The 57,671-nt window shown below is 44.6% G+C and carries 55 protein-coding genes (2 of these 55 only partly in view); 41 read left to right on the top strand and 14 right to left on the bottom strand.

Annotated features, from left to right (window positions below; all coding sequences use genetic code 11):
- Window positions 1-983: the 3' portion of a DNA topoisomerase III gene (locus OCU28_RS07165; protein WP_261815530.1), read on the top strand. 982 nt of this gene lie to the left of the window's left edge; the window shows 983 of its 1,965 coding nt (coding positions 983-1,965); the start codon falls outside the window, past its left edge; the stop codon is at window positions 981-983.
- Between the two features lie 37 nt (window positions 984-1,020).
- Here OCU28_RS07165 and OCU28_RS07160 read toward each other — a convergent pair whose 3' ends face one another.
- Entirely contained in the window at window positions 1,021-1,761 is a 741-nt protein-coding gene (locus tag OCU28_RS07160) for a YciK family oxidoreductase (protein ID WP_261815529.1), read from the bottom strand.
- 88 nt (window positions 1,762-1,849) lie between these two features.
- Between OCU28_RS07160 and sohB the strand changes: the two genes are divergently transcribed.
- From sohB to OCU28_RS07115, 9 genes are all read left to right on the top strand, one after another.
- Window positions 1,850-2,908 carry a protease SohB gene (gene sohB / locus OCU28_RS07155; RefSeq protein ID WP_261815528.1) on the top strand — a complete coding sequence of 353 codons (1,059 nt, stop codon included), beginning with the start codon at window positions 1,850-1,852 and terminating at the stop codon, window positions 2,906-2,908.
- Window positions 2,909-3,305: 397 nt separating this feature from the next.
- A complete protein-coding gene (gene cmk, locus OCU28_RS07150; protein WP_261815527.1) occupies window positions 3,306-3,983 on the top strand; it encodes a (d)CMP kinase in 678 nt (225 codons plus the stop codon).
- A 120-nt stretch (window positions 3,984-4,103) separates the two neighbouring features.
- Entirely contained in the window at window positions 4,104-5,768 is a 1,665-nt protein-coding gene (gene rpsA, locus OCU28_RS07145; RefSeq protein ID WP_261815526.1) for a 30S ribosomal protein S1, read from the top strand.
- 73 nt (window positions 5,769-5,841) lie between these two features.
- Entirely contained in the window at window positions 5,842-6,126 is a 285-nt protein-coding gene (gene ihfB, locus OCU28_RS07140; RefSeq protein WP_261815525.1) for an integration host factor subunit beta, read from the top strand.
- 182 nt (window positions 6,127-6,308) lie between these two features.
- On the top strand, window positions 6,309-6,611 hold the full coding sequence (locus tag OCU28_RS07135; RefSeq protein ID WP_261815524.1) for a LapA family protein: 303 nt from the start codon (window positions 6,309-6,311) through the stop codon (window positions 6,609-6,611).
- Between the two features lie 8 nt (window positions 6,612-6,619).
- Complete coding sequence (gene lapB, locus OCU28_RS07130; protein WP_261815523.1) at window positions 6,620-7,789, top strand: lipopolysaccharide assembly protein LapB; 1,170 nt, start codon at window positions 6,620-6,622, stop codon at window positions 7,787-7,789.
- 105 nt (window positions 7,790-7,894) lie between these two features.
- Window positions 7,895-8,584 carry an orotidine-5'-phosphate decarboxylase gene (pyrF, locus tag OCU28_RS07125; protein ID WP_261815522.1) on the top strand — a complete coding sequence of 230 codons (690 nt, stop codon included), beginning with the start codon at window positions 7,895-7,897 and terminating at the stop codon, window positions 8,582-8,584.
- A gap of 381 nt (window positions 8,585-8,965) precedes the next feature.
- Window positions 8,966-9,706: a nucleoside recognition domain-containing protein gene (locus OCU28_RS07120; protein WP_261815521.1), complete on the top strand. Its 741-nt coding sequence runs from the start codon at window positions 8,966-8,968 to the stop codon at window positions 9,704-9,706.
- The gene (locus OCU28_RS07115; RefSeq protein WP_261815520.1) at window positions 9,706-10,173 is read left to right on the top strand and encodes a YjiG family protein; all 468 of its coding nucleotides are present in this window, start codon (window positions 9,706-9,708) and stop codon (window positions 10,171-10,173) included. Before OCU28_RS07120 ends, OCU28_RS07115 begins: the two co-directional genes overlap by 1 nt.
- A gap of 136 nt (window positions 10,174-10,309) precedes the next feature.
- Here the strand turns inward: OCU28_RS07115 and tnpA are convergent, their stop codons facing one another.
- Window positions 10,310-10,705 carry an IS200/IS605 family transposase gene (gene tnpA, locus OCU28_RS07110; protein WP_261815519.1) on the bottom strand — a complete coding sequence of 132 codons (396 nt, stop codon included), beginning with the start codon at window positions 10,703-10,705 and terminating at the stop codon, window positions 10,310-10,312.
- 37 nt (window positions 10,706-10,742) lie between these two features.
- Here tnpA and OCU28_RS07105 point away from each other — a divergent pair, with 37 nt between their 5' ends.
- The gene (locus tag OCU28_RS07105; RefSeq protein ID WP_261815518.1) at window positions 10,743-12,002 is read left to right on the top strand and encodes an RNA-guided endonuclease InsQ/TnpB family protein; all 1,260 of its coding nucleotides are present in this window, start codon (window positions 10,743-10,745) and stop codon (window positions 12,000-12,002) included.
- Window positions 12,003-12,035: 33 nt separating this feature from the next.
- Here OCU28_RS07105 and miaE read toward each other — a convergent pair whose 3' ends face one another.
- Window positions 12,036-12,800 (bottom strand): tRNA isopentenyl-2-thiomethyl-A-37 hydroxylase MiaE, encoded by a 765-nt coding sequence (miaE, locus tag OCU28_RS07100; RefSeq protein WP_261815517.1) that lies wholly within the window; start codon window positions 12,798-12,800, stop codon window positions 12,036-12,038.
- Between the two features lie 189 nt (window positions 12,801-12,989).
- On the opposite strand from miaE, the gene cysB reads away from it, so the two are divergent.
- Entirely contained in the window at window positions 12,990-13,964 is a 975-nt protein-coding gene (gene cysB / locus OCU28_RS07095) for an HTH-type transcriptional regulator CysB (protein WP_261815516.1), read from the top strand.
- A gap of 24 nt (window positions 13,965-13,988) precedes the next feature.
- Window positions 13,989-15,197, top strand: a complete 1,209-nt coding sequence (locus OCU28_RS07090; protein ID WP_261817457.1) for an SAM-dependent methyltransferase — start codon at window positions 13,989-13,991, stop codon at window positions 15,195-15,197.
- Here OCU28_RS07090 and ald read toward each other — a convergent pair.
- Window positions 15,194-16,318 carry an alanine dehydrogenase gene (gene ald / locus OCU28_RS07085; RefSeq protein ID WP_261815515.1) on the bottom strand — a complete coding sequence of 375 codons (1,125 nt, stop codon included), beginning with the start codon at window positions 16,316-16,318 and terminating at the stop codon, window positions 15,194-15,196. The two genes, OCU28_RS07090 and ald, sit on opposite strands and share 4 nt — an antisense overlap.
- A gap of 157 nt (window positions 16,319-16,475) precedes the next feature.
- On the opposite strand from ald, the gene lrp reads away from it, so the two are divergent.
- The 6 genes from lrp to OCU28_RS07055 all read left to right on the top strand — a co-directional run bounded on the left by lrp (window position 16,476) and on the right by OCU28_RS07055 (window position 24,199).
- On the top strand, window positions 16,476-16,967 hold the full coding sequence (gene lrp / locus OCU28_RS07080; protein WP_261815514.1) for a leucine-responsive transcriptional regulator Lrp: 492 nt from the start codon (window positions 16,476-16,478) through the stop codon (window positions 16,965-16,967).
- A gap of 107 nt (window positions 16,968-17,074) precedes the next feature.
- Window positions 17,075-20,245 (top strand): DNA translocase FtsK, encoded by a 3,171-nt coding sequence (locus OCU28_RS07075; RefSeq protein WP_261815513.1) that lies wholly within the window; start codon window positions 17,075-17,077, stop codon window positions 20,243-20,245.
- A 12-nt stretch (window positions 20,246-20,257) separates the two neighbouring features.
- Window positions 20,258-20,860 (top strand): outer membrane lipoprotein chaperone LolA, encoded by a 603-nt coding sequence (lolA, locus tag OCU28_RS07070; protein ID WP_261815512.1) that lies wholly within the window; start codon window positions 20,258-20,260, stop codon window positions 20,858-20,860.
- A 15-nt stretch (window positions 20,861-20,875) separates the two neighbouring features.
- The gene (locus tag OCU28_RS07065) at window positions 20,876-22,222 is read left to right on the top strand and encodes a replication-associated recombination protein A (protein ID WP_261815511.1); all 1,347 of its coding nucleotides are present in this window, start codon (window positions 20,876-20,878) and stop codon (window positions 22,220-22,222) included.
- An 83-nt stretch (window positions 22,223-22,305) separates the two neighbouring features.
- Window positions 22,306-23,613, top strand: a complete 1,308-nt coding sequence (gene serS / locus OCU28_RS07060) for a serine--tRNA ligase (protein ID WP_261815510.1) — start codon at window positions 22,306-22,308, stop codon at window positions 23,611-23,613.
- Window positions 23,614-23,746: 133 nt separating this feature from the next.
- Window positions 23,747-24,199 carry a hypothetical protein gene (locus OCU28_RS07055; RefSeq protein WP_261815509.1) on the top strand — a complete coding sequence of 151 codons (453 nt, stop codon included), beginning with the start codon at window positions 23,747-23,749 and terminating at the stop codon, window positions 24,197-24,199.
- Window positions 24,200-24,293: 94 nt separating this feature from the next.
- On the opposite strand, the gene bioA is transcribed toward OCU28_RS07055, so the two are convergent.
- Entirely contained in the window at window positions 24,294-25,577 is a 1,284-nt protein-coding gene (gene bioA / locus OCU28_RS07050; RefSeq protein ID WP_261817456.1) for an adenosylmethionine--8-amino-7-oxononanoate transaminase, read from the bottom strand.
- 110 nt (window positions 25,578-25,687) lie between these two features.
- On the opposite strand from bioA, the gene bioB reads away from it, so the two are divergent.
- From bioB to bioD, 4 genes are read left to right on the top strand one after another with little or no spacing between them, the layout of a single operon-like run.
- The gene (gene bioB / locus OCU28_RS07045; protein ID WP_261815508.1) at window positions 25,688-26,740 is read left to right on the top strand and encodes a biotin synthase BioB; all 1,053 of its coding nucleotides are present in this window, start codon (window positions 25,688-25,690) and stop codon (window positions 26,738-26,740) included.
- Window positions 26,727-27,890, top strand: coding sequence for an 8-amino-7-oxononanoate synthase (gene bioF / locus OCU28_RS07040; RefSeq protein WP_261815507.1), 1,164 nt, complete (start codon window positions 26,727-26,729; stop codon window positions 27,888-27,890). Before bioB ends, bioF begins: the two co-directional genes overlap by 14 nt.
- 5 nt (window positions 27,891-27,895) lie before the next feature.
- The gene (gene bioC, locus OCU28_RS07035; protein ID WP_261817455.1) at window positions 27,896-28,669 is read left to right on the top strand and encodes a malonyl-ACP O-methyltransferase BioC; all 774 of its coding nucleotides are present in this window, start codon (window positions 27,896-27,898) and stop codon (window positions 28,667-28,669) included.
- Window positions 28,666-29,343, top strand: coding sequence for a dethiobiotin synthase (gene bioD, locus OCU28_RS07030; protein WP_261815506.1), 678 nt, complete (start codon window positions 28,666-28,668; stop codon window positions 29,341-29,343). The genes bioC and bioD overlap by 4 nt, the downstream gene beginning before the upstream one ends.
- A gap of 80 nt (window positions 29,344-29,423) precedes the next feature.
- Here bioD and OCU28_RS07025 read toward each other — a convergent pair whose 3' ends face one another.
- Window positions 29,424-29,585, bottom strand: coding sequence for a hypothetical protein (locus tag OCU28_RS07025; protein WP_261815505.1), 162 nt, complete (start codon window positions 29,583-29,585; stop codon window positions 29,424-29,426).
- Window positions 29,586-29,865: 280 nt separating this feature from the next.
- On the opposite strand from OCU28_RS07025, the gene htpX reads away from it, so the two are divergent.
- The 10 genes from htpX to OCU28_RS06975 all read left to right on the top strand — a co-directional run bounded on the left by htpX (window position 29,866) and on the right by OCU28_RS06975 (window position 37,888).
- Window positions 29,866-30,741, top strand: coding sequence for a protease HtpX (htpX, locus tag OCU28_RS07020; protein WP_261815504.1), 876 nt, complete (start codon window positions 29,866-29,868; stop codon window positions 30,739-30,741).
- 162 nt (window positions 30,742-30,903) lie between these two features.
- The gene (locus OCU28_RS07015) at window positions 30,904-31,323 is read left to right on the top strand and encodes a nuclear transport factor 2 family protein (RefSeq protein ID WP_261815503.1); all 420 of its coding nucleotides are present in this window, start codon (window positions 30,904-30,906) and stop codon (window positions 31,321-31,323) included.
- On the top strand, window positions 31,320-32,042 hold the full coding sequence (locus OCU28_RS07010) for an SDR family NAD(P)-dependent oxidoreductase (protein ID WP_261815502.1): 723 nt from the start codon (window positions 31,320-31,322) through the stop codon (window positions 32,040-32,042). The genes OCU28_RS07015 and OCU28_RS07010 overlap by 4 nt, the downstream gene beginning before the upstream one ends.
- An 11-nt stretch (window positions 32,043-32,053) precedes the next feature.
- Window positions 32,054-33,337, top strand: a complete 1,284-nt coding sequence (locus OCU28_RS07005) for an NAD(P)/FAD-dependent oxidoreductase (RefSeq protein WP_261815501.1) — start codon at window positions 32,054-32,056, stop codon at window positions 33,335-33,337.
- Window positions 33,334-34,083: a DUF1365 domain-containing protein gene (locus tag OCU28_RS07000; protein WP_261815500.1), complete on the top strand. Its 750-nt coding sequence runs from the start codon at window positions 33,334-33,336 to the stop codon at window positions 34,081-34,083. Before OCU28_RS07005 ends, OCU28_RS07000 begins: the two co-directional genes overlap by 4 nt.
- 17 nt (window positions 34,084-34,100) lie before the next feature.
- Window positions 34,101-35,336: an SAM-dependent methyltransferase gene (locus OCU28_RS06995; RefSeq protein WP_261815499.1), complete on the top strand. Its 1,236-nt coding sequence runs from the start codon at window positions 34,101-34,103 to the stop codon at window positions 35,334-35,336.
- 5 nt (window positions 35,337-35,341) lie between these two features.
- Window positions 35,342-35,839: a DUF2878 domain-containing protein gene (locus OCU28_RS06990; RefSeq protein WP_261815498.1), complete on the top strand. Its 498-nt coding sequence runs from the start codon at window positions 35,342-35,344 to the stop codon at window positions 35,837-35,839.
- A 23-nt stretch (window positions 35,840-35,862) separates the two neighbouring features.
- Window positions 35,863-36,411 (top strand): chalcone isomerase family protein, encoded by a 549-nt coding sequence (locus tag OCU28_RS06985; RefSeq protein ID WP_261815497.1) that lies wholly within the window; start codon window positions 35,863-35,865, stop codon window positions 36,409-36,411.
- Window positions 36,408-36,932, top strand: a complete 525-nt coding sequence (locus OCU28_RS06980) for a DUF3833 domain-containing protein (protein WP_261815496.1) — start codon at window positions 36,408-36,410, stop codon at window positions 36,930-36,932. Before OCU28_RS06985 ends, OCU28_RS06980 begins: the two co-directional genes overlap by 4 nt.
- A gap of 149 nt (window positions 36,933-37,081) precedes the next feature.
- Window positions 37,082-37,888 carry an alpha/beta fold hydrolase gene (locus OCU28_RS06975; protein WP_261815495.1) on the top strand — a complete coding sequence of 269 codons (807 nt, stop codon included), beginning with the start codon at window positions 37,082-37,084 and terminating at the stop codon, window positions 37,886-37,888.
- On the opposite strand, the gene OCU28_RS06970 is transcribed toward OCU28_RS06975, so the two are convergent.
- The 5 genes from OCU28_RS06970 to elyC all read right to left on the bottom strand — a co-directional run bounded on the left by OCU28_RS06970 (window position 37,873) and on the right by elyC (window position 41,731).
- Window positions 37,873-38,193, bottom strand: a complete 321-nt coding sequence (locus OCU28_RS06970) for a DUF2007 domain-containing protein (protein WP_261815494.1) — start codon at window positions 38,191-38,193, stop codon at window positions 37,873-37,875. The genes OCU28_RS06975 and OCU28_RS06970 overlap by 16 nt on opposite strands.
- A gap of 42 nt (window positions 38,194-38,235) precedes the next feature.
- Window positions 38,236-38,910: a TVP38/TMEM64 family protein gene (locus OCU28_RS06965; RefSeq protein ID WP_261817454.1), complete on the bottom strand. Its 675-nt coding sequence runs from the start codon at window positions 38,908-38,910 to the stop codon at window positions 38,236-38,238.
- Window positions 38,911-39,068: 158 nt separating this feature from the next.
- Window positions 39,069-40,082 carry a substrate-binding domain-containing protein gene (locus OCU28_RS06960; protein ID WP_261815493.1) on the bottom strand — a complete coding sequence of 338 codons (1,014 nt, stop codon included), beginning with the start codon at window positions 40,080-40,082 and terminating at the stop codon, window positions 39,069-39,071.
- Window positions 40,083-40,251: 169 nt separating this feature from the next.
- Window positions 40,252-40,899: a molecular chaperone TorD gene (gene torD / locus OCU28_RS06955; protein WP_261815492.1), complete on the bottom strand. Its 648-nt coding sequence runs from the start codon at window positions 40,897-40,899 to the stop codon at window positions 40,252-40,254.
- A gap of 64 nt (window positions 40,900-40,963) precedes the next feature.
- Window positions 40,964-41,731 carry an envelope biogenesis factor ElyC gene (gene elyC / locus OCU28_RS06950; RefSeq protein WP_261815491.1) on the bottom strand — a complete coding sequence of 256 codons (768 nt, stop codon included), beginning with the start codon at window positions 41,729-41,731 and terminating at the stop codon, window positions 40,964-40,966.
- A 156-nt stretch (window positions 41,732-41,887) separates the two neighbouring features.
- Here elyC and cmoM point away from each other — a divergent pair, with 156 nt between their 5' ends.
- Genes cmoM through mukB form a run of 4 tightly spaced genes read left to right on the top strand, consistent with a single transcriptional unit; the run spans window position 41,888 to window position 49,147 of the window.
- The gene (gene cmoM / locus OCU28_RS06945) at window positions 41,888-42,664 is read left to right on the top strand and encodes a tRNA uridine 5-oxyacetic acid(34) methyltransferase CmoM (protein WP_261815490.1); all 777 of its coding nucleotides are present in this window, start codon (window positions 41,888-41,890) and stop codon (window positions 42,662-42,664) included.
- A 15-nt stretch (window positions 42,665-42,679) separates the two neighbouring features.
- Complete coding sequence (gene mukF / locus OCU28_RS06940) at window positions 42,680-44,029, top strand: chromosome partition protein MukF (protein WP_261815489.1); 1,350 nt, start codon at window positions 42,680-42,682, stop codon at window positions 44,027-44,029.
- The gene (gene mukE / locus OCU28_RS06935; RefSeq protein WP_261815488.1) at window positions 44,010-44,696 is read left to right on the top strand and encodes a chromosome partition protein MukE; all 687 of its coding nucleotides are present in this window, start codon (window positions 44,010-44,012) and stop codon (window positions 44,694-44,696) included. The genes mukF and mukE overlap by 20 nt, the downstream gene beginning before the upstream one ends.
- Window positions 44,693-49,147 (top strand): chromosome partition protein MukB, encoded by a 4,455-nt coding sequence (gene mukB / locus OCU28_RS06930; RefSeq protein ID WP_261815487.1) that lies wholly within the window; start codon window positions 44,693-44,695, stop codon window positions 49,145-49,147. Before mukE ends, mukB begins: the two co-directional genes overlap by 4 nt.
- A gap of 62 nt (window positions 49,148-49,209) precedes the next feature.
- On the opposite strand, the gene OCU28_RS06925 is transcribed toward mukB, so the two are convergent.
- Both OCU28_RS06925 and OCU28_RS06920 read right to left on the bottom strand, forming a co-directional pair.
- Window positions 49,210-50,052 carry an NAD(P)H-binding protein gene (locus tag OCU28_RS06925; RefSeq protein WP_261815486.1) on the bottom strand — a complete coding sequence of 281 codons (843 nt, stop codon included), beginning with the start codon at window positions 50,050-50,052 and terminating at the stop codon, window positions 49,210-49,212.
- A 19-nt stretch (window positions 50,053-50,071) separates the two neighbouring features.
- Complete coding sequence (locus tag OCU28_RS06920; protein WP_261815485.1) at window positions 50,072-50,305, bottom strand: TIGR02647 family protein; 234 nt, start codon at window positions 50,303-50,305, stop codon at window positions 50,072-50,074.
- A 445-nt stretch (window positions 50,306-50,750) separates the two neighbouring features.
- Between OCU28_RS06920 and torE the strand changes: the two genes are divergently transcribed.
- Genes torE through torA form a run of 3 tightly spaced genes read left to right on the top strand, consistent with a single transcriptional unit; the run spans window position 50,751 to window position 54,641 of the window.
- On the top strand, window positions 50,751-50,927 hold the full coding sequence (gene torE, locus OCU28_RS06915; protein WP_261815484.1) for a trimethylamine N-oxide reductase system protein TorE: 177 nt from the start codon (window positions 50,751-50,753) through the stop codon (window positions 50,925-50,927).
- Window positions 50,928-50,968: 41 nt separating this feature from the next.
- A complete protein-coding gene (gene torC / locus OCU28_RS06910) occupies window positions 50,969-52,153 on the top strand; it encodes a pentaheme c-type cytochrome TorC (RefSeq protein WP_261815483.1) in 1,185 nt (394 codons plus the stop codon).
- 19 nt (window positions 52,154-52,172) lie between these two features.
- The gene (torA, locus tag OCU28_RS06905) at window positions 52,173-54,641 is read left to right on the top strand and encodes a trimethylamine-N-oxide reductase TorA (protein ID WP_261815482.1); all 2,469 of its coding nucleotides are present in this window, start codon (window positions 52,173-52,175) and stop codon (window positions 54,639-54,641) included.
- A gap of 815 nt (window positions 54,642-55,456) precedes the next feature.
- Here torA and cmoA read toward each other — a convergent pair.
- Complete coding sequence (cmoA, locus tag OCU28_RS06900) at window positions 55,457-56,185, bottom strand: carboxy-S-adenosyl-L-methionine synthase CmoA (protein WP_261815481.1); 729 nt, start codon at window positions 56,183-56,185, stop codon at window positions 55,457-55,459.
- Between the two features lie 295 nt (window positions 56,186-56,480).
- Between cmoA and aspS the strand changes: the two genes are divergently transcribed.
- A protein-coding gene (gene aspS / locus OCU28_RS06895; RefSeq protein WP_261815480.1) for an aspartate--tRNA ligase crosses the window boundary here: on the top strand, window positions 56,481-57,671 show its 5' portion. The gene runs 585 nt beyond the window's last position; the window shows 1,191 of its 1,776 coding nt (coding positions 1-1,191); it begins with the start codon at window positions 56,481-56,483; its stop codon lies beyond the right edge, outside the window.

Here is a 57,671-nt window from a genome sequence, read left to right as displayed (position 1 = left end):
AACTGATTACCTATCCACGTTCTGATTGTCGCTACTTACCCAAAGATCATTTTAAAGAAGCCACCTCGGTAACTCAGGCTATTCAACATGTAATTCCGGAGTTAGCTCAAGCCGTTAATCAGGCAGATCTTGGAATAAAAGGTAAAGCGTGGAATGACAACAAGGTAGAAGCTCACCATGCAATCATCCCAACGGCAAAAAGCTCAGCTTCATTATCAGCCAATGAAGCCAAGGTCTACCAATTAATTGCGACTCAGTATTTGATGCAGTTTTTTCCAGCGGCGGTATATGCAGAATCTAAACTCGAGTTTGAGATGGCTGGGGGCAAGTTTGTTGCTTCAGGGCGTGAACTCGTAGCTGCTGGTTGGCGAGTTTTGGTTAAATCATCAAATAAAAAACAAGGGGATATTCCCTTTGTGCCTGCTCTAAATAAAGGGCAGAGTTTAGTATGCCGTGAGGGCGTGATTACGGATAAAAAAACCGAGCCTCCTAAGCATTTTACTGAAGCGACCTTGTTGCAGGCGATGACGGGTATTGCGCGCTTTGTTCGCGATGACAGCCTTAAGAAAATTCTAAAAGAGACCGATGGTTTAGGAACCGAAGCAACTCGAGCTGGCATCTTGGATACGTTATTTAAACGCGGCTTACTAAGTAAAAGTGGTAAAGCGGTGTTAAGTACTAGCGCAGGTAAAGGATTGGTTGATGCCTTACCCGACATTGCGACCTACCCAGATATGACTGCTCATTGGGAGAGGCAATTGTTGGATATGAGTGAAAAGCGTCAAGCGTATTCACCGTTCATGCAGCAGCTACAATCCCAATTGAACGGCTTGATCTCAGAGGTGAAAAATGGTCCAGTCCCAGAATCATTGAAATCGCTACCTAAGGTAGACAAAAAACCGTTTCGAAAATTCAAAAAAGGGGCTAAATCAAAGCCCCAAACTAGGGGCTCTCGAGGAACAAAGGCTGCGCCAAAGCGTTAGCATCGGTTTGTTCAGCGGATCTTAGCAACTTACGCTGTTATTTCGGTTGAGCATCGATGCATAAGCCGTTGAGATCTTGTGATTGCTCGCTTATCAAATATAGATATAGAGGCATGATATCTAGCGGGGTTTTTAATTGCTCAGCATCTTCTGCAGGGTAGGCACTTGCTCGCATAGTAGTGCGAGTCGCACCGGGGTTAATAGCGTTAACCCTCACTGTGCTGTTGCTAAGCTCATCGGCAAGTAACTGCATCATGCCTTCGGTAGCAAACTTGGAAATTGCATAGCTACCCCAAAGTGCACGTCCATGGTGACCCACGGTGGAAGAGGTAAAAATAATGCGCCCTTTATCGGCTTTTTTTATTATAGGAAGAAGCGCCTGAGTCATTAAAAACTGCGCTTTAACATTGACTTGCATCACTTCATCAAAGGTGTCTTCTTCTATTTGGTCAAACTGGCTCAATATACCAAGCAATCCTGCGTTGTGGAGCACACCATCGAGCTTGCCATATTGCCCTTCAATGGTTTCCGCCATATCCACATAATGTTGTTTAGTGGCGCCCATCATATCAAGAGGAATAATGGCCGGTTGTACGCCGCCGGCTTGAATGATTTCGTCATAAGTTTGTTCAAGCTTTGTCACGGTACGGCCCAACAAAAGAACCTGAGCACCATGCTCAGCAAATGACAGTGCGGCTTGCTTACCAATGCCATCACCGGCGCCGGTAACGAGAATGGTTTTGTTGGTCAGTGCGTGTTTAGCAATCGAATAATCCACTGTTTAATTCCTTGTTGTGCGGTTTTTGATTTATCAGTTTCTTTATGCAGAGTACAATACCTCAATAAACTATTTCAGGGAGAAGACATTGGAATTTTTGTTAGATTACGGGCTATTTTTGGCCAAAATTGTTACTTTTGTCGCGGCAATTATTGTTGTATTAGTGATCACTAAATCAGCATCGGCGAAATCTTCAGCAAAAGGTACGCTTGAGGTCACCAACCTTTCAGAGCAACACCAACAAAATATTGAATTAATGGAACATCATCTGCATGACGAGGCTTTTATTAAAGCGCGTGATAAAGCAGAAAAGAAAAAGCAAAAACAAGAGACAAAGCAGCGTGATAAACAGATCAAGCAAGCTGCAAAAGAGGGCACGCTAGATAGTCAGCGTAAGCCGCATCTATTTGTTGTTGATTTTGTGGGTAGTATTGATGCCAAAGAAGTCACAAATCTACGTGAAGAAATCACTGCGATACTTGCGTGCACAAAACAAGGCGATGAGGTGTTAGTTCGTCTTGAATCTGGTGGTGGCATGGTGCATGGCTACGGCTTGGCAGCTTCTCAGTTAGACCGCCTTAAATCGGCCAATATTCCACTTACTATTGCAGTCGACAAGGTCGCGGCCAGTGGCGGATATATGATGGCTTGTGTAGCAGACAAAATTGTTAGCGCACCATTTGCCATTGTCGGCTCAATTGGTGTTATTGCGCAAATCCCAAATTTTAATAAGGTTCTTAAAAAGAATAATATTGAATTTGAACAACTTACCGCGGGTGAGTATAAGCGTACCTTAACTATGTTTGGCGAAAATACCGATAAAGCCCGCGAGAAGTTCAAACAAGAACTTGAAGAGACTCATGTGCTATTCAAAGACTTTATTGCTCAACGCCGCCCTGAACTTGAGCTTGAAAAAGTCGCCACAGGTGAGCATTGGTATGGCTCACAAGCTATCGAGCTTGGGCTTATCGATGAAGTGAAAACCTCCGATGATTTGGTTATCGAGGCATGCAAAGATAAAACCGTGTTAGCGGTGCATTATGTACAGAAGAAAAAACTGGCAGAGCGCTTTGGTAAATCAGCTGCAGAAGCTGCTGATAGCGTGTTGCTAAAATGGGTGCAACGTGGACAACGACCTATTGTTTAGGGCCAAGGCGTAACCCGTATTTGAGTTGAAGCGGGTCTATAGCATATATATGTGTAACGGGCAGTGATTATTGAGTGATCATCTGCCCGTATTTTGTTATTTACTCACTCAAATTACGCTGCATTTAGGTTTATGGTGATGATTCCAGTCGATAAATTGAGTGATATCTCATCAACAGGTGTTAAAGGCATATTTAGAGAAGCCTAACTGAGCAAAATAACCCGCTGCCAGGATGAATTTTATGCGTCCTTTTTCTCGCGAAACCTACTGTTTATCTCTATAATAGGCGCGCTCACAGTGACGTGACACCGATATCCTTCGATTGTCGAAAGGATAGGCCCAGCAGTCTGGGCACAGACCTACAAAAGTGGGTATATAAATAAAATCTGGAGTAAGTATGTCCTCAGAATCTCCTGTCGTTACCGTAGATGGCCCAAGTGGGGCAGGTAAAGGCACTTTATGTATGATGTTGGCTGAAAAGCTTGGTTATCAATTACTCGACTCTGGCGCGATTTACCGCGTGTTAGCGTTAGCTGCGATTCATCATGGCGTTGACATTGAGTCAGAAGATGCGTTGGTTCCGTTAGCAACACACCTTGATGTACAGTTCATCGCTAAAGGCGACTTGGTCCAGGTTGTCCTAGAAGGTGAAGATGTCTCGGCTGAGCTTCGTAAAGAAGAAACGGGTATGGCCGCATCTAAAGTTGCCGCTTTACCACGTGTTCGTGAGGCGTTGTTACGTCGTCAGCGTGCATTTAACATGGCACCGGGCCTGGTTGCCGATGGCCGTGATATGGGAACGGTTGTTTTCCCAACTGCAGCCGCAAAAATATTTCTAGATGCAAGTGCGCAGGAGCGAGCGAAAAGACGCTTTAAGCAGTTGCAAGACAAGGGTTTAGAGGTTAGTATTGACCACCTTTTGAGCGAGATCCAAGAAAGAGACGATAGAGATCGCAACCGTGCTGTTGCTCCTTTACGTCCCGCGGATGACGCTCTAGTGCTAGATTCTACGCAACTTTCAATTGAGGAAGTGGTAGAACAGGCACTAAAATATATTGAATCTAAATTGTCTTGAGTCCTATTTTAAGGTGACTTGAGGCATATGGAACGTTGGTCGCAAGGATGATGACTGGCGATTTTATCAACCCCCATGCGGTAGGATACCCGTGGACGTTAAATTATTGAAGATCTAATAATGACTGAATCTTTTGCTCAACTCTTTGAAGAGTTTCTAAACGAAACTGAATTCCAACAAGGTAGTATCGTTAAAGGTACTGTAGTAGCTATCGAGAACGGTTTCGTTCTTGTTGATGCTGGCCTTAAGTCTGAATCTGCGATCCCTGCAGAGCAATTCAAGAACGCTGCTGGCGAACTTGAAGTAGGCGCTGAAGTAGACGTAGCGCTAGACGCTGTTGAAGATGGTTTCGGTGAAACTCAACTTTCTCGTGAGAAAGCTAAGCGTCACGAAGCTTGGATTGTACTTGAGAAAGCTTACGAAGAAGCTGAAACTGTTGTTGGTATCATCAACGGTAAAGTTAAAGGCGGCTTCACTGTAGAACTAAACGGTATCCGTGCGTTCCTACCTGGTTCTCTTGTAGACGTACGTCCTATCCGTGACACTGCTCACCTTGAAAACAAAGAGCTAGAGTTCAAAGTTATCAAGCTAGACCAGAAGCGTAACAACGTTGTTGTTTCTCGTCGTGCTGTTATCGAATCTGAAAACAGTGTTGAGCGTGATGAGCTTCTTGAAACTCTGCAAGAAGGTAGCGAAGTTAAAGGTATCGTTAAGAACCTTACTGACTACGGTGCATTCGTTGACCTTGGTGGCGTAGACGGCCTACTTCACATCACTGATATGGCTTGGAAGCGTGTTAAGCACCCATCTGAGATCGTAAACGTTGGTGACGAGATCCAAGTTAAAGTTCTTAAGTTCGATCGTGAGCGTACTCGCGTATCTCTAGGTCTTAAGCAACTTGGCGAAGATCCATGGGTAGCTATCGCTAAGCGTTACCCAGAAGGTCACAAACTGACTGGTCGCGTTACTAACCTAACTGATTACGGCTGCTTCGTAGAAATCGAAGAAGGCGTTGAAGGTCTAGTACACGTTTCTGAAATGGATTGGACTAACAAGAACATCCACCCTTCTAAAGTTGTTAATGTAGGCGACGAAGTTGAGGTTATGGTTCTTGAGATTGACGAAGAACGTCGTCGTATCTCTCTAGGTCTGAAACAGTGTAAAGCTAACCCTTGGCAGTCATTCGCTGAAGCGCAAGCTAAAGGCGATAAAGTAACTGGTAAGATCAAGTCTATCACTGACTTCGGTATCTTCATCGGTCTTGAAGGCGGCATCGACGGTCTAGTTCACCTATCTGACATTTCTTGGAATGTTACTGGTGAAGAAGCAGTTCGCGAATTCAAGAAAGGCGACGAAATCTCTGCAGTAGTTCTAGCAGTAGATGCAGAGCGTGAGCGTATTTCTCTTGGCGTTAAGCAAATGGAAAACGACCCGTTCAACAACTACTTAGCTGATAACAAGAAAGGTACTCTAGTTAACGGTACTGTTTCTGCAGTAGACGCAAAAGGTGCTACAATTGAACTTGTAGACGGCGTTGAAGGTTACATCCGTGCTTCTGAAGTATCTCGTGACCGTATTGAAGATGCGTCTCTAATCCTAAGCGTTGGCGATAGCGTTGAAGCTAAGTTCACCGGTGTAGACCGTAAGAACCGCGTAATCAACCTATCTATCAAAGCTAAAGATCAAGCGGAAGAGCAAGAAGCTATGGCTTCACTGAACAAGCAAGATGAGTCTTCGTTCGGTTCTGCAATGGCTGATGCATTCAAGGCTGCGAAAGGCGAATAATTACTTATTCATTAAGTAATCGCTAAGAGGGAGCCGTTAGGCTCCCTTTTTTTATTATTAAAAGAGGGACACTATGACTAAATCTGAATTAATAGAGAGACTGTGTGCAGAACAAACACATCTATCTGCTAAAGAGATTGAAGACGCAGTAAAAGATATTATAGAACACATGGCAGAGACCCTTGAAAGTGGTGAACGCATCGAAATACGAGGCTTTGGCAGCTTCTCTTTGCACTATCGTGAACCGAGAGTGGGCCGAAACCCTAAGACGGGCGACCAGGTTGAATTAGAGGGCAAATACGTTCCTCACTTTAAACCGGGTAAAGAACTTCGTGAAAGAGTAAACCTCGGTCTGTAATTCCCTGTTTTAATAACAAAGCGATACTGTAATAGTGTCGCTTTTTTGTATATATAAAACCGTAACTTAGTGGGTTTGGATAGGCGTAACATTCTTGCAAATGGAGGATAATATTTTCATGGTGTCATGGGGGGATTTCCTGCATAATCGAGAGATGTTTCTTGTTGTAAAAGGATATTTGAGTGAGAATCCTAAAAATTGCATTAGCATTGGCTCTATTTCTGATTGCTTTGGCGCTTGGCGCTCAAAACCAAGAAGTTGTAACCTTTAATTACCTCATAGCAGAAGGTAATTTCCACCTATCATCGCTAATTGGTGGCGTGTTCGTGGTGGGTTTTGTCATTTCCGGTATTATTTTCGGCTCGATGCAGTTTCGTTCGCAGTTACAAGTGCGCAAACTGAAACGACAACTTAAAAAACTCACTCCAGTGGTCGGGACTAAGCCAAGTTCTCAACTTACTGAAGCAAAAGAATCGTTGAAATAACATAAATTATGCTTCAGTTACTGTTTTTACTTCTTCCGATTGCAGCTGCCTATGGTTGGTACATGGGGCAACGCAGTGCGCGTCAAGAAAGTCAGAGACAGTCTAATCAGATCTCCCGTCAATATGTTCGTGGTCTTAACATGCTGCTTTCTGAGCAATCAGATAAAGCCGTTGATCACTTTATCGAGTTATTACAAATTGACGATGAAACCATTGATACGCACCTAGCCCTCGGTAACCTTTTTCGTTCAAGAGGGGAGGTAGACAGGGCGATCCGTATTCACCAAAGTCTCATTGCTCGTACCGAGCTCACCATAGATCAAAAGAATATAGCCCTTGCTCAATTAGCTCGAGATTACACCGCGTCCGGTTTTCTCGATCGCGCTGAAAAAATATTCGAACAACTGTCGGATGAGCCGGAGCACAAAGAGTTAGCCTTACAGCAGCTAGTTGCTATCTACCAGCAAACCAAAGAGTGGCCCAAGGCGATTCACTACGCGACACTGTTGGTGAAGATGGGCAAACATCGCATGAAGACCAGTATTGCGCATTTTTATTGCGAGCTTGCTTTACACGAGAAAGCCTTTGGTAAGCCTTCAAAATCCATTCAGTACCATAAGAAAGCCTTGTCGGAAGACCCAAAATGCGTGCGGGCAAATATTGCCCTCGGTCGAACCTATCTAGAATCTGAAGAATACGCTAAAGCATCTCAATACCTAGAGGCTGTATTAGAGCAAGATGTTGATTTTATTAGTGAAATACTGCCAAATCTTGCCGATTGTCATTATCACACCGGACAAGAGGAGCGCTTAGTTGAATTCCTACGCAGCTGTACTGAAAAGAAAGCGGGTGTTTCGGTGGATCTGATGTTAGCTCAGGTTGTAGCGCAACATGAAGGTACAGAAGCTGGACAGCGGCTTTTGAGCCATCAATTAGCGAAGAACCCAACAATGAAGGGCTTTTATCGATTAATTGACTACCATATTGCAGAGGCAGAAGAGGGCAGCGCAAAAGAGAGCTTAACAACCCTGCAAGCGATGGTTGGCGAGCAACTCAAGATAAAGCCTCAACATCGCTGTCGTCAATGTGGTTACTCTACTCATGCACTGCATTGGCATTGCCCATCTTGTCGTAGTTGGGGCAAGATAAAGCCTATTCGTGGGCTTGATGGTGAGTAGTTTTTAAAAAACGGCTTTATATATCTGTTTTTCCTAACAATTACGCGCTTTCACAGTTAGAATAAGCGCGTTTTTTCTATGATGCCCAAACGATGGAGACCCCAAATGGACCAAAAAGTTATCGTTGCCTTAGATTACGATAAGAAAGACGACGCGTTGCGTTTTGTTGACCGAATCGATCCTGCTTCTTGTCGCTTAAAAGTAGGCAAAGAGATGTTTACTCTGTTTGGCCCAGAATTCGTTCGTGAGCTTCATAGTCGTGGCTTTTCAGTGTTCCTTGACCTCAAGTTTCATGATATTCCCAATACCTGCTCAAAGGCGGTTAAGGCCGCTGCTGACCTTGGTGTGTGGATGGTAAATGTTCATGCCAGTGGCGGGGAGCGCATGATGACTGCATCTCGTGAAATCCTTGAACCTTACGGTAAAGACCGCCCACTTTTAATTGGTGTTACGGTTTTGACCAGTATGGAGCAATCAGATCTGTCTGGTATTGGCCTTGATGTTGAACCTAAGCAACAGGTGTTTCGCTTGGCAAGCTTGACTAAAAATAGCGGTTTGGACGGCGTAGTATGTTCGGCTCAAGAAGCCAGTTTTCTAAAAACAGAGCTGGGTAAAGAGTTTAAGCTTATTACTCCAGGTATTCGCCCAGCTGGGGCTGCGGTAGGGGATCAGAAGCGTATTATGACCCCAGTCGATGCAATGGCAGCAGGCTCTGATTATCTGGTAATCGGACGTCCAATTACACAAGCTAACGATCCGGCTCAAGTACTGGCTGAAATCAACGCCACCCTATAATAGGTAGTCGGGTTTTACAAAGGCTCACAACTTATTAAGTTGTGAGCCTTTTTTAATGCCTCAAACTGAGTTGCATTGGCGACTTTTACGCTTAATAGGCGGCTGACGGCGTGGCGCTTATCGAACTCGGTCAGCAGTACAAAATCCCTCCGCATGCAATTAGGCTCATATATAAGCTTGGCGTAATGCATAAAATCAGTTGAATATTCCGCCCGTTTACCTAAAAACAAATGTAAGAAAATGATTCATTTCACATATTTTGATATAAATTAATATCAAAAACCCCGTATTTATTGGTCTTTGAGGGAGATCATAAAAGAATATAAAAGGATCGGTCAGACTCTAATCGCACATTCTATATAAGAAAAATAAGAGGTATTTATGTCCGACTCGGCTTTAAAATCACGAAAGGTAACCTGGGGGTGCTACGTAGCACTTGCATTTGCCATCGTGTTCTTCTCAGGGTTAATGAAGTCCACTGAATGGTATGGTGTACTCGATTTCACCACTCTAAATGGCTCATTTGGTAAAGTGGCACATAATGTCACTGAAACAGCGGATGGCGTTCAAGTTGCAACTACATCATTACGTGGTAGTGGTGGCAGTGGCGCTCGTGATGGCTTTATCTTTGCCCTAACCTTAATTCCAACGGTTATGTTTGCGCTGGGTGTTATTAATGTATTGGAGCACTATGGTGCACTTGATGCAGCGCGTAAGTTATTAACCCCATTATTGCGTCCTTTGATGGGTGTACCTGGCAGTTCTGGCTTAGCCTTGATTGCATCACTACAAAGCACCGATGCAGGTGCGGCAATGACGCGTCAGTTAAAAGATGAAAAGCGATTGACCAAACGTGAAGTTGACGTATTTACCATGTTTCAGTTTACCGCAGGCGCAACCATTGTTAACTTTTTCTCTTCTGGCGCAGTGCTGTTTACCCTTACATTGGCAGACGGCTCTTTAGCTGTATCGTCTTCAATTGGTTTGGCCGTTGTAGTTATGTTTGCTTTCAAGTTTGTAGGCGCTAACTTATTCCGTATCTATCTAAATATTACCGAAGGCAAGCCATCATCTGACGATGACAAGAAAGCACAACCTGAACTTCAACAAGGAGCAGCATAATGAGCGAAGTAAAAGCTAGAAACCCAATGGTGACTGATATCTTTGTTGAGGGTGCTAAAAAAGGCTGGGTTATTGCCACCACATCAACGGTACCCAACGTTTTGATGGCATTTGTCATCATTAAGGCGCTACAAATTACCGGCGCCCTTGCTCTTATGGGAACAGTATTCTCGCCAGTTATGGCGCTGTTTAATCTACCAGGAGAGGCGGCAGCGGTATTGATTGGCGCGTGGATGTCTATGGGGGGAGCGGTTGGGGTTGTAATTACGCTATTTGACCAAGGTATTCTAGACGGCTCACACATTGCTATCTTAGCACCTGCCATTTACCTAATGGGTTCGCAAGTTCAATACATGGGGCGTATCTTAGGTCCAATCGGTACTGAAGGTCGTTATATTCCGCCTATGATTGCCATATCAGTTCTGAACGCTTTCGGCGCTATGTTCGTGATGAACTTTTTCGTATAACCGTCACGCTATAGAACTTATCCGGTTCTAAGATGCGCTATTTAGAGAGCTGAGTTGTAATAGACTCAGCTCTTTTTTATAGCGCTTTGGGCGAGAAAACTCAGTGATCAGCTCTGCTGTCGCTGGGATGAATCGCCTAGCCCTGATCTTGAATGTATTTCCTAACAGTTTCAGCACTGGCGTTTCCAACTGAGCAAGCGAAGTAACCATCAGACCAGAATGTTTTCTCCTTCCAGAATTGCCGCTTTAACTTAGGATGCAGTTGCCACACAACTCTAGTTGTGTGTTGCTTAATTCTTCTAACGTGCTGACTTATGGAGTATCGTGGAGAGATAGTCATTAAGATATGTAAATGATCTTGATCTACTTCCATTTGCTCAATTTCGAACTCAGAATTTTGAGAGAGTGACATTAGAGAGTTCTTCATCACCAAGCCTAACCCTCCTTTGAGTAGTTTCTTCCTATATTTAACCACCAAAATGAGATGAATAGCTATTAGAAACTTACAGTGCGAATTTCGTTGATACTCCATACTTGACACCTCCATATGCTGTATTAATATACAGTATATGAAAAAGACGCTTAGATACAATTTCAGGTTAAAACCTAGCCCACAGCAAGAGTTAAAACTCGTCGAGTTTGGCTCATATGCCCGTGGTTTATGGAACTTCCTGTTGTCTGAGAATCAGCGTCAATACGAAGTCGATAAGACATTTTCTTTCTACAATGAAATGGCTTCGAAGATTAAGGAAATTAAGAAGTTGCCTGAGTTTTCATGGGTTAAAGCACTTGACTCAGGGGCGGCACAGCAAGTCGCCAGAGACCTAGACGCAGCGTTAAAAAATGGAACATCAAAGAAGTCCCACCAACACTTCCCAAAGTTTAAGGTTAGCTATCGAGTTAAGAAGCAACACAATGACAGCTACCGCTCAGTAAATAATAACAACTGCATTAGAGTTGAGAACGGCACTATTACTTTGCCAAAAGTTGGGGCTGTTCCTATTGTCTTGCACCGTAAGTTAGTTAGCTCAATTAAAACAGCGACAGTCCAATACCGACACGGGAAGTGGGAGGTTAGCCTCACACAAGAAGTGGTGTGTGACGAAGCGAAGAAGGTACTAAAAAGCATTGCGGGATACGACATCAACTCAAAGCAAACCGTTGTCGGATCTAATGGTTTAACGGTTGATAACCCGAAATACTTAAAACAAGCAAAGCAGAAACTAACTAGATTACAGCGACAGCTTTCTAGAAAAAAGAAAGGTTCTGCTCGCTGGAAGAAAACAAAATCCCGTCTAAATAATCTTCACGGTTCAATCGCTAGAAAACGAATGGACTTCGCACATAAAACCGCTCATCGGATAGCCAACGAAAGCGATATTGTAGTGTTTGAAGACCTAAATGTGGCGGGTATGCAAAAATTCAACGGCAGGATGATTGCTGACAACATCATGGGGCTTATATCTGACTTAGCGAAATACAAAATTGAGCTGAGAGGTGGTATACATCATGAGATTGGTCGGTTTGAACGCACAACGGGTGTGTGCTCACACTGCGGTCAACATCATAGATTGAGGTTGAAAGACAGACATTTCACCTGCATTAGTTGCGGCACTTTTAGTGATCGAGACTATTCCTCTGCAATAGCAGTACAACGGATAGGTGAATCTGATTTAATGGCGAATGGAACTGTCGTCAGGTTGACTAGATCAACCAGCACTCAGCAGAAATCAGGCGTTAAAACGAAAGTCTTTGCATTGGCAAAGTTGTCTTTGGGAGCTGAGGAAACAGAAAAGGCAGTTTGCTTAACTGCCTTAGAAGCTCAGTGATCAGCTATGCTGTCGCTGAGTAGTTCACTTAGCTTAGTTTATTAGTGCTGGCACACCACTGTGAAACTTAAATTCGCTATCCTTGCTTAAGATAAGCTTTGCTTCTTGCTGGGCAAAAAATTCTACGCGCGGCTGGATATCTATCTCTGAGATTTGCTGTGCAAGGGCTAGGTAGTCTTGGTAATGCCTTGATTCAGAACGCAGCAGCGATACGTAAAAATTGGCAATCTCATCGTCCATAAAAGGAGCGAGCGCTGCAAAGCGTTCACACGATCTTGCCTCAATAAATGCGCCAATAATGAGTTTATCAATCAGAGTCTGTGGTTCATAGGTACGTACATGGGTCAATAATCCTTTGGCGTAGCGCCCAGCACTGATTGGATGGTATTCAATATTACGGCGGGTCATGATCTCCAGCACCTGATAAAAGTGGTGCAGCTCCTCTTTGATAAGTAGCACCATTTTGTCGATCAAGCTCTGCGAATAAGGGGAGTTTGATTTGGCGATAATAGCCTTGGAGATATTACTCTTGCCCTTGAGTGAGTCCAGATTACCTATCCCACGATAAGCAAAGTCTTCATATGGCTGAAACCAGGCTAAGAGCTGCTGTTTACTCTCACCATCAGCGGCATATTTTCTAATAAGGTACATAGCAGATTGCGCAGCTTTCAGCTCACACAACAAATGGTCAATAAGCACTGTTGACAGTTGTTGTGGTTTTTGGGCCTCATCAAGCCAGGCCTGCGGGGTTTCACAGTTAAGAAACTGTTTGATTGGGGTCAAGAGTGATTGATACATGTAACTGAATTCAATAGTAAATAATAGCTAGCCTAACCAAAACTATGCTTGGTGTCAGCTATTGAATATGTGGTTGTTGTTTAAATATCATCAATATATTTGGTTATATAAGTAAAACTTCTGTCTAATTTTTTCAAATAGCGTTATAACTATTCATCATATAAAACGTAATGGATGACAAAGAGCGGCATGAAGCTACAACAACTAAAATACATTGTTGAGGTGGTGAATCATAACCTTAACGTATCTGCGACCGCAGAGAGTTTGTATACCTCACAACCGGGTATCAGCAAGCAAGTTCGATTGCTCGAAGATGAACTTGGTATTCAAGTGTTTGAGCGAAGCGGAAAGCACCTGACGCAAGTTACCCCAGCAGGTGATGAGATTATTAAAATTTCTCGTGAGATCCTTGCACGAGTAGAATCAGTGAAGGCAGTAGCCGCTGAGCATACCCATCCTGATATGGGTACGCTGAATATTACGACGACTCACACCCAAGCACGCTATGCACTTCCTGATGTCATTAAAGGCTTTACTAAGCGTTACCCTAATGTTTCATTGCACATGCATCAAGGGGCACCATCTCAGATGTCGCAAGCCATCGCTAAAGGGACGGCAAACTTTGCTATAGCAACCGAAGCACTTCACCTGTATCACGATGCCATCATGCTACCTTGCTATCATTGGAATCGGTCCATCGTTGTGCCTAAAGATCATCCATTAGCGCAAAAGTCCCATGTAAGCATTACCGATCTTGCCGCCTATCAATTGGTGACGTATGTGTTCGGTTTTACGGGGAGTTCCGAGCTTGACGCGGCATTTAACAAAGCGGGCTTGTCTCCGAAAATTGTATTTACCGCCACTGATGCTGACGTAATTAAAACCTATGTTCGAATGGGCATCGGGGTCGGTGTTATTGCGAGTATGGCGATTGATAAAGAGCAGGACTCAGATTTAGTTGCTATTGATGCCAGCCATATTTTTGGTGCCAGCACGACCAGTATTGGTTTTAGACGTGGAACCTTCCTGCGCAGTTATATGTTTGATTTTGTTGAGCGATTCGCCCCGCATCTAACACGTCCGGTGGTAGAGCAAGCTATTGCGTTAAAGAACAATCAAGAAATTGAAGAGATGTTTAAGGATATAGAGTTACCGATCAGATAACGTTTGTCGGTACTTAACAATACCATGCGAAAGAGCTTTGCTACCTTAGATAACCTTTTGCGCCAGTATCAACACTATTGGCGCTTTGAGCCGTTTCATGAGAGTCGAGACGGACTATCGCGATTTCAGTCCGATAGTAGCGGATTATTTGTTTGGCTGAACCAGCTAGATCTGCAGCAGGTGCAGCAACTAAAGCTCAACCCTTGTGAGCTTATCGATAAACTTGCAGCCTATATTGAGTGCTGTGAGCAGTTGACGGATCTGTGTGATATTCCCCCAACCCAATCGCAACAGCTAAAACTTGATGTGCACCAAGCAAGTGGTATCCCGGGGCGAAAGCTAAGCCAAATCGAGGCTATGGGCTCGGCGGCAGTCAGTCATCATCAAGGGCAATACTGGTTAGAATGGTGCGCGGGTAAAGGTTTCTTAGGCCGGATGCTCGCCGCAGGCACCCAACAATCTGTCACCAGCTTTGAATGGCAACATGCTCTGTGCCATAAGGGACAACATGAAGCGAATAAGCTCAACTTACCGCTGAACTTCGTTCAAGGGGACGCATTTTGTTGTGACAAACACCATTTATTTTCGCCACCGCTACACGCGGTAGCACTGCACGCTTGCGGTGACTTGCATGTAGAGCTAATGAAGCAAGGTAGCCGAGCACAAATAGCAAACCTATCTATTGCCCCTTGCTGTTACCACCTTATTCGGGATGATAGCTATCAACCGCTATCTGATTTAGGGCGGTTATCGAGTTTACATTTATCCAAGAGCGAGCTGCGTATTCCGTTGCAAGAAACGGTGACGGGCGGTGAGCGTGTACTGCGCCACAGGCAATTGGAAATGGTGTATCGACTTGGTTTAGATGAGCTACTCACGTCCCTTACCAAGACGCAGCACTATCAACCGATCCCCAGTATTAAGAAGTCTCAGCTGCAACATGGCTTTGAGGCATTTTGTCATTGGGCAGCGAAAACCAAAGGTTTTGATCTCCCGTTGGCAGAGTGGGATAAATTTGAGCAAATGGGTCAAGCACGGTTTTTGGAAATGGAGCGATTAAGCTTAGTGCAGCAAGTGTTCTTGAGACCCCTTGAAATGTGGCTAGTGTTTGATAAAGCCTTATTTTTACAAGAGCAAGGTTATGCTGTCAGCTTAAGTCAGTTTTGCGATAAAAAAATAACGCCGCGCAATATATTAATACAGGCGGCGTTGCTGGATGAAGTGAAAACCTAGCGATTTACTATGGCAATTGCCTGCGCAGGATCGACATATTCAAGATTAAAGTTCTGCGCAACTTCTTTGCACGTCACCATACCATGAATAACGTTAAGGCCATTTAGGAAGCCTTGGTCTTCATTTAGTGCTTGCTGATACCCCTTGTCTGCCAATTTCAAGATATAGGGCAGGGTAGCGTTATTGAGCGCGTAAGTTGAGGTGCGTGCAACCGCACCTGGCATGTTTGCCACGCAATAATGGACGACATCATCAACGATATAGATAGGCTCGGCGTGGGTGGTCGCGTGCGAGGTTTCAAAGCAACCACCTTGGTCGATAGCCACATCGACTATAGCGGCGCCACTTTTCATCGCCTTAATATGTTCTTTGGTCACTAATTTAGGGGCTGCGGCTCCTGGAATAAGCACCGCACCAATAACAAGATCAGCCTCTGTTACATGGCGAGAGAGCGCTTCTTCGGTGGAATAAACCATTTTTGCACGCCCTTGAAACTCTTCATCTAGTGCGCGTAGGGCTTGCAGGCTTCGGTCAAGAATCGTGACATCCGCACGCATACCAACCGCCATACGAGCAGCATTAGAGCCAACTACGCCACCACCAATAACAACCTTGGCTGGCTCAACGCCGGGAACACCACCAAGCAGTAATCCGCGTCCGCCATTGGATTTCTCAAGGGCTTGTGCGCCGGCTTGAATTGCCATACGACCAGCAACTTCAGACATAGGTGCAAGCAACGGAAGTTGATTTAAGTGATCTGTAACTGTTTCATAAGCAATACAAATGGCTTTACTATTGATTAGTTCCTCTGTTTGTGGAAAATCAGGAGCTAAGTGTAAATAAGTAAACAGTATTTGCCCTTGGCGAAGCATAGCTCGTTCGATTGCTTGAGGCTCTTTGACCTTAACAATCATTTCTGCCTGAGCAAAAACTTCGGCAGCAGTTGGAAGAATGGATGCACCTGCGGCGATATAATCTTCATCGCGGAAACCTATACCTGATCCGGCTTGGGTTTCAACTATGACTTGGTGTCCGTGTGAGATGACTTCTCTGACACTGGCTGGAACCATACCAACGCGGTATTCGTGGTTCTTAATTTCCTTAGGGATGCCAACGATCATTCTGACTCCTTATTTTTTTATAGTTATTGATTCTAGGGTATTGCGTTTATCACGAAATTAATGACTAGTATAAGCTGTTTTAACTAAAATTTGATGCTAAATATGCTATAAATGTAGTGTATATTGTTGCAAGGAAGTGAATAAATGGAGCAAAACCATGCTAGAAGTAAATAAGCCGTCCAAGGAGTTGGACCGTATAGACAGAAATATCTTAAATGAGCTACAAAAAGATGGGCGCATTTCAAATGTAGAGCTGTCCAAACGTGTCGGTCTATCTCCAACCCCTTGTTTAGAAAGGGTTCGCCGTCTTGAGCGTCAAGGCTATATCCTTGGATATACAGCCCAACTTAACCCACAATATCTTGATGCATCACTGCTCGTTTTTGTAGAAATCACCCTTAACCGTGGTGCACCGGACGTATTTGAACAGTTCAATACCGCAGTTCAAAAACTTGACGATATCCAAGAATGCCACCTTGTTTCTGGCGACTTTGACTATCTTTTAAAGACCCGCGTATCGGATATGGGGGCGTACCGCAAATTGCTAGGTGATACGCTTCTGCGACTGCCGGGAGTGAATGACACTCGTACCTATGTGGTTATGGAAGAGGTCAAACAGAGCAACCAGTTGGTTATTAAAACTCGTTAATTCTATGTTTGACAGAGGTTTGACTTGGGTTTTTACCTCTGCATGTGTTTAAATGAATTTTTCTTGGGCGGCAATGGCCGCTCTTGTTGTATCTGCGCACAATGGATATGTTGAAAAGAAACTCCAAAATTCGAACTATAGTTCACACTTCACCCTCTAAAACTAACCCGCAATTGAACGGGGGCCAACGTTTGAGAGAAGGGTGCTTTATTGTAGGTGTCTTACTAGCCGTATTGATGGCTGTAGCCCTATTAACCTTTAGCCAAGCCGATCCTTCCTGGTCTCAGACTGCGTGGGGTGGGGAAGTGCAAAATGCCGGTGGTTTATTTGGCGCATGGATTGCGGACACTTTGCTGTTCTCTTTCGGTGTACTTGCCTATGTGTTGCCGCCTGCGCTGATATTGCTCACTTGGACGACCTTCCGCAAGCGTAGACCACATGAAACGGTGGACTTTATGCTATGGGGTACTCGTCTGCTGGGCGGTGCTTTCTTGATTGTCACAAGCTGTGGTTTAGCGGATATCAACTTTGATGATATCTGGTACTTTTCGTCCGGTGGTGTCATCGGTGACGTGATCACAAGCTTGGCACTTCCGACACTTAATCCTTTAGGGACAACTCTGGCACTCCTATTTTTGTGGGGCGCAGCGTTTACCTTATTTACAGGGATTTCTTGGTTGTCGATTGTTGAGTCTATCGGTCAATCGACCATGGAGCTGCTGGCCAAGATGTTAAACTTTGTTCGTGGTAACAAAGAACAAGTGATTGAGCCAACCCGCTTAGATGATCAAAACCTTGTATATGCGGATACGACGCTAGATAGTGATGTCAAATCCGATGCAGATAGCGATGATCCGTTGTTACGTGACTTCTCTGTATCAAATGCTGCTCTTGATTCTGCCTCCAAGGAGGAAGAAGAGTATAAAATATACGTTCCTAACGATGTGCAGACACAACAAAACGTGGCGTTTGATCGCACCAATAATCTGAACGCTCCAATTCAGCAACTTGAGCAAGATGCACAATTGGCGAACGATTATGTAGCAAGCGATGAACCTGCTGTTCATCAAGCCCAGATTGAAACTGCGCCCGCGCACATTGAACCGCAACCAGCGCCAGTTGCATCTTCAACATCTGAGCCAGCAGCAGTTGATCCGCTATTTGATGCACCGAATATTACTGAACCTTTGGTTGCCGCAACAACAGTGGCCAGTGCACCAGTGGCGCCGGTAGTACCAGCGCCAATTGTTACCCATGATTCAATTTCAATACCGGCTGAATCACAATCTGACGAAAAAGAGTTCACTTTTGATATCGAAGATGAGGTCAAGCCAGAGCCAGTAATTAGCATGGATCTGGTAGATGATGAATCTGTATCAAAATCAACTCAGTCGGTTACGATGCCGCAGCCTGAAATTGAGCCGATGCTTGTTGAGCCTGCCGCTGAGGTTGAGCAGCCAGTGCAAGTTGCAGTCGAGCCACAACCACAGCCTGAAGCACAACAACCAATACCTGAAGCTGGAATTATCGTAGCAGATGCACCTCAAGCTATGCCAGAGCAAGCTATGCCGCAACAAGTGGCGCCACAGCCTACTGCTGAACCAATTGCCGAACAAGGCACTGAGGAAGCTGAGGAAGAAGGCGTTGCTTCAGAAGCGGTGCCAGCTCAACCAAATAGCGATGCAGCTGCATTTGCAGCTGAAGTGGCTAAGGTTCAAGCGCGTAATCAAGCATCACAGAATCCATTCTTGATACGACAAGATGCTGATCTACCAAAACCAACCAGCCCAATGCCAACCTTGGAATTGTTATATCATCCTGAAAAGCGTGAGAATAATATCGATAGGGAAGCGCTGCAAAATATTGCTCGCCTAGTTGAATCAAAACTGGCGGACTACAAAATCAAAGCTACCGTCGTGGGTATATTCCCAGGGCCAGTAATTACTCGCTTTGAGTTGGATCTTGCCCCAGGAGTTAAGGTATCGCGTATCTCGGGCCTATCTATGGACCTAGCGCGCTCTTTATCTGCTTTGGCAGTGCGCGTTGTTGAGGTAATACCGGGTAAACCATATGTTGGCCTTGAACTGCCTAATATGTCGCGCGAAACCGTGTATCTATCGGATGTAATCAGTAGTCCAACATTTACTGAAAATCCATCACCGACAGCGGTTGTGCTAGGGCAAGATATTGCTGGTGATGCTGTGGTAGGCGATCTGTCAAAAATGCCACACGTATTGGTAGCAGGGACCACAGGCTCGGGTAAATCTGTGGGTGTAAACGTTATGATTCTGAGTATGTTGTATAAATCAACACCAGATGATGTACGTTTCATCATGATTGACCCTAAGATGTTAGAGCTGTCTATCTACGAAGGTATCCCGCACCTACTGTCAGAGGTTGTGACAGATATGAAGGATGCGTCTAATGCCCTGCGTTGGTGTGTGGGTGAGATGGAGCGTCGCTACAAACTTATGTCTGCACTTGGGGTGCGTAACCTTAAAGGCTTCAACGACAAGCTTAAGATGGCAGCGGATGCAGGTTACCCTATTCCTGATCCTCTATGGCAGCCAGGCGATAGTATGGACCAAGAAGCCCCGCTTCTGGAAAAATTGCCATATATCGTAGTTGTGGTGGATGAATTCGCTGACCTGATTATGGTAGTTGGTAAGAAGGTTGAAGAACTTATCGCGCGTATTGCTCAAAAAGCACGTGCGGCCGGTATCCACCTGATCCTTGCAACTCAACGCCCATCGGTAGACGTTATTACCGGACTTATTAAAGCCAATATCCCAACGCGTGTTGCATTCACCGTTTCGACTAAAACTGACTCAAGAACAATCTTAGATCAAAGTGGGGCAGAATCACTGTTAGGTATGGGTGATATGTTGTATTTACCACCAGGCTCAAGCCATACTACTCGTGTACATGGCGCATTTGCATCCGATGATGATGTACATGCAGTCGTTAATGATTGGAAAGCGCGCGGCAAACCGCAGTATATCGAGGCAATTACTAAAGCGGATCAATCTGCTGACACTTTACTGCCGGGAGAAAAACCAGACGGTGACCAGGACATTGATCCACTATTTGATCAGGTTGTTGAGCACGTTACAGAGACTCGCCGTGGCTCAGTATCGGGTGTACAGCGCCGTTTTAAAATTGGTTATAACCGTGCGGCGCGCATTGTTGAGCAGCTTGAAGCTCAGGGTATTGTTAGTGCACCAGGTCATAATGGTAATCGTGAAGTTATTGCACCACCACCAATTAAAGATATGTAGGTATCCAATATAATGAACAAGATTTTCGTTGCCTTATTGGCATTGGTATCAGTAAACGTCTGGGCATCAGCCCAAGACGTTTTGGTTACTCGGTTGGCAAAGACCGACGGTTTTAGTGCTAATTTTGCGCAAACTGTAGTGAGTCCAGACAACGAAGTCCTTATGCAAGGGACGGGTAAGGTTGAAATTGCACGACCTAGCTTGTTCCGTTGGACCACTGAAAAGCCCGATGAGAACATCTTAGTCTCAGATGGTAAAACGCTATGGTACTACACGCCATTTGTTGAGCAGGTCAGTATTTACTGGCAGCAACAAGCGACAGAGCAAACCCCTTTTGTGCTACTTACTCGCAATCAAGCTAGCGATTGGGATAAGTATAACGTTATACAAAATGATGACAGCTTTACGCTCACTCCAACGGATCCAAATAGTACCCAAGGGCAGTTTCAGATAGATATCAACGCCGCAGGAACCATCGCAGGTTTTGATGTGATTGAACAAGATGGTCAACGCTCTAAGTTTACCTTTAATCACTATAAGAATGAGGTTCCGGCCAAATCACGGTTTGTATTTGAGATCCCAAATGGCGTTGAGGTTGACGATCAACGCAACTAGAGCAGGGCGCTTGCTATGAGTAATTATCAGTTAGATTTCTCATCAGGGGATGATTTTCGTCCATTAGCGGCCAGGATGAGACCTCGTACTCTAGAAGAATATATCGGTCAGCAACACGTTTTACATCCCGATAAACCTCTTGCAAGATCGCTCCGTTCAGGTCAGCTGCACTCCATGATCTTATGGGGACCACCAGGCACGGGGAAAACAACCCTTGCTGAGGTTGCCGCAGGCTATGCCAATGCCAAGGTAGAGCGCGTATCTGCTGTCACCTCAGGGGTAAAAGAGATCCGTGCGGCGATAGAGAAAGCAAAAGACAATCAATTAATGGGTTCTCGCACCATTTTGTTTGTGGATGAGGTGCATCGCTTTAATAAAAGCCAGCAAGATGCATTTTTGCCACATATCGAAGATGGTACGGTGACCTTTATCGGTGCGACCACTGAAAACCCTTCCTTTGAGTTAAATAACGCACTGTTATCAAGGGCTCGGGTATATAAACTTCAGTCCCTTGATGGACAAGATATCCTAGAGGTTATTCATCAAGCTTTACGTGATAAAGAGCGCGGACTAGGGCAACTTCAAGCCAACTTTATAGATGAAAGTGACAAGCGCTTAGCAGAGCTTGTAAGCGGCGATGCGCGAATGGCTCTCAATTATCTTGAGCTGCTATTTGATATGGCGGTCGAGAAAGATGGGATCAAGCAGATAGACCTTGAGCTTCTGGCTCAAGTGGCGGGTGAAAAAGTCGCTCGTTTCGATAACAAAGGCGATATTTGGTATGACTTGATATCAGCGGTTCATAAGTCTATTCGCGGCTCTAGCCCCGATGGTGCACTGTACTGGAGTGCTAGAATGCTCAGTGCTGGTTGTGACCCACTGTATATTGCTCGTCGTCTGTTGGCTATCGCTTCTGAAGATATTGGCAATGCAGACCCTAGAGCGATGGAAGTTGCGATTAATGCATGGGACTGTTTTACCCGTATTGGTCCTGCCGAAGGAGAGCGTGCTTTGGCTCAAGCGGTGGTATATTTAGCATGTGCGCCGAAAAGTAACGCAGTATATACCGCGTGGAAACAGGCACTAGATGATGCCAAGCAAACCTCTGATTTAGAGGTGCCGCATCATCTGCGTAACGCACCGACTCAGTTGATGCAAGATTTAGGCTATGGCGCTGAGTATAGATACGCCCATGATGAACCGGGAGCCTATGCCGCCGGAGAGTGTTATTTCCCTCCTGAACTGGAGTCTCGTCGCTACTACTATCCTCAAAATCGAGGATTAGAGACAAAAATTGCTGAAAAGCTAAACTATCTCGACTCTTTAGACCAAAAAAGCACGCAAAAGCGCTACAAAAAATAGTGTTTTTTCGATATCTTTAGCACTCAATTTATCTCTTGAGCCTAAACGGCTTAAGAATTCACTAACCACTCGCAGGATTAGCAATGCTAGATTCTAAATTATTTCGTACAGAGCTGGACGAAACAGCAGCAAAACTAGCGCGTCGCGGATTTATCCTAGACGTTGATACCATTCGTCAACTTGAAGAACAACGTAAATCCATTCAGGTTGAAGTTGAAAACTTGCAATCCACGCGTAACTCCATCTCCAAGCAAATCGGCCAAAAAATGGCAGCTGGTGATAAAGCGGGTGCGGAAGAGATCAAGAAACAGATTGGCACTCTAGGTGCAGATCTGGATGCGAAGAAAATTGAGCTTGTTCAAGTTCAATCTAAGCTTGAAGACATTACCCTGTCTGTTCCAAACCTACCTGATGCAGAAGTACCAGATGGTAAAAACGAAGACGATAACGTTGAAGTATCTCGTTGGGGTACTCCGAAGCAGTATGACTTTGAGGTAAAAGACCACGTTGATCTTGGTGAGCTAGCGGGCGGACTTGATTTTGCTTCAGCAACTAAGATTACTGGTGCGCGTTTTATCGTGATGAAGGGGCAGTTTGCTCGACTTCACCGCGCTATTGCCCAGTTTATGTTGGATCTGCACACCGATAAGCATGGCTATACAGAAATGTATGTCCCTTACCTTGTGAATGCAGATAGCCTATATGGTACAGGTCAGCTTCCAAAATTTGGTGAAGACCTATTCCATACTGAGCCTCTAACTGAAAAAGTAAATGACGAAGAGCCTCGTAAACTATCACTGATCCCAACTGCAGAAGTGCCTGTGACCAATATGGTTCGTGACACTATTACAGAAGAAGCTGATCTGCCGCTTAAAATGACGGCGCATACACCTTGTTTCCGCTCTGAAGCGGGTTCATATGGTCGTGATACTCGTGGTCTTATTCGTATGCACCAATTTGATAAGGTTGAATTGGTACAAATCACAAAACCAGAAGACTCAATGAATGCACTGGAAGAGCTTACCGGTCATGCCGAAAAGGTATTACAGCTATTAGAGCTTCCATATCGTAAGGTTGTGTTATGTACTGGTGATATGGGCTTTGGGGCTCGTAAAACCTATGACTTAGAAGTTTGGGTTCCAGCGCAAGAAACCTACCGTGAGATCTCTTCTTGCTCAAACATGTGGGACTTCCAAGCTCGTCGTATGCAAGCTCGTTTCCGTCGTAAAGGTGAGAAGAAACCAGAGTTGGCACACACGCTAAATGGTTCTGGTCTAGCTGTAGGTCGTACCATGGTTGCTATCTTGGAAAACAACCAATTGGCCGATGGCCGCGTTGAAATCCCAACTGTACTTCAGCCTTATATGGGCGGTTTAACTCACCTAGGTTAATCCGATAGTGCAATGATAAAAGCCGACCTTAGGGTCGGTTTTTTTATGTGTAGAATAATGCCTAGAAACACTTGGAATTCATAGCCTTAGGATGTATAACATCTAGGTAACTATTTTATTACAGGATGTTCTCATGGAAGAGAAGAAACAAGGATTGGAGTACTTTAGCACTCCGCAAAAGCTATTCGTTGGTTATACGCTGGCAATTTTAGTGGATTTAACGGTACTTAACCTGCTGGAGGAGTATTGGCATTACGTCAACATTTCTTCATTTACGGTATCCCTTGGCGCCGCTATCTTGTTACAGCTGCTACTTAAGCTTTCTATTGGGTTAGAACATAGATTAGCCGCCTATTTTAAAACCAAACCGGGCACCGCACCTAAGATATATCGCGGGGTGAGTACCTATATTATTTTAGTGGGCTCTAAGTTTGTGATGCTTGGCGCAATCGATGTGGTATTTGGGGATGCAGTATCATTTTCTGGGCCTTGGAACGGGATTATGGCGTTCTTTGTCGTAGTGTTTGTCATCTTGATAGCAGAAACCATAGTCGGCAAGATTTATCGAGCCCTTGGTGACGATTAATAGGATAGCCCTGCCAAGCAGGGCTTTTTTTAGGCTCATCGTGCGATATAAGGCGTTACAACGGTGGGTGAGTCGCGTCGTTAAGTGCTGTGTGTCACTGTAAATTGAAACATTCCGGTTTTTGCAGTGCGCTATCTATTGCATCTATGAGCTGCGCCAGTTCATCATGCTTGATGATATAAGGCGGCATCATGTATATCAGTCGGCCAAATGGTCGAATCCATACCCCTTGTTTAACAAAGTGTGCTTGGATAGCTTCCATATTTACAGTGTGATGGGTTTCAACAACCCCAATCGCGCCGAGATAGCGTATGTCCTTTACCATGGCATGCTGTCGCAGCTTAGGTAGCGCCTTCGCAAAATGACGCTCGATGCTGGCTACCTGTTCTTGCCATTGCCCTGTTTGCAAAATACTAAGACTGGCGTTAGCAACAGAACAAGCCAAAGGGTTGCCCATAAAAGTCGGACCGTGCATAAAACATTTAGCTTCCCCTGCACATACCGTATCCGCAACGGATTTGCTGGTAAGGGTGGCCGAGAGCGTCATATAGCCACCGGTTAGGGCTTTACCCACGCACAGTATATCGGGCTCAATGTCAGCATGTTGCAACGCAAACATCTTTCCAGTTCGACCAAAGCCTGTTGCTATTTCATCGGCAATCAATAACACCCCATATTTGTCACACAGTGCACGCACCGCCTTTAAATAATTGGGATGATACAGTTTCATGCCTCCAGCGCCCTGCACAATCGGCTCTAGAATAACCGCCGCGATCTGCTGATGGTGACGCTGTAGTGCGCTTTGAAATGGCTTGATGTCATCGTCGTGCCATGTATCGAAAAAGCCAATCGTAGGCGATTCTACAAAAATGTGTTCAGGCAGAAAGCCTTTATATAGGGAATGCATGGAATTATCGGGGTCGGTAACCGACATGGCGGCAAAGGTGTCTCCGTGATAACCGTGTTTAAGGGTAAGAAACTTTGAGCGAGGCTCACCTAAAGAGTGCCAATACTGCAATGCCATCTTGAGGCTTACTTCGACCGCTACAGAGCCTGAATCGGCTAAAAAAATATGCTGTAAATTATCAGGGACAAGCTCAAGGAGCTTCTTACCTAGGTCAATGGCTGGCTGGTGGGTGAGACCTCCAAACATAATATGGGACATGCTATCGATTTGCTGGTGTGCAGCTTGATTCAGCTGTGGGTTAGAGTAGCCATGAATTGCGGCCCACCATGAAGACATCCCATCGATAAGCTGTGTATCGTCTTGCAGCGTAATATGGACACCAGATGCGGACTTCACCCCATAACAAGTAAGTGGCGACAAGGTAGAGGTGTATGGGTGCCAAAGGTGTTGTTTATCAAACGATAAATCCATATTTGTTTGATTTGTGTGCATTAGTAAACTTTTATGGTTTTGATTTGTTGACAGTGTACCTATTGCCGATAGACTAGCCAAGTGATCAAATCAGGTAAAGGAGCACTTAAGTGCAAATACGTCACGATTGGACCATTGATGAGGTTCAACAATTATTAGCCCAACCCTTCATGGATCTTGTGTTTCAAGCGCAAACTATCCACCGTCAATTTCAACAGCCTAACTATGTTCAAGTCAGCACCTTGCTATCAATTAAAACCGGTGCGTGTCCTGAAGACTGCAAATATTGTCCACAAAGTGCTCATTACCGTACCGATGTTGATAAAGAGCGTTTGATGGAGGTTGAAAAGGTTTTAGAAGCTGCACAAAAAGCCAAACAATCAGGCTCAACGCGCTTTTGTATGGGAGCTGCATGGAAGAACCCAAAGTCCCGAGATATGCCGCTATTGACTGACATGATTAAAGGCGTGAAGTCGCTGGGTCTTGAAACCTGCATGACCTTAGGTATGTTGACCCCGGCACAAGCCAATGAGCTGTCACAAGCAGGGCTTGATTACTACAACCACAACCTTGATACGTCACCAGAATACTACGGCAATATCATCACCACCCGAACCTATCAAGACCGTTTAGATACCCTGGCCCATGTACGCGATTCTGGGATGAAGATCTGCTCTGGTGGAATTATTGGTATGGGCGAAGGATTGGCCGATCGCGCTGGGTTATTGTCAGAGCTGGCTAACTTGCCGGTACACCCTGAGAGCGTGCCTATTAATATGCTAGTCAAGGTTAAGGGGACGCCGCTAGAAGAGGCGCAAGATGTGGAGCCGTTCGAGTTCATTAAACTGATTGCGGCAGCTCGTATCATGATGCCTGAGTCTGCGGTTCGCTTATCGGCTGGTCGTGAGAAAATGAATGAGCAGATGCAAGCATTGTGCTTCTTAGCAGGGGCTAATTCGGTATTTTACGGTTGCAAACTGTTGACCACACCTAACCCAGATGAAGACAGTGATATGCAGCTGTTTAAAAAGTTAGGTATTAATAGCCAAGCGGTTTCTCAAAAGCCCGATCAGGTTCAGGAAAGCGACTTACTAGACCAAGTAATTGAGCGTGTTGCGGCACGTCCAACCGCGGATGATCTATTTTACGATGCCAGCGTTTAAACAACGAATCGCAGAGCAGATTAAGCGGCGACAAGCATTAGGTTTAGAACGTAAGGTTGAAGCTATCGACGCTGGAAATCGTAGTCAGCTTCACCATCAACAGCAGTCGTTTAATAACTTTTCCAGTAACGATTACCTCGGCTTGGCAGCAGATAAAGGGCTAATAAGTTGTTGGCAGCAGAATCTGGCGCGTTATGGCTGTGGGAGCGCAGCTTCACCACTGGTAGTAGGGCAGAGTTACGCGCACCTTAACCTGCAACAAGCGTTGTGTGATTGGTTAGATTACCCGGCCGCAGTATTATTCAATTCAGGATTTAGTGCCAATCAAGCGCTACTTTTTGCTCTACTTGAAGAGGGCGATACTGTTATCCAAGATAAGCTCAATCACGCCTCGTTGATAGAAGCAGGGATGCTAAGTAGTGCGAATATGCGCCGTTATCCCCACAACGATATGTCTCATCTCTCCCGGGTGTTAGGCAAAGTTGAAAGCAGTTTAGTGGTCACCGAAGGGGTGTTCAGTATGGATGGCGACATGTCGCCACTGGCAGATATTGCGTCGCTCTCCAATCTGCACAACGCTTGGTTGATGGTCGATGATGCGCATGGTATCGGTGTTTTAGGGGAGCAAGGCCGTGGAAGCTGCCACCTAGCGGGCATTCGACCACAAATACTGGTGGTTACCTTTGGCAAAGCATTAGGTATTTCTGGGGCGGCGATATTATGTGACACACAAACAGCTGATTATCTAAATAATTTTGCGCGTCACTTCGTTTATTCAACGGCTATGCCGCCGGCGCAGGCCGCAACCCTAACTCACGCCATTGATATGGTGCGCAAACAGCAATGGCGCAGAGATAAACTGCATGAGCTTCAAGACTATTTTGATAAAAATATGTCTCAGGTAGAGGGGTTTGTTCAAACCCATACCCCGATAAAGCCCTTACTTATCGGTCGCAGTGATCAGGCGCTCAATCTGGCTCAATGTTTGCGAGATCGCGGGCAGTGGGTTACCGCAATACGCCCACCAACTGTACCTACCAATATGGCAAGAATTCGTATTACCCTCAGTGCAAGCCATTCGACAAATCAACTCTCTGAACTCGTTAGTGCACTGCACGCCACACTACTAACTACGGAGAATGCGAAGTGAGTATCATGCAACACCCGAGCAAGTTGAATATTGCTCAAGCTTTTGGAAAAGCCGCTTCTCAATATGACAAACATGCCCAGTTTCAGCGAGATGTGGTAGAGCGGCTTATGGATGTACTGCCAAATGATCTTAAGGGTATTAAGGCGCTCGATGTGGGATGCGGCACAGGGTACTTTGCACAAAGGTTGCTTGAGCGAGGCGCCAAAGTAACCTGTTTAGATATTTCTTCGGCTATGCTTGAGCAAGCCAAATTGCGTCTAGACAGTAAGGCCCACTATCAGCTAGGAGATGCGCAAAGTATTCCATTTTCAGATAACAGCTTTGATTTAGTGGTGTCGAGTTTGGCGTTGCAGTGGTGTGATACCTTAAATGCCCCTCTACATGAGATGCAACGCGTCTGCGCGACAGGCGGGAAAGTGGTATTTTCAACCTTGGCCGAAGGGAGCCTTATCGAACTTAAACAAGCGTGGTATGCGGTTAATAAACAACGACATATAAACACTTTTCTTACCAAAAAGCAGATAAAAATTGCGCTTGCTCAATCGGGAGCATCACGCTATCGCGTAGACTTTCCCGTAGTGACGCTATGGTATCCCACTGCTTTGCAGTTAATGCGAGATCTTAAGGGAATTGGTGCAAACCAAGTCTCAGGTAGAAGTCCAGGACTGACGAAACCTAGGGTTTTGCAACAGGTTGATGCTCACTATCAAGCTATGCATCAACAGGGACAACAAATACCGGCGACGTATCAAGTATGTTTAGGGATTATTTATCAATGAATCAAACAATTTTTATTGCCGGTACCGATACAGATGTAGGGAAAACGGTCGTATCAAGAGCGCTGCTCCAAGCGTTCAATGGGCGCGGAATATCAACCATCGGCTATAAACCTGTTGCGGCAGGAGCTGAGCCTACCGAACAAGGTCTGCGCAATAGCGATGCACTTTATCTCCAGCAAGCGGCAAGTACCAAACTCGATTATAAGCAGGTTAATCCTGTTGTGTTAACCGCTCCTGCATCGCCACATATAGCGGCAAAACTCGACGCCACAGTGATTGATTGCGAGGTATTAAGCAAGCAATTAGCGCATCATCAACAGGCTGCAGACTTGGTTTTAGTTGAAGGTGCGGGTGGATGGTATGTGCCTATCTCAGATGAAGACTTTCTGTCGTCTTGGGTAGTGACAGAGAAACTGCCAGTGGTGTTAGTGGTTGGTGTTAAGCTGGGTTGCTTGAATCACGCAATGTTAACTGCGCAAGCGATAAAAAATGATGGCCTACAACTCATTGGCTGGGTGGCTAACCGAGTAAACCCTTTTGAAGAGCATTATCGAGAGATTATTACCTTTCTAGAACAAAATATTGATGCCCCAAAGATAGCCGAAATCCCGTATGTAGCCGGGGCCTTGAAAAAGGACCTGAGCCAATATATTGATTTAGACACTATTATCTAATCAGTGGTTATTGAGCGAGTATGGCGCGGAGTAAATTCTGCGCCATTTTTGTATCGATACCGTATATGTTCGATATTGCATTAGTGGGTCTGTTCGACGCCTTCTTGAAATTGGGCAATTCGCTGTTGCAGTTTTTTGGTATCTTGGTCTTCAAATCCGAGTTGTTTTCGGGCTTCTTCTTCACTGAGCCCTAAATGATATTGGAGTAAATCTAGTGCCATCTGATGAGTGTTCTGTGACATAACAAGTTTCCTTACATAGTTATTTTAATTAGGAGTTAAAGCTAGGTTGACTGTTGGGTGATCGCAAAAGAACAAAAATCACTCAAACTCCCTCATTACTTTTTAAACCATTTCTTTGATTTTAAGCAAGTGTTAATCGCAATTAAATTCAAAGTTGCAAGCTCACCTCTAATTTTGTTGCAATTTGTTACGGGTCTTGAGTTTTGTTTAACTGCCCTTATCTATATAGTAGCGGGTGAGCAAAGGCTCACTAATTTGGCTTCTTACTTGGAGATATTGAATGAAGCGCGTAGCGTTATTTTTACTGACTAACTTAGCTGTAATCGCGGTGTTGAGTGTGGTACTCAACCTCGTTTATGCCTTTACTGGAATTCAATCAGGCAGCCTGTCAGGCCTATTGGTGTTGGCAGCAGTGTTTGGTTTTGGTGGTTCCTTTATTTCGCTATTGATGTCAAAAGGCATGGCCCTGCGTTCTGTTGGTGGGCAGGTTATTGAAAGTCCACGTAATAAAACAGAACATTGGCTGATAGAAACGGTTTCTCGTCAAGCTAATCAGGCAGGCATTGGTATGCCAACTGTAGCCATTTATGACTCGCCAGACATCAACGCATTTGCAACGGGTGCTAAACGCGATGATTCTCTGGTTGCGGTTTCTAGCGGTCTAATTAACAGCATGACTCAAGATGAAGCTGAGGCGGTACTTGCCCATGAAATCAGCCATATAGCTAATGGTGACATGATTACCATGACGCTGATGCAAGGTGTTGTGAATACCTTTGTTATCTTCATCTCTCGCTTTATTGCCAATATTGTGGCCAATAATGGCGATGAAGAGGGCGAGGGTGGTTCGAATATGATGGTGTACTTTGGGGTGTCTATGGTGCTTGAATTGGTATTTGGTTTCTTAGCCAGCTTCATCACTATGTGGTACAGCCGTAAGCGTGAATTTCATGCCGATGCGGGCGCAGCGCACTTGGTGGGCAAGCATAAGATGATCGCAGCATTAGAGCGTTTAAAAACCAGTCACGAACCACAACTTGAAGGCTCAATGATGGCGTTTGGCATCAATGGCAAGCGTACCATGACTGAATTATTGATGTCGCATCCACCTCTGGATAAGCGCATCGAAGCGTTGAGAAATACGCAAAGTTTTTAAATATCTGGATTATGCATTAGTTGATAAAAAAGCTTGGTTTACGTGACCAAGCTTTTTTTTTTGATCTATTTGTTAATAAACACGTAGTTATCTTTAATTGCAGACACGCAGATAAGATATAGCCATGGATATGGCGCCAATAATGACTACAAGGATAAACGCATGAATGTTGAAACCGTTGCCGATGTGTATCAAAAGCTCAACAAAGATACGCTACATAGCCTAACCAGTATCTATCACCAAGATGTGGTGTTTGAAGATGCTGCGCACCGATTAGATGGCTGGGATGCCCTTGCACTGTACTTTGAAAATCTATACCAGAACGTTATTGAATGCCGTTTTGATATTCAAAGCTCTCACCAGTCTCTTGATTCAGGATTTATTGTGTGGGTGATGTATCTGCGTCATCCCAAACTCAAAGGTGGCAGTGAAGTAGCGGTTAATGGTATCAGTCACCTAAGATTTGCTGATGGGAAAATTATTCATCATCGCGACTACTTTGATATGGGAGAGATGTTGTATGAGCACCTGCCGCTACTTGGCTCTATTATCAAGGGAATAAAAAAGAGGTTAGGACAATGAGCGCGGTATATCTTGTCACAGGTGCAACCTCAGGTATTGGTGAGGAGCTGGCCCATCGTTACGCCTCTCAAGGCGATACCGTTTGGGCTTGTGGGCGCAACCAAGACAAGTTGCAACAGATGGCGGACTCGAATGCCAACATTCTACCTTTGGCTTTTGATATCACCGACCTTCCTCAGACCAAGCGCAAGCTTGCCGACCTGACTCCTTTACCAACCACGTGGATACTCAACGCAGGTGACTGCGAATATATCAATGATGGCGTGATGGACGCCACGCTATTTAAGCGTGTTATCGATATCAACGTAGTTGGGCTCGCCAATTGCGTTGAGGCGTGCCAACCCTCTTGGAGTGCAGGTCATAATGTGGTTATAGTCGGGTCAATTGCCAGTGAAATGGCTCTTCCTCGGGCTGAGGCATATGGAGCGTCTAAGGCTGCGGTGAGTTATTTAGCTCGCACTTTGGCGCTCGATCTCGCACCAAAAAAAATTCGAGTCTCTACTGTCTATCCAGGTTTTGTAAAAACCCCTTTGACCAATAAAAACGACTTCCCAATGCCAATGATGGTATCCGTTGAGCGTGCAGCGCAAGAGATAATGCGCGGCATTGATGCCGGGCAAAAATCCATCTATTTTCCGAAGCGGTTTACTTTACTGCTACGTTTTATAGGAGCGCTTCCATATGCGTGGCAGTCGATAATTTCTCAAAAACTGATATAGGAATAACAAGGATGAAGATTGCTATTATCGGAACCGGTATATCAGGATTGACATGCGGTTATCGCTTACATAAACAGCACCAGATAACCTTATTTGAAGCTAATGATTACATCGGTGGACATACTGCAACAGTGGATGTGTCAGTAGAAGGCAAACAGTATGCGGTAGATACTGGATTTATCGTTTACAACGACCGAACCTACCCAAATTTCATACAAATGATGGAAGAGATTGGGGTTGAAGGTAAGCCAACGCAGATGAGCTTTAGTGTGCGCAATGATAACAATGGCCTAGAGTACAATGGTCATTCGTTATCGAACCTGTTTGCGCAAAAACGTAATTGGTTTAACCCTAAGTTTTACGCCTTTATTTTGGAGATACTGCGCTTTAATAAACTGGCGAAGAGTGTTGTAACGCAAGACATAGCAGAGCAAGAAACACTGGGTAATTTTTTGTTGCAGCATCAGTTCAGTGAATATTTTTGTGACAACTATATCCTGCCTATGGGCGCGGCTATTTGGTCATCTACCCTTGCCGATATGAGAGGGTTTCCTCTACGTTTCTTTTTGCAGTTTTTCGTTAATCACGGCTTGCTGGATATAAAAAATCGCCCTCAATGGTATGTGGTTAAGGGGGGATCTCGCGCTTATATCGACCCCTTAACAGAGGGCTTTCGTGAACGAATCTTATTATCTAGCCCAGTGCAAAAGGTAGAGCGCAATATCCACGGCGTGCGGTTGCTGGTTAACCAGCAATGGCATGAGTTTGATCAGGTGATATTTGCTTGCCATAGCAATCAAGCGCTACAGATACTCGGTGATGAAGCCACGAGCCACGAGCAAGAATTATTGTCTGCTATGGCTTATCAAACCAATGAAGTGATATTGCATACCGATACCAAATTACTTCCAAAAAGTAAGCTGGCGTGGGCATCATGGAACTACTATCTGCAAGGGGGGCAAGACCAAGCTGAACGTCTTCCAACGCTTACTTATAACATGAATATTCTGCAACACATCTCATCGACACACACCTTCTGCGTGTCGCTAAATAACAGCGCCATGATTGATGAATCTAAGGTACTGCGCCGCTTTAGCTATGACCATCCAGTATTTTCAACAACATCTATTGCCGCGCAACAACAAGCTGAACGGATTCAAGGCAAGAACAATAGCTGGTTTTGCGGTGCATATTGGAGAAATGGTTTCCATGAAGATGGGGTGTTTAGTGCTCTGCAAGTAGTAAAGGGGGTTGAGCACACAACCACATGTGATGCAAAGGAACAAGCGGCATGAGCAGTCAAATAATGTGTGGGGATGTGCGTCATAGACGCTTTTCTCCTGTAAAGCATCAGTTAAATTATGCGTTATTTATGCCCTGTATCGACGTGGATGAGTTAGAGAGCCTCAAACAGCAGGTATGGGGATTTGGTGATCGCTGGTATCACTGGGCGCGTTTTAAGCGTAGCGATTATTTAGGTGAAGGCTGTCTTAAAAAAGCAGTGCAGGGAAAGGTCTATGAATTGACGGGTAAGCAATTTAATGGACGGGTTGAGGCGGTCTGTCACCTTAGATATCTTGGGTTCTACTTTAGTCCCGTTAATTTTTATTATGTCTATGATGAACAAGGGGTTTGGCGCTATCTCTTGGCGGAAGTAAGCAATACACCCTGGAATCAGCGGCACTACTATGCATTGGATGCAGACGCTGGGGAAAATCGTACTAATTGGCGTCATCAAAAGGCGTTTCATGTTTCTCCATTTAACCCAATTGATCAAGTCTATCAGTGGCGCTTGGCAAGGGGAGAACGAACCTTGTTGGTTCACTTAGAGTGCCATAAACAAATTAAAGAGTTCGATGCGACCATGGCATTAAAGGGCATCGAATTTAACTCAAAAAATATGCTTCGAATGTTGATCTCAACACCAATAATGACAGTAAAAGTGATAGTTGGAATATATTGGCATGCGTTGAAGCTGTTCTTGAAACGCGCCCCTTTTTATCCTAATCCGACCAAAAATAATAACCAAAATTTGTCGTAAGGCAGGAGGCTTTTTTCATGAGCAATTCACAATCTATGATGGTAACTACCGAGCTGTCGGGCATTCAAAAAGCGGCTCGCGCCTTTATCATGGAGCAACTTAAATCGTTACGATGGGGCAAATTATCTGTAGTTGAGGTGTTTGGACCACAAGCAGAACAGTTTAATTTTGGTCAGTCTGATGCAGAGGTTGTAGGGGTGGTGGAAGTACAAACCCCAGATTTCTATTTAAGAATGTTGAAAGGTGGCAGTATCGCCGCTGCCCGAGCTTACATTGATGGCGACTGGGAGAGTCCAAATCTTGTAGCTGTAATGCAAGTAATGGCAAAAAATACCGCTAAATTGGACCATATTAATGGTCGTATGGGCGTGTTCACCCGCTTTGCAAACCTCATTGGACACTGGAAAAATAGAAATACTCAGCGCAATGCAAAGCAGAATATATTAGCGCATTATGACCTGGGTAATTCCCTGTATGAGCGTTTCTTAGACAATGAAATGTTGTACTCCTCAGCGTTATATCTCAATAAAGACGATTCCTTGGAGCAGGCGCAACAAAATAAAATGCAGCGGTTGTGCGAACAGTTACAGTTGCAAGCCAGTGATAGAGTGATAGAGATAGGAACGGGTTGGGGAGGAATGGCAATTTACATGGCTAAGAATTTTGGCTGCCATGTTACGACGACCACCATTTCTGATGAGCAGTTCGATTATGCTCAGCAACGTATTGAGCAAGAGGGGCTGCAACACAAGATTACGCTATTGAAAAAAGATTATCGGTTATTAGAAGGCACCTTCGATAAATTAGTTTCAATAGAGATGATAGAAGCAGTTGGGCGTGCGTTCTTAGCGTCATATATTGATAAATGTAATGCGCTAGTAAAACCCGGTGGTAGAGTTGCGATTCAATCCATCACTATTGCTGATCAGCGCTTTGAATCATATAGCAATAGTGTCGATTTTATTCAAAAATACATCTTTCCTGGTGGTTTTCTGCCTTCGGTAAGCTACCTTCTAGAGCAAACCACCAAGCATAGCCAACTGGTGATTGAAGACCTGTATGATATTGGTATTGATTACGCTTATACCTTAAGGGAGTGGCGGGAGCGCTTTAACCATGCTGATAGAGAGCTGAGTGAGCTTGGATTTGATGACAGATTCAAGCGTATGTGGCGCTATTATCTTTGCTACTGTGAAGGCGGATTCCTCGCCCGATCAATCAGTACGGTTCACCTTACTTTTCGTAAGAGCTGATAAACATGAATAAGGTTCTGGTGGTTAAGTCTCTGTGGTTTCAATCACTGTGGTTTTTAGCTGTGATTGGACGCGATTCGACGCTCCTATTACTTTGGTTTGCTATTGTGGCAACGTTGGCATTCAGCGTTGTACGACGAGAGTTAGCAATGGGGTGGTTGAGCTGTTTCGTTGTATTGGGTGTTGTGCTTGATTGGGGCAATGCCTATCTGGGGCTATTTACATTTCCTACACCGTTTATTCCGTTATGGCTGATTGCGCTGTGGATAATATTTGTGTGGTATGCCTATCAAATGAAAACTATTTTGACCCTTTATCCTATCTGGGCCGTATCAATAATAAGTGCATTAGGGGCGGCGGGCAGTTATTTTGCTGGCGCTAAACTGGGCGCGGTTATCTGGCCTCAAGGCAATACATTCACCTTGCTGGTGCTGATAGTAGAATGGAGCGTTTTGATGTCATTGCTGGTGGTATCACTGAGAAAACGGCGCTTAATTGTCTAGGTTGATTGTGGTAGAGGTGAGCTATGAAATGGGCATTTCGGTTATTCGGTCTACTGAGTCTAGGGCTCTCAACTGTGGTCGCAGCCAGTGATGTAAAAACAACCCAGCGCTGGCAGGCTTGGCCAACGGTCGGCTCAGCACAGCTTGATTTTCTGTTTTTTGATGTATACACCTCAGAGCTAAAAGCGCCGCACGGGCGATACACCTTAAGTGATGACGTCACGCCTCATCCTATTGCGCTTTCCATTCACTATCAGCGAAACATCGCTAAAGCACATCTCTTAAAAGAAACGCGCAAGCAGTGGCTGCATCTTGGGTATAAGCAGGCTGATTTTAGTCAATGGGAGATAAAGCTGGCGACGATTTATCCTGAGATAAAAAAGGGGGATCGGCTAGTGTATGTCAGTAATGGCAGTAGTGGTGTCTTTTACTATTATGAGCAAAAACGAAATGGAAGAATGGTGGGTAAGATTGAGCAAGAAGCATTTAATGATGCCTTTGTGGCGATTTGGTTATCCCCTAAAACAGAATACCCAGACCATCGAGCGCAATTGATAGGGCTAAATCAATGAAGATATTAAAGGGATGGCTCATCGTGTGGGTGAGTCTACTTATCGGCTGTAGTGCAGAACTCAGTGATTACCATAGCAGTACGCCTAAGTTTCAGCTGTTTCAGTACTTTGAGGGACGGGTTGACGCTTGGGGAATGATACAAGATAGCAGCGGTAAACAGACTCGACGCTTCTCAGTAAAGCTCAATGGTGTTGTTGATGGCAATGTATTGACGCTAGATGAGCAGTTTGAATTTGATGATGGGGAGCGAAGCACACGAGTTTGGGTTATTACCCGTCTTGAAGATGGTACCTATCAAGGCAAGGCTGATGATATCGTAGGTGTCGCAACGGGTGAAGAAATCGGCAATGCATTGCACTGGGTTTATGATTTTGAGCTACCACGTGGGGACTCATTAGTGACCGTTGCCTTTGATGATTGGCTTTATCGACAAGACGCTAAGCGGGTATTCAATCTCACATCAATTAAAAAGTTTGGCATTGAATTTGGACGCCTTACGCTGTTTTTTGATAAGCAGTAATGGTTTATTAAAGTTTAGCTAGCACCCATATAAATGGTATAGCCCCTTATAACTAATGATTTCTTACAATTGTGAGTTTGGTAATGCTTTACCATTACCTAAATATGATAGTATCCTCTCTATAATTGTATGACTTATTCGCGTGTTAAATGAATTCTGCCGTTACTTCACCTTTACTATTTCATAAAGCCTTTCCCCATCCTTCTTCTAAGGAGTGGGTCGTTTTTGTGCATGGTGCAGGGGGAAGTTCATCGATTTGGTTTAAACAGATCAAGGCTTATAAACAACACTTTAATGTGCTATTGGTCGATCTTCGTGGCCATGGGAAGTCAAATAACCTGCTTAAAGAGATCATGAGTAAGCGTTATACGTTTGAAGCGGTTACCAAGGATATTGTTGCAGTATTAGACCACTTAAAGATCGCCTCAGCGCATTTTGTCGGTATGTCCCTTGGCACCATAATTGTACGCAATATGGCGGAAATTGCTTCAGGTCGAGTGCGTTCGATGGTACTTGGTGGTGCGATAACTCGCTTTGATGCACGCTCTCAATTTCTAGTAAAGCTTGGAGATCTTAGCAAACACATTATTCCGTATATGTGGTTGTATAGCCTGTTTGCGTGGATCATCATGCCGCAAAAAGGACAGGTAGAGTCAAGGCATATGTTTATTGGCGAAGCACGTAAGTTGTGCCAGAAAGAGTTTAAACGTTGGTTTAAACTGGCCGCTGAGGTCAATCCTCTGATGCGTTACTTTAAAGAAAAAGAGCTCGATATCCCAACCTTGTATCTAATGGGCGATAAAGACTATATGTTTATTAAGCCGGTAAAGGAGATGGTATCGGTGCATAAGCACAGTAAGCTTATTGAGATAGAAGATTGTGGCCATGTATGTAATGTAGAAAAGCCCCTTCATTTTAATCGAGAGTCGATAGCCTTTATTCAATCTGTAGCCTGATCGGGGTTACTATTCGAGCACTGCCAGCATAAGGCAAATTGCCCTTCATTGACTTCACTGCAATGAGGGCAGGTCCAATCTTGATAGTTACCCTGCTGGGAGTATGCTTGTATTACCGCTTGGGCTTTATCCAGTAAGCTGGGGTCGGATAGCCACACATAAGGCTGAGTAGACTCATCGAATGGCAACTCTCCTTGTAAACCAAAGAGCCCCTCACCACGAACCTCAACGGCAACCCCTTCGGCAATTAAAAGCTCACTGATAAAGTGTGCCTCAGGTGGATTACTGGCAATAAATATCTTCATTTTAGTTTACCGAAGGGGGTTGATGGTAAAGCACTAGTGCGATTAGCAGGTGCTAGGTCTAAGCCTATTCATCACCCATTTCGCTATTAATGGGAATAGACCAAGTAGAGCAAATGATGCCAATACAGTCGGAGACACAATACCGGAAAGGCTGTCTATTTCAGCTAATTGTGTCCCTGCGTTAAGATACACCATAGTGCCAGCTAACATACCTAATTGACTCACAATATAGAATTTACCCATGCTGATAGGGGTGAGTCCCATCAATAGGTTGATCAAGAAGAATGGAAATACGGGAATAAGGCGCAATGAAAATAGATAGAAAGCGCCATCTTTCTCCACACCTTTATTGATGGTATCAAGCTTATTACCAAACTTAGACTGTACCCAATCACGCAATAGATAACGACTGCTTAAAAAGGCAAGTGTTGCCCCTATAGTGCTGGCGAATGATACCAGTAGCAGGCTCGTCCAAAAACCAAATAGTGCCGCGCCTAATAGGGTAACAACCGCAGCCCCAGGGATTGAAAAAGCGGTAATAAAAATATAGCCAATAAAATAGATAGCGGCAGATATCCTAAAGTTTTGCTGTATATGGCTATTTAGGGCAGCTTGCTGTGCCTTGGCATTTTCGAGGGTCAGATACTGCCCAAAATTGACGGCTAGCAAAACAACCACAGCCACTAAAATTACGCCAATAATCAATTTCTTATTCATCATTATGCTCGTGAAATGTTTGGTTAATTATAAAGACAGAATAACCCCCACAAAAATTTCAATTATCGGTAATTATTATCGAAATTATTGCAGCCGATGACATAAAAAAAGCCTCACCCAATATGGAATGAAGCTTTCTATGGCGCTGCATAAACGAATTATGCGTTGAGGTTTCTTACACTCTTACGCTCAACAAGCTCTGGTTGCATCTTAAATTCACGGCGCTCGTGCTCTTTATCGTTAATGCGTTGCAATAAGATCTCAAACGCGGTTTTACCCACACGGCGTTTTGGCTGGTGGATGGTCGTGAGCGGTGGAGCGAAATACGCAGCAAGGTCGATATTGTCATAGCCAACAACGGATATATCTTGTGGCACTTTAATATCATGCTCAAGCAGGCCACTAATCAAACCAAGCGCCATGATATCGTTGAAACAAAATACCGCAGTTGGACGTGATGACTCGGGCATAGCCGCCAGTTTGTTGGCTGCTTCAACCGCGGTATCACATTCGAAGTTACCTTCGATGATATATTGTGGATTAAAGTCAACCTTGGCTTCATTTAGAGCTCTTTTATAGCCAGACACCCTTTCGATACATGCCAGTTTTTCGACTTGTCCACTCAAACATGCTATCTTGTTATGCCCCATTTCAAGAAGGTACTTGGTTGCAAGATAGCCACCTTCTTCTGAGTTATCGATGATTTTATCGGCTTTTGATGTTTCAGGGCCCCAATCCATTACCACTTTAGGAATGTTAGGTTGAGCATCAAGCATTGCTCTTAGCTCTTCTGTAAGATCAGAGCATATGACCAATAGGCCATCGACTCTTTTTTCAGCTAGCATACGAATATAGTCACGTTGCTTTTCGTAAATACCGCCAGTATTACATAGAATCAAGGTATAGCCTTGGCGATAGCAATAGCTTTCAACCCCATCCACCACTTCAGCAAAGAAGGGGTTAGTCGATTGGGTAACGAGCATACCAATAGTGCGAGTCGTATTACACTTCAGGCTACGGGCTACCGCACTTGGAGCATAATTTAGCTCTTTTACTGCTTCGAGCACGCGCTCTTGAGTGGTCTCTGCTACGAAACGTGTCTTATTTATTACGTGCGAAACTGTGGTTGTCGAAACACCAGCGAGTTTTGCTACATCTTTAATGGTAGCCATGCTTTACCTTGTAACATCAATTGTAGGGGTACACCTAAATAGCCTTGGTTATTGATAACAATAACATAAGGCGATTTGGTTATAATAATAGTAGTGCAATCGTTTGCGGAGCGCAGTCTAGCTAGAAATGAAGTGAGTGACAATTCATTTCTAGCAAAAGTGAGAAGGTTTAGTTTGCCGCTAAGTAGCGGTTATCCAGTTCGCAAAAATTAACTAATAGCTCTGCTACAGCGGCATAGAAGCCAAAGCTATCAAATTGAGTGCAGTTTTCTGAAAACTGAGGTATCCAGCTTAATAGGTGATTATCGATAAAGTGTTTCTGCTCTGTAAATGCAGTTTCTAAGTGAGCCTCTTGCTCTAACTCGTTAGAGCGAATAATCATATTCCCTAAAAAGTCGAGCTCAATTGCAAGGTGGTCAGCAGGCTCATTAAAGTTATTGTCTACTGCAATCCCTTTATTTTGCATCAGTTCAGCCATATCTTGGGCAGGTTTACCATTGAGAAGCTTACTTTCATCAAGATAAATTGACGCATATGGCAGTGCAGCGTGCTTATCTGATGTAAGGAACAAGTCGCAAAAATCAGCAGACAGTTCTAACTGAGCATCTTCTCTATCTTGCAGTCGATTAAGGGCGTCGATAACCTTATCAGTTGAGTTTTTTAGCTCTTTATTATCAGCCAGCCCTTGCAGAAAACCGCGAACCTCTGGGGTTTGATATGCGTTGAGATCTTGTTGGGTCAACTCTTTTGAAAAAAGGCTAGAAAACCACCAGTAAATCTCAGCTCGTTGTTCATTAAATCGTTTTATTTCTTGCATAAGAAAGCACACGTACCTTGGTTTGTATCAATCAATGTTCCCGTATGCGTAAATTATGGTTGAGTTACTGTTTACTGGCAAGGTTGCGAATCGCTTGCCACCAAGTTCCAAGGGTTTCGTGCCAATAGCGCTCGGTTTGCTCAAGATAACGAGCTTGGGGCGTATATTTTACCCAAGGCTGAGTAATGTTGGAGTGAGCAAGATAATTGGTCGGTGCAGGGATAGGCGTAATACCGGCTGCGTTAAATTCGCCCATTGCACGCTCCATATGACTGGCTGAGGTAACTAGTACAAGATTCGTATGCCCAACAAAGGCGCTGGCTTGCCTTGCTTCTTCCCAGGTATCTTGCGCGGTTTCAAGCAATATGATTTCGGGTTTTGCGACACCTAACGCTAGGGCAACCTTTGCCATCATACGTGCTTGGCTGATTTTACTACCACCGCCATATCCCGATAGGATCAACTTGCTACCAGGATACATGCGTAAAATACGAATTCCCTCTGAAAGACGCATCAAAGCCGTTCGACTCAGCTCAGAGGTTGGAGGGATCTCAGGATCAACCACATGTCCACTGCCTAGTACCATAACATAGTCAACATTTTGGGTAGTCGGCAGAAATCCGGTGTACTTTCGTTCAAGAGGCTTAAGTAGCGAGGTTGCGATTGGTTGAAAAGAGATAGCGAAGATCGAGGCCAAAGAGATGAGTATCAAGATAGAGCCGGATCTATGCTTACGAGTAAACATTACCATTGCCAATCCTATGAAGCCAATGATCAACATAGCGGGTAATGGCATTAAAAATGCGGAAATGAGCTTTTTAAGTTCAAACATGGTTACAACATTATATCCTAAATGTATTTAGCAAAGAGTTGTGTGTAAAAACACTTCGTTTTAAGCTCAAATATTCGCCACTTAAAGCGCTTGCTCTTTATTCTTCGTCTTCTTGTGACACAATACCAAACTTGATTACTTAACCACATACCTACCGTGACAAAAGACCGCAATTTCGACAACATAGCCCACAAATTTGCTCAGAATATCTACGGTTCTGACAAGGGTAATATTCGGCAGACAGTTGTTTGGGAAGATTTAAACCATATTCTATCTCAAATCGAGTCAGATTCGAAATCGCTGACAGTGGTTGATGCGGGGGGCGGGTTAGCGCAAATGTCACAAAAACTTGCCAAGCTCGGACACAAGGTCATTCTGTGTGATGTATCTAGTGAGATGTTAGCGCTTGCCAAGCAAGAGATTGTAAAGCAAGGTTTACTCGAACAGTACACATTTATTCATGCTCCAATACAGGAACTGCATCAACATATAGATGAGCCGGTAGACCTTATCTTATTTCATGCGGTAATGGAGTGGTTAGCAGAGCCTGAAGCGGTACTAAAGCAATTGATGACGCTATTGGTCGCGAATGGAATGGCGTCAATTATGTTTTATAACCAGCATGGATTGGTGATGAAGAATGTAGTGTGTGGCAATATTCCGCATGTTTTGCAGGGAATGCCGCACCGTAAAAGATTTAAGCTTCAGCCACAAAAGGGACTCATTCCAACGGATGTTTACCAGTGGCTAGAAGAGAGTGGCCTCACGATATGTGGTAAGTCTGGGATTCGCTGTTTTCATGATTACGTCGGCTTTAGCGAATACGTAGGTGAATACACCCCACAACAATTATTGGAGCTTGAACAGCAGTTATGCCGAACTGAACCATATCTGTCTATGGGCAGATATATACACGTTTGGGTTCAGAAGTAATAAGCAAGGATCGGAATGAGCCAAGCAGAACAACAAAGTAACGATCAGCTGTCAGTAGATGAGCTGGTGGGCTGGGTAAAACAGCACGATTTTTCATTAAATCTGACTAGCGAACGGTTAAGTTTTTTGGTCTCAATCGCGTTATTGAGCCAAGAGCGATTCGATGGTGAGTTGGGCGAGGGTGAACTGCATGATGCATTTGCTATCGTGCAAGGACAATATTCGAGTGATTCCCAAACTAAAGGGAACAATTTATTTAAGGCCAACAACGCCATCAATGACCTTGTTAGTCAGCGCCTATTGAATCGCTTTAATGCCGATGACCAAGAGGGAGGCAGCATTTATCGCTTGTCACCTTTGGCTATGGGGATCAGTGATTATTATATGCGTCATCGTCAATTCTCAAAGCTTAAGCTATCAGTACAACTGATTTTAGCGGGTAGAGAATTGGCCAATGCCCACCAAGCTGCGGAAGGTGATCTTTCTGGTGAAGAGTGGCGTCGAGACGTGTATGGCACTTTAAAATATACCGTGGGTGAGATCTTTGATCAGATAGACCTCAACCAAAGGGTGATGGACGAAGAGCAATCGCAGGTAAAACAGCAAATAGCCGCATTGTTGAATCAAGATTGGCGTGAAGCCATTCACCAGTGTGAAGGGCTGCTATCGGCGACTTCTAACACCTTAACTGAGCTCCAATCGTCCCTGCAAGCTGCCGGTGATGAGCTGCAATCTCAGCTGCTCGAACTGCAGCAGATGGTATATGGTCAAGATGAATTAGATTTTATCGATGCGGTACTTTTCAGCTTACAAATGAAGCTGGATCGCATTGTGAGCTGGGGTCAACAGTCAATCGACCTATGGATTGGTTATGACCGCCATGTGCATAAATTTATCCGTACCGCCATTGATATGGATAAGAACCGAGCGTTTAGCCAAAGGCTGCGTCAATCGATACAAGATTTTGGTTCTCAATCATGGCTACTGACTTATGCCGATGCCGAGCGATTACGCGATCTGCGTGATGAGTCCTTGGTATTGAAAAATGATGAAGCCCTTGGTGTATTGCCACCAGAGGTGGAATATCAAGAAATTCAGCAGGTAACCAACGAGTTGGCAGAGCACGTCAAAGCGATGCTTTTACAACATAAACAGCAGGGGTCAAATATTGATCTTAGCTCGATACTAAAAGATTATCTGGCTCGTTATCCGCTGACTAAACATTTTGATCTCGCTCGAATGGTAGTTGATCAAGCCGTTCGCTTAGGATACTCAGAACAAGACTATGCCGCTATTCAGCCAGACTGGCAGTCAATCAATGAATATGGCGCAAAGGTACAAGCAAATGTCATCAATAAATTCTGAACATTACATGCCAGAAGAACTGGCTAAAGCAATTGCAAACCCACTATTTCCGGGTTTAGACAGTCTATTGCGCTCTGGTCGTCATATTACACAAGACGATATGGATAACTACGCACTGTTGTGTGACTTTGAAACGGATTTAGCTCTGTTTTATCAACGATATAACGTCGAACTGGTTAAAGCACCGGAAGGGTTTTTCTACCTTCGACCTCGTTCAACGGCGCTGATTGGCCGTAGCGTATTGTCAGAGCTAGATATGCTGGTGGGTAAGGTATTGTGTTTCCTTTATCTAAGCCCTGAACGCTTAGCTCAAGAGGGTATCTTTAGCAACCATGAGTTGTTTGAAGAGCTACTTAGTATTGCCGAGCACAAAGCGCTAATGAAGTTTGTCACCCATAAAGCAACCGGTACCGATCTAGATAAAGAAAAGCTATACGATAAAGTGCGTACTTCGCTACGTCGATTAAAGCGTATTGGAATGTTATTACCGGTAGGTGAAGGTGAAAAATTCCGTATCAGCGAGGCGGTATTCCGCTTTGGTGCTGATGTGCGTGTGGGCGATGATGTACAACAAGCTCAGTTGCGATTGATCCGTGATGGTGAAGCCGTGGTCGAACAAAAAACAGAACAAAACAGTCTATTAGATGAGAGTGAGGAACAGGCATGATTGAAAGAGGAAAATATCAATCACTGACCATGATTAACTGGAACGGCTTTTTTGCGCGTACCTTTGATATCGATAATCTGGTCACCACACTTTCGGGCGGCAATGGTGCGGGTAAATCGACCACCATGGCGGCGTTTATTACTAGCCTTATTCCTGACCAAAGTCTATTACATTTTAGAAATACCACCGAAGCGGGAAGCTCGCAGGCATCGAGAGATAAAGGCTTGTACGGTAAGCTACAAGCGGGTGTGTGCTACTCCGCTTTAGAGGTTGTGAACTCGCGTAAACAACGCCTTATCTTCGCAGTAAAGCTACAGCAAGTCGCCGGTCGTGATAAAAAAGTAGATATTAAGCCGTTTGTTGTACAAGGCCTACCGAGCCATATTAAGGCATCGGAGCTGTTCATTCAGTCGGTCAGTGATACCCAAGCTAAGGTATTGCAGTTAAACGAAGTGAAAGAGCGCGTCGCGGATATAGAAGGCGTACAATTTAAGGCGTTTAACTCTATCACTGATTACCACACCCAGATGTTTGATAGCGGTGTGATTCCGAAAAAACTTCGTAATTCCGGTGACCGGTCTAAATTTTATCGCTTGATAGAGGCATCGCTATACGGTGGCATCTCTAGCACGATTACTCGCTCACTACGTGACTATCTATTGCCACAAAATGGTGGGGTTAAAAAGGCGTTCCAAGATATGGAATCGGCCCTGCGTGAAAACCGTATCACCTTAGAAGCAATCAAGAATACCCAGTCGGATCGTGACCTGTTTAAGCATTTGCTAACTGAGTCCACCAACTATGTGGCCGCCGATTATATGCGTCACGCTAATCAGCGCCGTAGTAAGCTAGAAGCGACACTATCTATTCGTAAAGAACTGCTAAATGGTCGCCAACAGATCATTGATAACAATAAGCTTCTTAATGAAACTCAGCAGCAACTAAATCAGTTTGTTGAGCAATATTCAGCACTAGAGCAGGACCATCAAGCCGCAAGCGATTACTTACAGTTGGTGCAAAATGCGCTGCAACAGCAGCAGAAAATTGAGCGCTATGAAGAAGACTTGCTTGAACTGAGTGACCGACTTGAAGAGCAGGTGATGGTAGTCGAAGAGGCATATGAGTCTCTAGTTAGCAATGAACAGCAGATGGAGCTTACCGAGGCAGAGGTTGATAGCCTGAAGTCTCAGCTGGCGGATTATCAACAAGCACTGGATGTACAACAAACCCGAGCACTGCAATATCAACAAGCGGTTAAAGCCTTGCATGATGCAAGAACGCTGTGCGGAATTGAAATTGAAAGTGTTGATAATATCCCACAGCTGTTGAGCGACTTTGAGACCCAACAAACTCAACAAACCCAAACCTTGCTGTCACTAAAGCATAAGCTGGACATCAATTCTGCTGGGGTTGAGCAGTTTGCCAAAGCGTATGATCTGTTAAAACAAATCGTGCCAGATTGTGCGCGCAGTGATGCGCAGCAACAAGCGCGCAGCGTGCTTGAAAAAATGCAAGCTGCTAAACATGAAGCGGCGCAATTGTCTCACTGGCAGTCACAAGCTAGGGATCTCAATAAACGCCTGCAACAGCAATCTCAGGTTCAGAAAAGTGTTAAAGAATACAATGCGTTAGCATCGACTGAGATCCATGATGAGGTCGATGTTGAAACTGAGCAAGCGCGTCAACATGAAGCCATTGACCAAAATGAAGCTCATCTAGAGCAAGGTCGTGAGCGCTTGGTTGATCTGCGTCGTGAAGAGCAAAAACTAACAGGTGATATTTCACGCTTTGAAGGTATTGCACCGGCGTGGTTTAAGGCCAATGAAGCGCTATATAATCTACGTGAAAGTACCGACGCGCCATTGAATGACGCTCAGCAGGTCATGGCGACCATGCAGCAGGTTCTAGAAGATGAAAAGCGTGCCATATCACACAAAGATGCCTTGGCGCTAGAGCGTAACCAAGTTGAGAAAGAGTTAGAAGCGCTAGCAGCACCAGGTGGTGCCAACGATCCTAGATTAAAAGCACTGGCTGACTCTTTAGGTGGCGTACTCCTTTCAGAGATCTACGATGACATTACGTTCGCCGATGCACCGTATTTCAGTGCGATGTATGGTCCGGCGCGTCACGCGATTGTGGTCTCTGATCTCGATGGCGTAAAAGAGCGCTTGGTCGAGTTCGATGACTGCCCGGAAGATGTGTATATTATTGAAGGGGATGTGGATGCCTTTGACGATAGCCTGTTTGAGGTAGAAGAGTTCGAAGGTGCGGTGTGCGTTAAAGTGAGCCAGCAGCAATTGCGTTACTCTCGCTTCCCAACGGTTCCTCTATTTGGCCGAGCTGCTCGTGAACAGCGTTTAGAGGTGCTGCGCGAGAAACGTGATGACCTTGTCGAATCACACGCTAAGGCATCATTTGATGCGCAAAAAGCGCAGCGACTATATCAAGCATTTAATGATTTTGTGGCTAACCATGTACATGTAGCCTTTGAATCAAACCCTGAAGATGCCATTGCACAGCTTCGTATCCAGCGCAACGCAGTCATGGGTGAGCTCAATGTTATTGAAACGAAAGAAGCAGAGCACAAGCAAGGCATAGTAAAAGCTAAGCAAGCATTGAGCCTACTAGATAAGCTAGCACCACGTATTGATTTACTTAGTGATGAGACCCTAAGTGAGCGAGTATTAGAAGTTCAATCAAGAGTGGATGAGCTTGTAGATAGCAAAGCGTATTTAGACCGCTACCAAGCGGTAGCGGACAAGCTTCGTCCGCTGGTTTCTGCATTGGCAGTCGATCCTGAGCAATTTGATGCGATTGAACAGCAATACCAACAAGTTGATGCTCAGCTGCAGCAGTTGAAAACCCAATCTTTCGCTCTATCTAATGTTTTAGAGCGCAGGGCGCACTTTGGCTATGCTGATTCTGAAAAACTGTTAGAGAAAAGCAGTGAGTTAAGTGAACAGCTAAAAGCAAAACTGGTTATTGCCGAGCAGCAAAAAGAGAAAGCACGCGACGGCTATAAACAGGCTCAGCAACAGCACAGCCAATATAATCAACTATTGGCGACGTTAAAAAGCTCACATCAAGCGAAAACAGAAACGGTTCAAGAGTTTAAACTGGAGCTATCAGGCGCAGGCATTGTGCTTGATGAGGCTATCCTTGACCGTGCAACAGCACGTAAGCAAGAGCTACATGAGGGGATTGAGATCTCCCGCGTTCGCCAAACTGAATTGTCGAAGGTTGTTACCGCGACTGAGCTTGAGCTTAAGAGTGGAACTAAGGCACTTAAGAAGCACCAAAAAGAGTACCAAGAATTGCGCCGCTTCGTGGTCACCGCCAAAGCTGGCTGGTGTTCAGTATTGAAGCTAGCGCGTGAGCATGATGTTGAGCGACGCCTACACAAACGTGAGTTAGCTTATCTTTCCGAAGGCGAACTGCGTTCAATGTCAGATAAATCATTGGGTTCATTGCGTCTTGCCGTTGCTAATGATGAGGAGCTTCGAGATACACTACGTGCATCTGAAGATACCGCATACCCAGAGCGTAAGGTACTGTTCTATATTGCGGTATACCAATATCTGCGTGAGCGTATTCGCCAAGATATCATCCGTACAGATGACCCGGTTGAAGCTATTGAAGAGATGGAAGTCGAGCTTGCTCGCTTAACCGAAGAGCTTACTCAACGCGAAGGCCGTTTAGCGATTAGCTCAGAATCTGTATCGAGTATTATTAACAAGACGATTTCACGTGAACAGAATCGAATTCGAATTCTAAACCAAGGCTTGTCCAACATTTACTTCGGTCAGGTTAAAGGGGTGCGTTTGAATGTTAATATTCGCGAGAGCCATCAAATCTTGCTTGATAGCTTAGCCAATCCACAGAAAAGCCATCAGCAGTTGTTTGAGAACTCTCGTTTAACCTTCTCTGAGGCAATGGCTAAATTGTTCCAACGCGTGAACCCACATATTGATGTTGGTCAACGCTCACCACAAGTCTTTGGTGAAGAGCTATTGGATTACCGAAACTACCTTGAAATGGGTGTTGAGGTTAACCGTGGCTCAGAAGGGTGGCTACAGGCTGAATCCGGAGCGCTATCTACAGGTGAGGCTATCGGTACTGGTCAGTCTATCTTGCTGATGGTTATCCAGAGCTGGGAAGAGGAATCTCGTCGATTGCGTAGCAAGGATATTCTACCTTGTCGTCTATTGTTCCTCGATGAAGCGGCACGTTTGGATGCGAAGTCGATTGCTACCTTATTCGAGTTGTGTGAGCGCCTTAATATGCAGCTATTGATCGCCGCACCGGAAAACATTAGCCCTGAAAAAGGCACCACCTACAAGCTGGTTCGGAAGGTATTTAAAGACCACGAACATGTGCATGTGGTTGGGCTTAGAGGCTTTGGTCAGGTAAATGAACCGTCGCAGATCATTGATGAAGCAGAACTGATATAAATTAAAATGGGAGGCGAAAGCCTCCCATTTTTTTCATTTAATTTCGTGGATAGTTGGCTAGGCTATAACACATCAAGTGTGTGTTGGAAGTGATAGCGGTATCCCAGCTTTTGTGACAGTTGGCTATCAATGTGTTTATCTGGGGTGTCAACAATCTCAGGTAATATCACAGAGCTTTGCACGGCATTGAGTGCCGCTTGATAAAACTCAGCTTTACTACAGGTGTTTGGGGTTGAGGCATTTATGATTTGTCTAGATAGCTTATCTATAGCAAAGCTTATTAGCCCGATCGCATCTTGTTGATGAAGCATATTAGCAGGCGCTTTGCGGCTCACTGATTTTAAGCGCTGAACAAAGCGCGAGGGGTGACGCTGCTGATTAACAAGCCCACTGCACCTTATAACTACATAATCCAATCCGCTATTGATCACCTGCTGCTCTGCTTTGAGTAGGGCTTTACTTTTATGTGAAAAATCTTGGCTGTGCATTGCCAATAGATAGCTGGCATCGGACTCGCACATTGAACCTTCTGTACTTGGATATACCGCACTTGAACTTATCATAACTAGCTTGTCTACACCCGCCTGAGTGGCTCCTTGGCAGATTTGTTGCCATTTATGGGCATAGCTATCCCAATCTACGCTGGCCAAATCAAGTGTTTTTCGAAAGCCTGGAGTGATGCAGCCAACAATAGTTGTGACCTGATGCTGAATTAGAAACTGAGACAATAGTGCAATATCATCTACGGGCAGAGATAGGTGATGAGCTTTAAGGCCAAGATCACGGCTAGAGCTGACCCCTGATAGCGATTGGTTGGTCACATGGACTATCGAGCTACGCTTAGATAGAAAAAGTGCCAGAGGGCGACCAAGCCATCCAGCACCAATAATTAGGGTAGCACCCACTATGTTACCTTTGTGTAGATTAGTGGCTTAATACACGCAGTATTTTTTCAGCTTGCTCAGCTATCGCAATGCCTTCAGTGGTGAGATACCCGCCATCTTGCAGTGTACATAGCTCTTTCTCAAACAATCTAGCAACCGCTTGTTGAGTCGATTGCGGCGCATCAGAATGCACCTTAATACCAGTGGCTGAACTGCTTAGGTCGAATTGAAGTAGTAGGTTTAGTTCATCGATAAGTAATTGATCAAATTTCATAAGTTCTCTTTTTCTTCTGTATCTTTAACTCCACAGTAGACCTGCATTAAACGACTGGCAACTGCTAATTAATAAAAACGTTAGCTAAGGCTTGTTCATACTGGAAAACAAAAAAACTAATAATTCCTGTTGACTATCTCGCATCCTATAACCCATCGGCTTTAGGCGTTTTTATCCACAATAACTGTGGATAAACGAAGGGACGTTTTTACGTTTTACCCACCTAGTGAGTTTGTGGACTATTATTTCTTATTAGATAGCGAGTTACATTTACTTACATCTCTGCCTAGCATTTTTATGATGAACATACGGCTGTAGTTGTGAATGGAAAGGAGATCGATAAATGAATGTGATTGACCTGCACTTTTTGAAAAATTTGGTCTAAATTTCTTATTATATTTATCCTGTTTTGACAGGTCCATTAATCAATGCAAGGCAAGTTACTATGAGTGATTCGAAAAGCATTCCTGATCAGGAGCAACGCTCGCTAGAGTGGAAATCCTTCTTCTTTATCGCCGTCGTGTTATTCCCAATTTTGAGTGTCATTTTTGTCGGCGGGTACGGATTTAGCGTGTGGATGTTACAAATGTTCGTTTGGGGTCCACCCGGTGTGCATGGTTGATATACAAGCAATGAACTTAAATCCGAATAAGTGAGATAAGCATGAAATCACTGATCATGAAGATGTGGAATACGATGAGTCGACCAGCTAAGCATATTAGCTTGGGCGTACTGACTCTCGGCGGCTTTATAGCTGGTGTTATATTTTGGGGTGGATTTAATACCGCTCTAGAGGTGGCAAATACAGAGGAGTTTTGTATTAGCTGCCACACAATGGAAGATAATGTCTATCCAGAATTGCAAGAAACGGTGCACTGGAAAAACAATGCAGGGGTTAGGGCAACATGTCCTGATTGTCATGTTCCGCACAATTGGACCGATAAAGTAGCGCGTAAGATGCAAGCATCCAAAGAAGTGTATGCACAACTGTTTGGCGACCTTGGAACTCCTGAAAAATTTGAAGCTCGTCGCTTTGCGCTTGCAAGGCATGAATGGGACCGTTTTTCTGCTAACAAATCTGCGGAATGTAAAAACTGTCACCAATACGAGTTTATGGATTTCGAACAGATGTCACCAACCGCTCGTATTCAAATGAAACAAGCAGCTGCTCGTGATCAAAGCTGTTTAGATTGTCATAAAGGTATTGCCCACCACCTTCCAAAAAATATGGACAGTTCAGGCGGTATGATTGGTGAGCTTGAGCAAGTAGCGCATTCAACATCATTTGCTAAAGACGGTACCTATGTGTCAGTTCGTCATCTTCCTGTGTATGAAGATAAAGCCCTTAGCGCTGAAGCCGGTTTGCTAAACCCAGCATCTGAGGTCAAAGTAATTCAAGTTACAGACAGTGCAATTCAGGTAGAAATCTCTGGCTGGCGTAAAGACAAAGGCTTTGGTCGAGTGATTCAAGAAGACTTCGGGATGAATATTCCAGTTGCGTCATTAATGAAAGAATCTGCTCAAAACGACAAGATTGTACAAAGCTTTGAAGAGAAAGAAGATGAGCTGACAGGCCTTCCTTGGGGGCGTGTCGTGGCGACTGTATGGATGAAACCAGAGTCACTGGTGCAAGGTTACGATGCGATATGGGATAAAGCAGGAGAGTCCTATCAGACGAATTGCTCAACCTGCCATACTCAACCCGCTCCAGCCCACTTCACCGCGAATGCGTGGCCGGGCATGTTCAATGGTATGTCTGCGTTTGTAAACCTCGATACGGATAGCTCGGCTTTGGTATTGAAGTATCTACAGAAACATTCATCTGATTTCTCAGATCAGCAACACTAAATTCCGGCGGAGAGAAACAATGTCATTATCAAGAAGAAGCTTTCTAAAAGGTTTAGGTGCTACTGGGGCAGCCGCTTCTGTTATTGGACCAAGCCTCTTGGTTTCAAGTGGTGTGAATGCCGCTGAAACGACAGACGGGGTATGGAAGACCAGTGGCTCTCACTGGGGTGCTTTTAGAGCCAGAATTTGGGCAGGTAAGGTTCAGGAAATCAAACCGATTGAAGTCGATAAGCATCCAACCGAAATGCTAAACGGCATTAAGGGGATTATCTATAGTCCGTCGAGAGTGCGTTACCCAATGGTGCGTCTAGACTGGCTTAAAAAGCATAAGTACTCAGGAGAAACCCGTGGTAATAACCGCTTTGTGCGTGTGACATGGGATGAGGCGTTAGACCTTTTCTACCGTGAGTTAGAGCGTGTTCAGAAAGACTACGGCCCTTGGGCCTTGCATGCTGGTCAAACTGGTTGGCGTCAAACCGGTCAAATGCACAGCTGTAACAACCATATGCAACGCGCAGTAGGGCTGCACGGGTATTCACTTAAGAAGGTTGGAGACTACTCAACCGGCGCCGGCCAAACCATTTTACCTTATGTACTTGGTTCGACTGAGGTGTACGCACAAGGTACATCTTGGGATCTGATCCTTGAACATAGTGACAACATTATTATTTGGGCCAACGATCCGGTTAAAAACCTTCAAGTAGGTTGGACGTGTGAAACGCATGAATCTTTTGAATACTTAGAGCAATTGAAGGAGAAAGTGGCAAGTAAAGGGATTAACGTAATTTCAGTTGACCCAGTTAAGAACAAAACTCAGCATTTCCTTGGTAACGAACACCTATATGTAAACCCGCAAACCGACGTAGCTTTCATGTTAGGTATTGCGCACACCCTCTATAAAGAAGAGCTTTACGACAAGAAGTTCATTGACCTGTATTGCTTAGGTTTCGAAGAATTCGTTCCTTATCTGACCGGTGAAAGTAAAGACAAAGTAGAAAAGACCCCTGAATGGGCAGCTCAAATCTGTGGCGTTCCTGCGGACAAGATACGTGAATTTGCACGTATGTTGGTAAAAGGTCGTACCCAAATCCTGTTTGGCTGGTGTATTCAGCGTCAGGAACATGGTGAACAACCTTATTGGATGGGGGCTGTTCTAGCTGCGATGATAGGGCAAATCGGTCTGCCTGGTGGTGGGGTATCATATGGACACCACTATTCAGGTATCGGTGTTCCTTCAACAGGCTTTGGCGCTCCGGGCGCTTTCCCACTCAATATTGATAAGGGACAAGAGCCCAAACATACTAATAAAGACTTCAAACAGTACAGCAGTGTTATCCCTGTATCTCGTTGGGTTGATAGCTTGCTCGAACCGGGTAAAAAAATCCAAGCCAATGGTAAAGAGGTCACGTTACCTGGGTTTAAGATGATGGTTATCAGTGGTAATAACCCGTGGCATCATCATCAAGACCGTAACAAGATGAAGAAGGCGTTCAAGAATCTGCAAACACTGGTGACTATTGATTTTGCATGGACGGCGACCTGTCGTTTTTCTGATATTGTCTTGCCCGCATGTACTCAATTTGAGCGTAATGATATTGATGGCTATGGTGCATATTCTGGCCGCGGTTTGGTTGCGATGCACAAGCTTGTTGACCCTCAATTCCAATCGAAGACAGACTTTGACATCATGACTGAACTCACCGCTCGCTGGGGGCGTGATAAAGATTACACCCGTGGCATGAGTGAAATGGAGTGGGTTAAGAGCCTCTATGATGGCTGTAAAGCCAAGAATAGCGGTTTTGAGATGCCAGAATTTGAAGAGTTTTGGGAAAAAGGCTTACTTGATTTCGCTGGTAAAGGAAAATCATGGACTCGACACGCTGCATTCCGTGAAGACCCTGAAATTAACGCTTTAGGTACGCCTTCTGGGTTTATTGAAATCTCAAGCCGCACCATTGGCCGTTTTGGCTACCAGCATTGCCAAAATCACCCTATGTGGTTTGAAAAATCAGAGCGTTCGCACGGTGGGCCAGGCTCTGATAAACATCCATTCTGGTTACAGTCGTGCCACCCCGATAAGCGTTTGCACTCACAGATGTGTGAATCAGAAGAGTTCCGAGCTACCTATGCTGTACAAGGGCGCGAGCCTTGCTACATGAATCCAGCGGACGCCAAAGCAAAAGGCATTAAAGATGGCGATCTTGTGCGGGTGTTCAACGACCGTGGTCAACTCCTAGCAGGTGCCGTAGTATCGAGTTCCTATCCTGAGGGGGTTATTCGAATCGAGGAAGGTGCTTGGTATGGTCCTTTGAACGAGAAAATCGGTGCCATCGATACCTATGGTGATCCAAATACATTAACTCAAGATATTCCATCATCAGAACTGGCACAAGCTACATCCGCCAACACCTGTTTAGTTGATTTTGAGAAGTTTAAAGGTAAGGCACCACCAGTTACAGCCTTTGGAGGGCCTTTAGAAGTGTCTTAGGCACCGGAATAGCCAGTCATGTTGTTTAAAGCCAGAAGGAGAGTCTTCTGGCTTTTTTGATGGGGGCGGTGAATCGGTGTAGCGGTGAATCGATGTGGCGATGAGTGGCGTTAATACTTCGTAAGGTGCGCTACCTGAAAGCTTATCGCTATACCCAATACTCCCGTCTCCCCGGTAGTCTTTTAAGCCGGGGTCTGTAGTGTCTCGGTTTTTCATTCCAAGATATGTGCTTAAAGAGATATAGCGGAGTCGATGGGGCGGTGAATCGATGTGGCGATGAGTGGCGTTAATACTTCGTTAGGTGCGCCATCTGATAGCTAAAAGCTCACCTCTATACTCAATACTCTCGTCTCCCCGGTGGTCTTTTAAGCCGGGGTCTGTAGTGTCTCGGGTTTTTCATTCCAAGATATGTGTTGAAAGAGATATTGCGGATTCGATGTAGCGGTGAATCGATGTGGCGATAAGTGATGTTAATACTTCGTCAGGTGGGCTACCGGGCAGTTTATAGCCTATGTCCAAAGCATTCCTAGAATACAACGCAAAAAAAAGCCAACCCATAATGATAAGAGTTGGCATGTATTTTTGTGGACAAAATATCGTCCACTAACAACGTCAGTTGGCTAGGTGATCCTCGGCTTAAAAGGATCACTATCTATTATGCATTTGATATGCCAACTTTCAATATGTAAATTTAACATACTGTTTTTAAAGGCTTAAAGAAAAACTCTTGGCGGTCGTCGCAGAATGCTATTGCAAATTGCAATGATATGTATCTTTTTGCATAACGGTTGCTGTGTTTAATTGGTGTTGGTTTTCTATTTTATGGCGAACATCGAACCAAAATTAAAGCACTGGAACCACACCTCGCTGCTGCTAAATCCGATATCAGAAAAACGAGCTTTATGGGTTTCAATGGAATCCGGTAACATGACGTTTTCGATAGCACTGCGCTTTTGACTGATTTCCAGTTCGCTGTATCCGTTGGCACGTTTAAAGTCATGATGAAGATCGATGAGTAACTCATGCGTCTGATTATCATCAAAGACGTATTTTTCAGAAAGGATCAGGATCCCGCCAGTGTTTAATCCGTTATAAATCTTTTGCAGTAATGCTTGTCGGTCATCTGGTGACAAAAACTGCAGTGTGAAGTTAAGTACCACCACTGAGGCGTTTTGGATATCGATATTACGGATATCATCTTCGCGCACTACTACCGGAGTATTCGAACGGTATGCGTTGATATGCAGTTTACAACGTTCAACCATTGCTGGCGAGTTATCGATAGCGATGATTTGACACTCTTCAACCTGCTCAAGGTTGCGGCGCATGGATAGGGTCGACGCCCCAAGTGCACAGCCAAGGTCATAGATATTTGAACCGTTGGTTGCAAAGCGTTTTGCAAACATGCCGATGGTTGAAACTATGTTGCTGTACCCTGGCACTGAGCGCTGGATCATATCTGGAAATACTTCAGCAACGCGTTCGTCAAAGGTGAAGTCGCCTATCTTGTCGATAGGAGCGGAAAAAATATTGTCTTTGCTCATGAGATTGACTGTAAAAATGGAAACAGTTAATTCTAGTGTAAAGCTGAGTTTCGTGTCACGCATCACATACCAAGATCGCGCTTTTTTATCTGCTATTGCTTAAAAACAGAGCAATACACCGTGATAACCCATAAAAAATTGATTAGATGGTCGATTTTGAGACTGATTCAAAGTATAAATACCAACTAATTGTGCCAAGAACGGATGCTCTTGAGCACCTATCTCAATTTGAACTGTAAATTATGGTTTGAATTGGATAGATACCTTTAACTTAGAAACATTCAGGAAATTGAATATGCGTAGCCATTATTGTGGTCAACTGAACAAATCCCTTGTGGGACAAACGGTAGAATTGTGCGGCTGGGTTAACCGTCGTCGTGATTTAGGCGGTCTTATCTTTATCGATATGCGTGATCGTGAAGGTATCGTTCAGGTTGTTGTTGATCCGGATATGGCTGATGTATTCAAAACCGCGAACCAGTTGCGTAATGAATTCTGCATTAAGCTAACCGGTGAAGTTCGTGCACGCCCAGAGAGTCAAATCAACAAAGAGATGACAACTGGCGAGGTTGAACTGCTTGCTACTGGTCTTGAAATCATTAACCGTTCAGATGTTCTTCCTTTGGATTTCAATCAAAAGAACTCTGAAGAGCAACGTCTTAAGTATCGTTACCTAGACTTACGTCGCCCTGAAATGAGCGATCGTATTAAACTGCGTGCTAAAGCATCAAGCTTTGTACGTCGTTTCTTAGACCAAAACAATTTCTTAGATATTGAAACACCAGTACTGACTAAAGCGACGCCAGAAGGTGCTCGTGATTATTTGGTACCGAGCCGTGTGCATAAAGGTAGCTTCTACGCACTTCCTCAATCACCACAGCTTTTCAAACAGCTTCTGATGATGTCAGGTTTTGACCGTTACTATCAAATCGTTAAGTGTTTCCGAGATGAAGACTTACGCGCTGACCGTCAGCCAGAGTTTACTCAGATAGATATCGAAACCTCTTTCATGTCAGCTGACCAAGTGCGTGCAACCACTGAAAAAATGATTCGTGAAATGTGGCAAGAACTGCTGAATATCGACCTAGGTCAGTTCCCAGTTATGCCATTTAGTGAAGCGATTCGCCGTTTTGGTAGTGACAAGCCAGACCTTCGTAACCCAATGGAGTTGGTTGACGTTGCAGACCTTGTAAAAGACGTTGAGTTTAAGGTGTTCTCTGGCCCTGCAAACGATGAAAAGGGTCGCGTTGCGGTTCTGCGCGTACCAGGTGGTGCTAAACTGACTCGTAAGCAAATCGATGGCTACGCTGAATTTGTTGGTATTTACGGCGCTAAAGGCCTTGCTTGGATGAAAGTGAATGACCTTGAAGCTGGCCTAGAAGGTATCCAGTCTCCGGTTGCTAAATTCTTAAACCAAGATGTTATTAATGGCATTCTAGAGCGTACTGATGCACAGTCAGGTGACATCATCTTGTTTGGTGCAGAT

This window comes from Vibrio gallicus (assembly GCF_024346875.1).
GTDB lineage: Bacteria > Pseudomonadota > Gammaproteobacteria > Enterobacterales > Vibrionaceae > Vibrio > Vibrio gallicus.
This window is presented reverse-complemented; position numbering and strand designations above follow the sequence as displayed.

What these genes read in the sequence shown, in the direction of transcription:
- OCU28_RS07055 (WP_261815509.1), top strand. Translation starts at nt 23,747, where the DNA reads ATGGAAGAGAAGAAACAAGGATTGGAGTACTTTAGCACTCCGCAAAAG.
- cmoA (WP_261815481.1), bottom strand. Translation starts at nt 56,185, where the DNA reads ATGAGCAAAGACAATATTTTTTCCGCTCCTATCGACAAGATAGGCGAC.
- OCU28_RS07005 (WP_261815501.1), top strand. Translation starts at nt 32,054, where the DNA reads ATGAAGATTGCTATTATCGGAACCGGTATATCAGGATTGACATGCGGT.
- bioD (WP_261815506.1), top strand. Translation starts at nt 28,666, where the DNA reads ATGAATCAAACAATTTTTATTGCCGGTACCGATACAGATGTAGGGAAA.
- OCU28_RS06965 (WP_261817454.1), bottom strand. Translation starts at nt 38,910, where the DNA reads ATGAATAAGAAATTGATTATTGGCGTAATTTTAGTGGCTGTGGTTGTT.
- OCU28_RS07090 (WP_261817457.1), top strand. Translation starts at nt 13,989, where the DNA reads ATGCGAAAGAGCTTTGCTACCTTAGATAACCTTTTGCGCCAGTATCAA.
- OCU28_RS06975 (WP_261815495.1), top strand. Translation starts at nt 37,082, where the DNA reads ATGAATTCTGCCGTTACTTCACCTTTACTATTTCATAAAGCCTTTCCC.
- OCU28_RS06980 (WP_261815496.1), top strand. Translation starts at nt 36,408, where the DNA reads ATGAAGATATTAAAGGGATGGCTCATCGTGTGGGTGAGTCTACTTATC.
- OCU28_RS07025 (WP_261815505.1), bottom strand. Translation starts at nt 29,585, where the DNA reads ATGTCACAGAACACTCATCAGATGGCACTAGATTTACTCCAATATCAT.
- cysB (WP_261815516.1), top strand. Translation starts at nt 12,990, where the DNA reads ATGAAGCTACAACAACTAAAATACATTGTTGAGGTGGTGAATCATAAC.
- torE (WP_261815484.1), top strand. Translation starts at nt 50,751, where the DNA reads ATGAGTGATTCGAAAAGCATTCCTGATCAGGAGCAACGCTCGCTAGAG.
- rpsA (WP_261815526.1), top strand. Translation starts at nt 4,104, where the DNA reads ATGACTGAATCTTTTGCTCAACTCTTTGAAGAGTTTCTAAACGAAACT.
- torA (WP_261815482.1), top strand. Translation starts at nt 52,173, where the DNA reads ATGTCATTATCAAGAAGAAGCTTTCTAAAAGGTTTAGGTGCTACTGGG.
- ald (WP_261815515.1), bottom strand. Translation starts at nt 16,318, where the DNA reads ATGATCGTTGGCATCCCTAAGGAAATTAAGAACCACGAATACCGCGTT.
- bioF (WP_261815507.1), top strand. Translation starts at nt 26,727, where the DNA reads ATGCCAGCGTTTAAACAACGAATCGCAGAGCAGATTAAGCGGCGACAA.
- ihfB (WP_261815525.1), top strand. Translation starts at nt 5,842, where the DNA reads ATGACTAAATCTGAATTAATAGAGAGACTGTGTGCAGAACAAACACAT.
- OCU28_RS07065 (WP_261815511.1), top strand. Translation starts at nt 20,876, where the DNA reads ATGAGTAATTATCAGTTAGATTTCTCATCAGGGGATGATTTTCGTCCA.
- mukB (WP_261815487.1), top strand. Translation starts at nt 44,693, where the DNA reads ATGATTGAAAGAGGAAAATATCAATCACTGACCATGATTAACTGGAAC.
- OCU28_RS07000 (WP_261815500.1), top strand. Translation starts at nt 33,334, where the DNA reads ATGAGCAGTCAAATAATGTGTGGGGATGTGCGTCATAGACGCTTTTCT.
- OCU28_RS06960 (WP_261815493.1), bottom strand. Translation starts at nt 40,082, where the DNA reads ATGGCTACCATTAAAGATGTAGCAAAACTCGCTGGTGTTTCGACAACC.
- pyrF (WP_261815522.1), top strand. Translation starts at nt 7,895, where the DNA reads ATGGACCAAAAAGTTATCGTTGCCTTAGATTACGATAAGAAAGACGAC.
- cmk (WP_261815527.1), top strand. Translation starts at nt 3,306, where the DNA reads ATGTCCTCAGAATCTCCTGTCGTTACCGTAGATGGCCCAAGTGGGGCA.
- bioC (WP_261817455.1), top strand. Translation starts at nt 27,896, where the DNA reads ATGCAACACCCGAGCAAGTTGAATATTGCTCAAGCTTTTGGAAAAGCC.
- OCU28_RS07015 (WP_261815503.1), top strand. Translation starts at nt 30,904, where the DNA reads ATGAATGTTGAAACCGTTGCCGATGTGTATCAAAAGCTCAACAAAGAT.
- lolA (WP_261815512.1), top strand. Translation starts at nt 20,258, where the DNA reads ATGAACAAGATTTTCGTTGCCTTATTGGCATTGGTATCAGTAAACGTC.
- lapB (WP_261815523.1), top strand. Translation starts at nt 6,620, where the DNA reads ATGCTTCAGTTACTGTTTTTACTTCTTCCGATTGCAGCTGCCTATGGT.
- miaE (WP_261815517.1), bottom strand. Translation starts at nt 12,800, where the DNA reads ATGTATCAATCACTCTTGACCCCAATCAAACAGTTTCTTAACTGTGAA.
- OCU28_RS07075 (WP_261815513.1), top strand. Translation starts at nt 17,075, where the DNA reads ATGTTGAAAAGAAACTCCAAAATTCGAACTATAGTTCACACTTCACCC.
- lrp (WP_261815514.1), top strand. Translation starts at nt 16,476, where the DNA reads ATGCTAGAAGTAAATAAGCCGTCCAAGGAGTTGGACCGTATAGACAGA.
- serS (WP_261815510.1), top strand. Translation starts at nt 22,306, where the DNA reads ATGCTAGATTCTAAATTATTTCGTACAGAGCTGGACGAAACAGCAGCA.
- mukE (WP_261815488.1), top strand. Translation starts at nt 44,010, where the DNA reads ATGTCATCAATAAATTCTGAACATTACATGCCAGAAGAACTGGCTAAA.
- tnpA (WP_261815519.1), bottom strand. Translation starts at nt 10,705, where the DNA reads ATGGAGTATCAACGAAATTCGCACTGTAAGTTTCTAATAGCTATTCAT.
- OCU28_RS06920 (WP_261815485.1), bottom strand. Translation starts at nt 50,305, where the DNA reads ATGAAATTTGATCAATTACTTATCGATGAACTAAACCTACTACTTCAA.
- torD (WP_261815492.1), bottom strand. Translation starts at nt 40,899, where the DNA reads ATGCAAGAAATAAAACGATTTAATGAACAACGAGCTGAGATTTACTGG.
- OCU28_RS06970 (WP_261815494.1), bottom strand. Translation starts at nt 38,193, where the DNA reads ATGAAGATATTTATTGCCAGTAATCCACCTGAGGCACACTTTATCAGT.
- mukF (WP_261815489.1), top strand. Translation starts at nt 42,680, where the DNA reads ATGAGCCAAGCAGAACAACAAAGTAACGATCAGCTGTCAGTAGATGAG.
- OCU28_RS06985 (WP_261815497.1), top strand. Translation starts at nt 35,863, where the DNA reads ATGAAATGGGCATTTCGGTTATTCGGTCTACTGAGTCTAGGGCTCTCA.
- OCU28_RS07120 (WP_261815521.1), top strand. Translation starts at nt 8,966, where the DNA reads ATGTCCGACTCGGCTTTAAAATCACGAAAGGTAACCTGGGGGTGCTAC.
- torC (WP_261815483.1), top strand. Translation starts at nt 50,969, where the DNA reads ATGAAATCACTGATCATGAAGATGTGGAATACGATGAGTCGACCAGCT.
- OCU28_RS06990 (WP_261815498.1), top strand. Translation starts at nt 35,342, where the DNA reads ATGAATAAGGTTCTGGTGGTTAAGTCTCTGTGGTTTCAATCACTGTGG.
- OCU28_RS07010 (WP_261815502.1), top strand. Translation starts at nt 31,320, where the DNA reads ATGAGCGCGGTATATCTTGTCACAGGTGCAACCTCAGGTATTGGTGAG.
- OCU28_RS06995 (WP_261815499.1), top strand. Translation starts at nt 34,101, where the DNA reads ATGAGCAATTCACAATCTATGATGGTAACTACCGAGCTGTCGGGCATT.
- bioA (WP_261817456.1), bottom strand. Translation starts at nt 25,577, where the DNA reads ATGGATTTATCGTTTGATAAACAACACCTTTGGCACCCATACACCTCT.
- elyC (WP_261815491.1), bottom strand. Translation starts at nt 41,731, where the DNA reads ATGTTTGAACTTAAAAAGCTCATTTCCGCATTTTTAATGCCATTACCC.
- OCU28_RS07105 (WP_261815518.1), top strand. Translation starts at nt 10,743, where the DNA reads ATGAAAAAGACGCTTAGATACAATTTCAGGTTAAAACCTAGCCCACAG.
- OCU28_RS07115 (WP_261815520.1), top strand. Translation starts at nt 9,706, where the DNA reads ATGAGCGAAGTAAAAGCTAGAAACCCAATGGTGACTGATATCTTTGTT.
- htpX (WP_261815504.1), top strand. Translation starts at nt 29,866, where the DNA reads ATGAAGCGCGTAGCGTTATTTTTACTGACTAACTTAGCTGTAATCGCG.